The sequence below is a fragment of the Pseudoalteromonas luteoviolacea NCIMB 1942 genome (genome assembly GCF_001625595.1).
Classification (GTDB): Bacteria; Pseudomonadota; Gammaproteobacteria; order Enterobacterales; family Alteromonadaceae; genus Pseudoalteromonas; species Pseudoalteromonas luteoviolacea_A.
Genome location: NZ_AUXT01000145.1, coordinates 1 through 57671, shown reverse-complemented (window position 1 = coordinate 57671; position 57671 = coordinate 1). Strand labels below are relative to the sequence as shown.

The window sequence follows — 57671 nt, the reverse complement described above, 5'->3', positions numbered from 1 at the left end:
TGGGTGTACATCCACAGGCATACCACGGCCATCATCAATGACTTGCAGCGAGTTATCTTCATGCAAAATTACATCGATTTTACTCGCATGACCTGCCAATGCTTCATCAACACTGTTGTCGATAACTTCCTGACCCAAGTGATTTGGTCGAGTGGTGTCCGTATACATACCCGGACGGCGTTTAACTGGCTCTAAGCCATTTAACACCTCAATGGCTTCTGCGTTATAATTTTGCTGACTCATAAATGCTACTGACTAAGTTATTTCTTTATGTTTTAGTTAATTTTAAGAAAATTGGCGAGGCGATTAAAGTGCCTTTCAAAATTCATGAAACTGTGATCTCCACCAAACTCTATTTTCGATGGGCAGTCACGATAATACTCCACAGCCTCTTGATAGGGTAACACCTCGTCACCAGTTTGCTGTAACAGCAAAATATTGCTTGGAGTAGTTAATTGCTTTACATACATTCTCTTGAGCGCGAATACATGTTCTTTGGTAAGCTCATATTCTATATCCTGATAGGGATTATACTGAGTTCCGAGGTAATCCCATAACAATTTATCCGGCCTGATTGCTGGGTTTACAACAACCGCTTTAATTGCAAAGCGTTCAGATAAATACGTTGCGTAAAACCCTCCTAACGAACTGCCAACAAGTACACAATCTTTATCAATTAACTGCTCAAGTTGAATAATAGCAATACGCGGATCATAGTGTAAACGTGGTACAACATATTCGCATTGGGCTTGGCAAAACTCACCAAATTGTTTTGCTTTAAATGACTTCTCTGAACTATTGAAGCCGTGGATATAAATTATTTTTCGAGCCATTTAACCTCTGTTTGTATGCCATCCTTTGTCCAACTAATCAACCTGTAAGCTGCACCTAAATTTTCTTGTTGCCACTGCTCTGTATTCTTGGTGAACTGGATTGAAGTCGCAGGGGTTGCATAGAGACTCAGGCCTCGAAACATAAACTGGTACTCGTGATGTACATGGCCATGAAATAAACCCAGAATTTGCCCGGTATCCACTAGCCGATTAAGTAACTGAGGACCGTTTTCTAACATATGTTTATCGAGGTAGCCCGCAATAGACAAAGGGTTATGATGACAAAAAACAACACTAGGCAACTCAGAATGTTTTTCTATTTCGTGTAAATGTGAAGTTTCTACCCAGCCAGCGGGCGTCGGCCCTTTACTATTAACAAGCAGTATTTGACCCAATTCAAAAACGATACGTTTAGCATGCTGAATTTGTCCTTGGCTGATTTTTAATAAATAGTCGATTTCATCATGGTTGCCTGGTAACCAAAATAGCGGGCACTCCAACTTAGAGTCGGCTATCAGCCTTGCAAATAGCTGATATGACCCATAAGTATGATCTTGGGTGAGATCGCCACCAAAGATAACTGCATCTAAATTCAATTGTGCAAGCGTGTCTAAAACGGCACCCAAGTGCTGCGCTGTGTTCACGCCAAAATATTCCCCACCGTCATTGGCAAATAAGTGTGTGTCTGTAATATGGGCAATGCGCAATTGCGCTTGATTGAACTCGTACTTCTCTTTAAACCAGCCCATTATTAACATCCCAATTCAATGGCACTCGACCGTTTTCAATACAAGCTATAAGCCAATCAGCTAAAAATGCATTTAACTGATATTTTTCATCTTTGTGATGCATGTTCGGGTTGGGATATCGATATGATGGTTTCACTTTTTGGTGATAATTGTGCTGCACAACTTCGGCGACGCTTGCATCATGATAAAGTCTCACAGCCAATTCAAACTCGCCTATATGGCTGCTTAAGCCATGCTTTTGGCGAATAGAAATATCAGTTGTATATTTTGCAACGTCATCTACAACAATGTAGAAATCCATAGAGCCCATTTTAATTTGACGCTGTTTGCCCACTTGTTCTTCAGGCATTACTTTAATTGCACGCAAATAATTGCGCTCACACAAAGTAATAAATTGCGGTAAAGACTGCACATAACTTCGCTCAGAAGCCTTACCCTTTAACCCATACTCACGCATCAAACCAGACAAAATGACTCCCATTTCACAACATTGTTGCAAGTTTCGATTTATTTAGCGCTAACCATTGTAGACTAATCACGGTGGCAGCGTTATCAATTTCCTCACTTTCAAGCCTCGTTATGGCTTCGTCAAATGATAGTACATGTGTTTTTATGTCTTCACCTTCTTCTTCCAAGCCAAAAACGCCTACCTCATGCTTGCTTAAATCAACTTCAGCTAAATACAAATATAAACGCTCTGTAGACCCACCTGGGCTGGATAAATACGAGCGCATATAGTGCAATTTGTTGAGCTTCAACCCAGCCTCTTCTTGCGCTTCTTTCCTGGCAACCCCCTCGAGATCGGTACTTCCTTCAGCCATTCCCGCGATACACTCCAATAACCAAGGGGAGCCTTTCGTTGCCAGAGCACCAATGCGGATTTGTTCAATTAATAGTACTTCATCTCTAACAGAGTCATAAGGCAAAACTGCTACAGCATGGCCACGGTCAATAATTTCTCTACGGATAGTCTCTGATACGCCACCATCAAACAGCGCGTGTTCGAAGACATATTCTTTGATTTTTAGAAACCCATCGTACAAAACACCACCCGAAGACGGCTTCAATACAACATCATTGCTATTGTATTGGCTAATTTCTTTCATTTTTAATCCTAGATTCATAAAGTAGGGTTTAATATCGGCTATTTTATCCCCATACTGCAATAAGCAACGCAACTGGCCCGAAAAGCCAGAACTGATAATGTATTATATTCTGTTACACTTGTTTTGTTTTTATCCCTGAATAGCACTTGGGAATTTGCATAAAAACAAGGTAACATGCTGACAATAAAATTGTCTAAGGACTGCACAAATAATGAAAAAAACCATTTTATCTATGTTGGTTGGCTTGACCTGTGCGCTGTCAAGTAACAACTCATACGCAGAAGACTTGCTTCAAGTTTACGACATTGCAACAGCAAACGATCCTACTGTGTTACGTGCAAAAGCCAATGCTGATGCACAAAAGTACGCACAAGACAGCGCACTTGGTGCTTTATTGCCTACATTGGGACTGAGAGTAAGCTATTCTGATACCGATTCTACAGGTGCGCTACCTACACAAAATGATGAGTCTGGGTATACATTAAACGACAGTTACAGAGATTCATTCTCTCGCACACTGACGCTAAACCAAACTATTTTCGACCTCAGTATTTGGGAAGATTTGTCAATTGCTGAAAAGCGTGCAATGCAATCATTGACTCAGTACGAGCAAGAGAAACAAAACCTAATCGTACGCATCGCACAGGGCTATTTTAATGTGCTTGGAGCACTAGACGGCTTAGAATTCGTGCAAGCAGAGAAACGCGCAATCGAGCGACAACTTGAGCAGACCAAACAACGTTATGAAGTGGGTTTAACGGCTATTACTGATGTTCATGAAGCACAAGCTCAATTTGACCAATCAGTTGCAAATGAGATTGTTGCGCAAAACGAAGTTGAAACGGCACGTGAAACACTGCGCACTATCACAGGTAAATACCACGCAAAACTTGATAAGTTAAATACAGATAAGTTTTCAACTGTAAAACCAAACAAAAAAGCAGATGATTTCATCAATATTGCGAAAGAGAAAAACCTTTCGTTACAGGTAGCAAAATCATCTCTCGAAATTGCTCAAGATCAAATCGATCAAGCGCAAGCAGGACATTACCCTACTTTGTCTTTCCAAGCATCACACGGGGATTCATTGACCAATACGCCAGGCAGTGAACTTGCACCTCGCAGCGACGAAACCACAATTGGGCTACAACTTGACGTTCCAATATACTCTGGTGGTAGAACGGTTGCAGCAACAGATCAGGCTAGAGCACTGTATGTTGCAGCAAGTGAAGACCTTGAAGCGTCAATGCGTAATATTACACGTTCAGTAATAACTTCCTACAACCAAGTAATGTCTGATGTGGCGACTTATCGTGCATTAGAACAAGCCGTGGTATCAGCTGAAAGTGCGCTACAAGCGACTGAAGCTGGCTTTGAAGTGGGCACTCGTACTATCGTTGATGTATTAGTGAGCACGCGTAACCTGTATAGCGCGAAACGAAATTTAGCGAATTTACGTTATCAATATATCTTGTCGACGCTACAGTTGAAGCAAGCTTCTGGTGACTTAACTCGTGACGATCTAGAAGCAATCAACAGAGGCTTAGTTACAAACAACTAACTCTGATTTAAAGGGGCCAGTCAAAACTGGTCCTAAACCCTTCCACTACTAATTCAACAACGCTTGAGCAAATTGCAAGTTATAGATAAACTACTCTCTTTTATGCTTGTACGAGAACGCCACCTTGGTTCACAACCCCACCTTTAAATTACAGTTTTTAGCACCTAAATTTTGGCTCACTTGGCTTGGTGTCATTGTCCTTTATAGTTTTTCTTGGCTGCCTCAAAGCGTGCAGTTTTCACTCGGAAGATTGCTGGGTAGATTGGTCCATAGTTTTGTCAAAAAGCGCCGAAGAATTGCCGAAGTAAACTTAAAACTTTGCTTTCCTGATATGGATGAACAAACACGCAGTGCCATGGTCTTAAAAAATATGGAAAATACAGGTATTGCCACATTTGAAACGGGCATGGCTTGGTGGTGGCCTGAGTGGCGAGTAAAACGTGCCGTTGGCTCTATCACCGGATTAGAACATTTTAAAAGTGCACAAGAAAATGGCAAAGGCGTACTGCTCTTAGTACCTCATATGCTACATTTAGAAATGCTCGGCAGAATTTTAGGCACAGACACGCAAGGCATTGGCTTTTACCGTCCTCACAATAACCCCTTAATGGAATACTTTATGACCAAAGGTAGGTTGCGCTCTAATGAGTTTCTAATCGGTAAGCGTGATGTAAAAGGGCTATTGAAGGCACTACACGATAAAAAAGTCTGTTACTACTTGCCAGACCAAGATTATGGCAGAAAACGTTGTGAGTTTGCCCCTTTTTTCGCCGTTCCTGATGCAGCAACAACTACTGGTACTTTATTATTTTCATCCAGTAAAAAGTGTGAGACATTAAGCTTAACAGGTACTCGTGATAAACACGGTAAATACCATATCACGATACACCCTGCGATGGCTGACTTTCCAAGTGAAGACGAAAATCATGATGTCACACGCGTTAATAAAAGAATGGAGCAATCAATCATGCAAGCTCCGGAACAATACATGTGGTTGCACAGGCGGTTCAAAACTAGACCTGATGAGAGTGATCCATCGTATTACTCTTAAACTACGAATAACTGGCGTCGCGTAACATGGCTAAAAAAAATAAAAAACGTTTATCCGCAATGTGGTTTTGGACTAAGCACCTTTCTTTGGGTGCCATCTTAGTTTGGGCAGCGTATTATTTCTTGTATGGTAATATTCCTAAAATGGAATTTAAAGAAACAACCAACGCAGCCGCACAAGGCTTATCTCAGTTTTATGCAAATTTTCGCAACCGTATGAATGAAAGAGACACAGAGCGAGAAAAGTTCGTTATGGATATAGGAAAGCCAACTTTTCCGCTTGATGACGCGCTTGCCCAAAGGGAACTCGTCGTAAAGCCAACTAACCAAAGATGGACAGGGGAGTCACAGCCTCGCCGTTTCGAAATGGGAAATACCCTTAAAAGCGTATTAACTAACTACGCAAAAAAAGAAGACATTGAGCTTTTTTGGTACCTCAGTAAAGACTACGTCGTGAAACAAAACTTTCGAGTTGATTCTGATTTTGTCAGTGCCTTATATCAGGTAGGTAGAGCCATCAACGACGATTTTGAGTATGAGGTTTACACCTTCTTTTGTCATCGCCAAAGGGCGGCTGTAATCACAGAAAACCCATCTATGTTTGTGAGAGAAAATTGCCGACGACTCACAAATTAATTCTTGGGCCTACACAAGGTAGGCCTGCCAAATACATTTCACCATCGAACTTTGTTCTACCAACTTTTGAGCATCGATAGTTTTTCCCTTACCATTTAAGCTGTTCAAGTGATAGCACTCTCTTACTTGACAATATGCTTGCGTCAAAGTTGATTGCTCGTGCTCACTAATGACCGACTCAGCACTGGCTTGCTCTAAAATTCGAATATTATCCGAATAACGCGTTAGAGCCGGGTAATCATGGGAAAAGGCAAGTACTAAATATTGGGTTAAAAACTCAATATCTGTCATACCACCACCGCCCTGCTTGAGATCAAATTCTTGTTCGCTGTCTTTAGACAAGTGGGCGCGCATTTTCGCACGCATTTTTACGATATCTTCTTGAAGTTCTTCATTATCACGTTGCTGGCACAAAATATCATGGCGTATAACGTGAAACCTTTCTACCAGTTCCGGTTCGCCAACAATCATCCTCGCCCTCACCAAAGCTTGGTGCTCCCAAGTCCAAGCTTGCTCCCGTTGATATTGATAGTAACTTTCGATATTAATCGCCAATAGGCCTGAGTTTCCTTCTGGTCGTAATCGTGTATCTAATTCATACAATATCCCCGATGAGGTCCTAGTATTGAACAGATGCATTAACCGCTGTGCGAGTTTCAAATAAAATTGCCTTGAAGAAATAGTCTTATCCCCCATGGTCTTACTGCTACCGTCACAATTGTGCACAAACACTAAATCTAGATCTGAGTCATACCCCAGCTCAAAGCCGCCTCCTTTGCCATAGGCTATCACTGCAAACCCTTTAGCACTTGCAGAGGTCCCTTCTGGATACCCATAGCGACCCACCATTTGTGCCCATGCAATATCAACTGCTTTGGCAACGATTGATTCGGCAAGCGCCGTTAGGTGATCACTGACCTTCATAATATCCAATACGCCCGTTGCATCAGCGGCGGCGATCCGCAGTTGTTGAGTTTGTTTAAATTGCCTCAAGGCCTCCATTTGCAGCTCTAGATCGTCTTCATCTATTCGTAAAAAATACTGCTGGATTTCGCTGTAATAGGCGTTCACAGGCAGAGGACGGTATAACACAGCAGGATCTATGAGTTCGTCCAACAAGATTGGATAGCGTGCTATTTGCAGAGCTATCCATGAACTGTGTGCGCACAGCTTAATTAACTGTTGTAAAGCACCAATGTTTTCGTACAGGAGCTCTAAATAGGCTGTTCTTGATGCAACTTTGGCAATGATATCAAGCACACTTTGCAATGTTTCTGCTGACTTGAGGGCGCTCATTTCTCGTAAAACTAAAGGCATTAATCGGTCTAGGACATCCCGACCACGCACCCCTATTTGTTTTTTATTGATACCCGTATAAAACGTATCCAAAACACCCTGCCACTGAGTACACTCTGACGCCGACAATCCAATCTCTAGATAGCTAATATCTAGTTGCTCCCATGCTGAGGTATAGCTCGGGTCTAGTTCTTCACAATCTTGGGGCTCTTCCCCAATGACCTGAGCGAATTCATGTCGAATACCTGATTGTACCGTGTCAAACAAAGCAAATAGCGCATGCATGTCACTGACACCAAGTAGCCGACACAATCTTAGCTGGTTTAAATCGTCGTCGGGCAGCGATTGTGTTTGCTCATCATTGAATGCTTGTAAATACTGCTCAGCACGACGTAAAAACAAGTATTGCGCTTGAAGCTCTGTGGCAACTTTTTTCGGGATAATACCTAGTTTTGCCAGTGTATTTAAAGCATTTAGCAACGAGGGGACTTGTAATTCGGGTTCTCGGCCACCTCTGATCATCTGCAAGGCTTGTACTATGAATTCTACTTCGCGAATACCACCAGCGCCTAATTTAATGTTGTTTTTGAGCCCTTTGCGCCGAACTTCTTGAGCAATCATATATTTCATTTTTCTCAGCGATTCAATCACTGAAAAGTCGATATAACGACGAAATACAAATGGTCGAATTAACACTTTAAATTCATCCCAATAGACATTTCTTTCCCCTAATAAGCGTGCTTTGAGCATGGCGTAACGTTCCCACTCACGCCCTTGATCTTGATAATAGTCCTCCATTGCGGAAAAGCTCATTACTAAGGGGCCGCTGTCACCAAAAGGCCTCAACCGCATATCAACACGAAAAACCTGACCATCCATGGTACGTTGATCCAAAGCCGCGATCAGTTTTTGCGCGACTTTGGTATAAAAGACTTGTGCCTCAACACTGCGCCGCCCCCCTTGAGTGTTAACAGACTTGGGGTAAGTAAAAATAAGGTCGATATCGGAAGAAAAGTTGAGTTCTTGCCCTCCTAATTTACCCATGCCAAGTACCTGCATTGGAATAGGCTGCCCCCTCTCGTCTAGAGGCATCCCGTTGCTCGCGGCGACTTGTAAGAACGCCCACTCGTTAGCGCTCGCAATAAGGTGCTCACTTAATTGTGATTGATATAAAATGCTTTTCGCAATGTCGTTGCCAAGTACAAAATCGAGCCACATTAATTTCAACCAATAGCGTTTACGGTATACACGTAATAGCCTAAAAGCATCTTGCTCGTTGAGATCAGCCACCACAGAAGTAAAGATTGCTTCGCAGCTGCGACTTTGCATAGCCTCCTCATCTAATAACCAGTCTACCCATTGGGGATGCTGAGCCAATATGCGATACGCAAAGTCACTGAGGGCTAATAGTTGAACGACCTGCTCGTGTACGTCACGTTCAGGAAATAACTCACGAAACCGCTGCTGTCCTAAATGGGTTAATTCACATGTCTTGTGGTTTTGTTCCATACAAAAATCTCCAGTGCCCTGTGGCTCATTTGTTGGGCAGTGTTATAGTAACGCTAAATAACACAAACCTTACACTGAGCATGAGTTACTTGTCTTTAGAAAACAGCAATTTTTTCATCATTGGAAGCAGTCTGGTGCTCATCTGCATAGCACTTACCAGTCTGCGTTTAATTGTGCAAATGCATGCTAAAAAGCTACTGCAAAAAGAACTAGCACAACGTGACAACTTTGCACTTGGGATCAACTATGCTGCCAAAGTAGCCGTTTTGTGCGGCAGTATCAGTTATTTTTTTGGTAATCTTACTGCGTTTGATATCTCTGTCATACACACTCAGGTATTGCTGCCTATGGGGTTAATTTGGTCCTATATTTATCTAGGACAGTATATACATCGAAAATGGATCCTATATAGGTTCAACGAAGCACAAGCTATCTTAAACCAAAATGTTTGTGCGGCTTTGGTGGACTCGGGCATGTTGATAGGTAATTGCATCCTCGTCTTTGGGCTGTATCAATGGTTTGCCCCAACTGACTTCAAATCCTTATTTATCGCCAGTATCTGCTTCGTAGTTTTGCAACTGCTGTTTGCATTAGACAGTAAGTTTAGAGAATCTCGTTTTGCAAAATCCAATCAAGGAGCCTCTTTACAAGATAACTTCAACCTAGCTAATACTTCCATTGGAATTCGTTATGCGGGTAAAACCATTGGCTTAGCTTTGGCGATTTATGCAGGCTTGCACAGTGCGCCTAACTATGAAGGAAAAATCGTAGATAGTTTACTGACTGTACTTATTCACTCCATATTTATGTGGATACTTCTATACCTATTTAGCAGGTTACTTATACAGATAGTGTTACCAAAAGTGAACATTGGACTAGAAGTTGACCATCAAGATAATATCGGGATTGCCTGCTTAGAATTTGCTGTTTTTTGTACCATGGGCTATTTACTTATAAACATGTTTTCAATTTAGCTGCGTAAATAGATATTGGAGAACTTGCTTCTGGAGAGTTATGTCATTGAACTTAGATAACTTCTTACTCGTTGATAGCAACTGGGAGTTTAGCCAAGAGTTTGTTGAATTTGTGAAGACACTGGCGCCTGAAACCCCCAGTAAGATTATTATTGCTGGCGATAATACAAAGCAGATGCTTAAAATGATGTTTAAGGACCAAATCAAAGACTATAGCTACTGTGATTTCGACAACGAAATCAGCGTCTCTGAGCTTGCTACCTACCTTCACGAACATCACCAAATAAAAGGGGTCCTTATAAACTCTTTGGATTATCACCTAGCAGATGAGAAGCAAAGATTTATTTTTAACTCCTTACATGCAGAGCGATACACCATTGAACAATTGCCAAATGGTTACGACTATCATCGAATTTCAGACCCGTTTAATAATAATCACCTAACTTGTAATTCGAGCCTTGCCGCAACTAAAGAAGACACATTTAGTGAGTTCATAGTGCTGAAAACAGATACCACTGATTAATACGCTTTCACCGGCATTGTACTGTTTTTTATACAGTGTGATAGGGAACCCAGATCTAGACTCACTGCCATGAAAGCCTTACCATGGACGCATTGAAAATCTAGAACGTGTACACGATGCGAATTCCACACATTTACCAACCATCTGATTTAATAATCAATCAACCTACCGAATTAAGTGAAGACGCAGTAGGCCATATTGCTCGCGTACTACGTATGGGAGAAGGCGATCAGGTGAGCCTTTTTAATGGCCAAGGTGGCGAGTACTTGGCAACCATTGAATCCGTATCAAAAAAGTCAGTAACGGTTGTACCCACCGACTTCATCGACAAGTGTACAGAGTCTCCATTAAAGGTTCATTTAGGTCAGGGGATCTCACGAGGCGAAAAAATGGATTTTACCATTCAAAAGTCGGTGGAGCTTGGAGTGAGCGAAATTACGCCGCTATTCACAACACGTTGTGGCGTCAAACTAAGTGGTGATAGGTTAGCTAAAAAACACCAGCAATGGCAAAAAATTGCAATATCAGCAGCAGAGCAATCCGGCCGTAATTACATTACGAAAATCCATACACCTATGACACTTGAGCAGTGGCTAGTCCAACAAAGTGAAGAATTAAAACTGACATTACATCCGCGTGCAACGCATTCAATCAAGACCTTACCAGAGCCAAACCATGGGGTTAGATTTTTAGTAGGCCCTGAAGGCGGATTTACCGATGAAGAAATGCACAGTACCAGTGAGCACGGCTTTGTTGATATCAAAATCGGCCCTCGCGTACTACGCACAGAGACCGCAGCGCTAACAGTTTTAAGCGCTCTTCAACTGCAGTTTGGCGATTTGGCTCTTTAAATTACCAAATACGACCACATATAAACGTTACACGGCGGCAGAACACTTGCCGTACCAAACGCTACTCTAAAAGTAACTCATAAGGTAAATGCAATGGCAGTCAAACTCGGGATAATTTCAGATCCAATCAGTGGTTTTAACATCAAAAAAGATACTGGTTTTGCCATGATGATGGCAGCACAACAAAGAGGTTATGAGCTGTATTACATGGAAATGAATGACTTGTATCTGTATCAAGGTGCAGGTAGAGCCACCGCTGCAAAAGCCAAGGTGTTTAATGATGAACAACACTGGTATGAGTTGGCTGATAAAGAAGACATTGCTCTAAGTGATTTAGACGTCATTTTAATGCGTAAAGATCCACCTTTTGACACTGAGTACATCTACGCAACTTATATCCTTGAGCGCGCTGAACTTGCTGGGACACTGGTAGTCAATAAACCTCAAAGCCTACGTGACGCCAATGAAAAGTTATTTACAGCTTGGTTTAGCGAACATACACCGGATACATTAGTAACACGTAATGTGCAGCAAATTAGAGAATTCTTAGCAAAGCACCAAGATATTATTCTGAAGCCACTCGACGGTATGGGCGGCGCATCGATTTTCAGAGTACAAAAAAACGACCCTAATATTGGCGTTATTTGTGAAACTTTGACAGAGCACGGACAACGTTTTGCCATGGCGCAAAACTACATTCCGGAGATCAAAGACGGTGATAAACGCGTATTAGTAGTAGATGGTGAGGTGATCCCTTACTGCCTGGCTCGTATCCCTCAGGACGGCGAAACTCGGGGTAACCTAGCTGCTGGCGGTCGTGGCGAAGCTAGACCTATTAGTGACAGCGACAGAAAAATCGCAGAGGCCGTAGCACCAACTCTAAAAGAGAAGGGTCTAATCTTTGTAGGCTTAGACATAATCGGAGATAAGTTGACAGAAATTAACGTCACAGCGCCAACATGTGTTAAGGAAATTGAAGCTGTATACGATATATCTATTATGGGCAAGTTTTTTGATGCGATTGAAACAAAACTCAACCATACTGAAAGTTAAATCATAGAAGGCGTCACGCATGCAATCATTAGCAAATCACTTTCTTATCGCTATGCCAAATTTGCAAGACCCGCTATTTAAACGTTCGGTCACATACATCTGCGAACACAACGACGAAGGGGCGATGGGATTAATAGTCAATCACCCTATTGACGTCACCGTTGGCGAATTGCTTGATCAAATCGAAATAGATAACGACAAATCAAGCAACGCCGCAGAGCAGACGGTATTTGCAGGTGGTCCTGTACATACTGATCGAGGTTTTGTATTGCATACGCCTAAGATAGGGTATGCATCGAGCAAAGAACTTAGCTCTGACATTATGATCACTACCTCTAAAGATGTGCTCGCATCCCTCACCTACCATGATAGCCCTGAAGCGTTTATTATCACGCTGGGCTATTCAGGGTGGGAAAAAGGCCAGCTAGAGAAAGAAATCCTCGAAAACTCTTGGTTAATCATTCAAGCTGACCCAGAAGTCATTTTTAATACACCACCAGAAAAACGCTGGGAAAAAGCAGTCAGTATGCTCGGTATTGATATTGCACAGCTCAGTAACCAAGCAGGACATGCATAGATAGAATGAGTAGTAAAAAAGAAAAGACCCCCGTAGGTCAGCGAACTGTAATGGGGTTCGATTTTGGTACTAAAAGTATTGGTATAGCGGTTGGACAAGAAGTGACTGGTACCGCAACGAGTTTAGGCGCCGTAAAAGCTCGCGACGGTATTCCAAATTGGTCAGATATCGAAGCACACGTGAAAGAATGGCAACCTGACCTCCTTGTTGTTGGTCTGCCACTTAATATGGACGGTACCAATCAACAGGTGACGTTTGCAGCAAAAAAATTTGCCAATCGTTTGCACAACAACTATCGTCTTCCTGTTGAGACTCAGGATGAAAGGTTAACCACAACTGATGCTAAAGCTAGGCTATTCGATCAAGGGGGTTATCGCTCCCTAGCCAAAGACAATGTAGACGCAATGTCTGCGGTGATTATTTTAGAGAGTTTTTTTGAACAGCTTTGGGATGAGTAAAGGGTTTTTCATCTAACGAGGCTTTACATTTAATTGCCTATACTGATTTAAATCAGGGATTAATCCAGCTTGCCGATAAGCATCAACGATTTTTCCCTGCAACCTGAGCGTTTTCAGACCTCTTTGTATTGCCAAAAATGCTCGTTCGCCATCCGGGTGTAGCTTAGACACCACAAAATGGCGACTGCTATCTAACAAGACAACCCAGTGTGGATGTGACACGAGGCTTATCCCCGCTAGTTCAAAATCATTCCCCGTATGCGGCATCAAAGGGATCAACATAAAATCAACCCATTGTTTATTTACCATCTGCGCTTGAGCTGCCCATGCTGTTTCGTTTAGTAACCTTTTCAACGGCATGTTGCTCAGCGTTTGCCAATCTACCACCCAGCGGTTTGAAGATACTGCGGTTAATTCCTGTAGATCATTAATTGATGAGAGCTTTTCCATCCTAGTGTTTGTTTTTGCATAATAAAGACCCGCATAAAACTCACCTTTCCTAACAACCGGATCACTGATAAATAGTTTATCTTTTTTATCGAGTGCTTCTTCGTACCAATAAGTATCAAAGCTCAATAACTGTTTCCCTTGTTCTAATAAATTGGTATCTCTGAAGTTAATGTTTCCTGGATGGTACTTAAAAGGCTTATCAAAGCCACCGAGCAATAGCGCTTTGTGTAGTAACACCATGTCTATCACATCACGGCGTATAAACTGAGAGCGAAAATCATCCACAGCCAATGGAGAACTCTCTGCAATAAGGGTTGTGTAGTTAACATACACATCATCACGAATATAAATGTCAACATACTCATTTTTAGCCCAGCTAAAATCTGCTAGGCCCAGAAAAGAGAAAGCAATAATGTTAAAAAACTTAGTTTTTCTTGCCTTCCAACCCATCAATGGTGACCCCTTGTAAAAAGCCAGCTCCTTTTTGCTCATTATTTTGCAGTTTGATCATCAAACGCAGATCATTAGGCGAGTCAGCATGATGAAGCGCATCGGCGTAATTAATTCGCTGATTTTTATATAACTCAAATAGCGCTTGATCAAATGTCTGCATGCCCATCTCTTTAGATTTAGACATTGTTTCTTTAATAGAACCAATGTCACCTTTTTTAATCAATTCGGCTACCATCGGTGAGTTTAGTAGCACCTCTATCGCAGCGACTCGACCCTCCCCTTTCGAATTCGGGACTAGTTGCTGAGCAACAATCGCGCGCAAGTTGAGTGCCAAATCATACTTAAGCTTGTCATGCTTTTCTTTTGGAACTAAGTGCATAATACGATCAATCGCTTGGTTAGCATTATTAGCATGCAACGTCGCCACACAAAGATGTCCCGTTTCAGCGAAACTTAAAGCATACTCCATGGTTTCTTGTGATCGTATTTCGCCAATTAAAATAACGTCTGGCGCTTGCCTCAATGAGCTTTTCAACGCGGCCTCGAAGTTTTCTGTATCTAGCCCAACTTCTCTTTGAGTGATGATACTTTTGCGATGCTCGTGAACAAATTCAATCGGATCTTCAATCGTTAAAATATGGCCACGCTGATTGCGATTACGGTAACCAAGCAATGCTGCAAGCGATGTTGATTTACCAGTACCTGTGCCACCAACAAACAATACCAGACCACGCTTTGACATAATTACATCAGTCAACACGGAAGGGAGTCCCAATTGCGTCACATCGGGGATCTCGGTCACAATGCGCCTGATAACCATGCCAGCACAATCACGTTGCCAAAATGCAGACACACGGAAACGCCCTACGTCATTAGCAACGGCAAAGTTGCATTCTTTCTCCTGATGAAACTGCTGCTTTTGCACCTCTGTCATCGCCGATTCAACCATCGCAAGAGAACCTTGATTGTCCAGAACTTCATCGTCAAGCGCGCGAAGTTCCCCGTCAATTTTGGCACTTACGGCAAGCCCTGACGAAACAAACAAGTCAGAAGCTTCTTTGTCTACCATCAGTTGTAAATAGTCTTTCAATGCCATTATTAATACCCACTACCAAACTGGTTCTTATCGTGCGCTTTAGTGTATGCATCTTGTGTTGTAATAAGCCCGTGGTTGACCAAGTTCATTAAGCACTGATCCATGGTTTGCATGCCATGCAATGCCCCAGTTTGAATCGCGGAGTACATTTGTGCAATCTTGTCTTCACGAATTAAGTTTCGAATTGCAGGGACACCAAGCATAATTTCATGGGCTGCAACCCGTCCGCCGCCTACTTTCTTCACCAAGGTCTGAGAAATAACAGCCTGAAGAGACTCTGAGAGCATAGAGCGCACCATATCTTTTTCCTCTCCAGGAAATACGTCAATGATACGGTCTATCGTTTTAGGGGCCGAAGTGGTATGCAAAGTCCCAAATACTAAGTGACCTGTTTCAGCGGCAGTCATTGCAAGTCGAATGGTTTCTAAATCACGCAACTCACCGACTAAGATGACATCAGGGTCTTCACGCAACGCGCTACGCAGCGCCGCATTAAAGCTATGCGTGTCCCGATGGACTTCACGTTGGTTTACTAAACTGAGTTGGTTCTGATGCACAAATTCAATTGGATCTTCAATGGTGAGAATATGGTGATGTTTATTGCTATTAATGTAATCAACCATTGCAGCCAACGTCGTTGACTTACCAGAACCAGTAGGGCCTGTAACTAATACTAAACCACGAGGGTTTTCGGCAATTTGTTTAAAAATATCTGGTGCACCGAGCTCTTCTAATGTCAGCACTTGGTTTGGGATAGTACGAAAAACCGCAGCGGGTCCCCTGCTTGAATTAAAAGCATTGACACGAAATCTTGCCAAATTTGGCACTTCGAACGAAAAATCCACCTCAAGATTTTGCTCATAGTCCTTACGCTGGTTATCATTCATAATATCGTATATTAAGCTATTGACATCCTTTGCTTCTAAAGCAGGAATGTTTATGCGACGAACGTCCCCGTCTACTCGGATCATCGGTGAAACCTCCGAAGACAGGTGTAGATCCGACGCTTTATGTTGCACACTAAAGGCTAATAATTCAGTAATATCCATCTATGACTCCACAACGAGCAAATAATAATATGGTTACAATAGCAGAACGGCTAAATAACGCCTACGATCGCATCGCAAAAGCTGAACAAAATGGTCAAATTTCTGATCCCGTTCAACTTCTTGCCGTATCAAAAACCAAACCGATAGAGTTAATCCAACAAGCTTATGATGCTGGGCAGCGCTTATTTGGTGAATCTTATGTTCAAGAAGCTGTTGATAAAGTCTCACATTTTAAACCACTTCGAGATATCGAATGGCACTTTATTGGCCCGATTCAGTCGAACAAATCACGTCACATTGCAGAGCATTTTAGCTGGGTACAAAGTGTCGATCGTTTAAAAATCGCTAGACGGCTCAATGAACAAAGGCCAACAAACTTAAAGCCTCTTAATATTTTAATCCAAGTCAATATCAGCGAAGATGTGAATAAATCTGGCTGTGTGCCTTCAGAACTTGAATCGCTTGCACAGTTTATTAGCGAGTCAAAGCAGCTTACTTTGCGCGGACTAATGACCATCACCGCAAAAACTGACGATTCTGAGTTACAACAGCAATATTTTCAGCAAATGAAAGATTGCTTTGATAAACTAAAGGCCCAATATCCCCAAATAGATACACTTTCCATGGGAATGAGTAGTGATCTAGAGCCGGCAGTTGCCGCAGGAGCCACGATGGTTCGCATTGGCACGGATATTTTTGGTAAAAGACAATAAAGGGTGCACATAACACATGTCTAAAAAAACAATTGCATTTATCGGTACCGGTAATATGAGCTATGCCATTATCGGTGGCATGTTAAAAAGCGGATTTGCGGCACAAGACATCATCGCAACTAACCGCAACCCAGATAAACTGGCGAAAGTAAGTGCTGACTACGGGGTAAACACCACCAGCGATAATATCAGTGCGATTAATGCCGCTGATGTCGTTGTATTATCTGTCAAACCACAAATGATGGCCGAGCTATGTGCTACTTTTGAGCAGCACAACCTAGACCTCAAAGACAAAGTAATTGTATCTGTGGCGGCAGGTATCACCATAGACCGCCTAAAGGAAATGCTAAACAGCGATACTAAAGTAGTGAGATGTATGCCTAACACACCTTCACTGGTCGGGTTAGGCGTCTCAGGTCTATATAGCCAAGATATCGATTCGGGCGAGCAAGCGTTCATTGACAAAATATTTAGCGCAACGGGTATTACGACCTGGTTGAGTAAAGAAGAACAGATAAATGATATTATTGCAGTAACAGGTTCCTCCCCTGCCTACTTCTTTCTTTTCATGCAATCTATCGAAGAGAAAGCTAAGCAGCTTGGGTTTGACGAGAAAACAGCAAGACTGTTAGTTCAGCAAACCGCGCTGGGTGCGGCACAGATGGCTATATCTCAAGAGCAAATTAGCCTTGAACAGTTACGTGCTAACGTCACTTCAAAAGGTGGTACCACACATGCTGCTATCGAGTTTATGAAAGACAGTCATTTGCCACAAACAGTTGCCGAAGCGATGGACGCTTGTATCGCTCGCGCACAGGAAATGGAAAAACAAATCTAAGGAATTACCATGAGTGCTATGCATTTTTTAATTGAAACTTTGTTCAATTTATTTTTAATGGTTGTATTGTTGCGCTTTTGGATGCAATGGGCACGTGTAGACTTTTACAACCCACTGAGCCAAGCAATTGTTAAGGCAACCTCTTTTGCTGTGAATCCACTGCGAAAGATTGTACCTGGACTCGGAGGTTTTGATATTGCCTCTTTGATTCTCGCTTTTATCGTCGCCTGTGCCAAAGTGTCTGTACTAATGATGATGTTTGGTGGCTACTGGGATGCTGCGGGGGTCGCTTTAGGCGGCTTACTAACCACGCTAAAAGAAGCGTTCAGTTTGGTATTTTGGATTTTAGTTATCCGTGCATTACTAAGTTGGGTCGTACAAGGCTATAACCCTGTTGCAGCCGTTTTTGAGCAACTAACAGAACCACTTCTGAGACCAATCCGTAAAGTGATTCCACCACTTGGCGGACTAGACTTGTCTATAATGGTGGTACTGATTGGTATGATGTTCTTACAACGACTTGTTATGGACTTCCTACACTGATCTAACATGAGGTATAAGTCATGAGAATCTTTTTCGTTATGTTACTTTCTTTAGTGACCAGTATGGCAGCGAACGCTGCTAATACTGAGTCTGGCGGTCAATTTAAAGTACTCGGCAATTGGGAAGTGCATTACATTGCGTTTCCTTCTACATTTATCCAACCTAATGTTGCCAAAGCTTACGGGGTTGTCCGAGGAGATAACAAAGCGTTGATCAACATATCCGTTTTGGCTAAAGACGGGGTTAAAACGGCACAGCAAGTACAAATATCTGGTGTTGCAAAAAACTTATTGGGCAACGGACAAAATTTAGAATTTAAGCAAGTAGTTGAAGGTGATGCGATTTACTACCTCGCTCAACTCAATTATTACAATGAAGACGTTTACCGCTTTGAGGTGAAAATTCAACAAGGCACCCAACAACACGTTTTACAGTTTCAACAAAAGTTTTATGTAGATTAAGTAATATGACAAACAAAATCGTGCTTGCCACAAGTAACCAAGGCAAAGTCAAAGAGCTAGGCGCAATGCTAGAATCGCTCAATATCGAAGTTTTACCACAGAGCCAATTCAGTGTGTCTGACGTATCTGAAACTGGAACAACCTTCGTCGAAAATGCCATCATTAAAGCGCGCCATGCGGCTAAAGAAACTGGGTTACCCGCTATAGCTGATGATTCGGGGTTAGAAGTGGATGCGCTTCAAGGGGCCCCAGGAGTGTATTCGGCTCGGTACGCGGGCTCAGGAGCAAGTGATCAGGATAACATCAATAAACTGCTTATGGATTTGGGCTCTACTCCAAACCGTAGCGCGCGATTCTGGTGTGTCTTGGTTTATATGCAACATGAAAACGACCCAACACCGATTATTTGCCAGGCGAGTTGGGAAGGTGAAATAGCGACTGAACAACATGGTGACCAAGGCTTTGGTTATGATCCAGTTTTTTGGGTCAAGTCTCTAAATCGTATGGCCGCAGAGCTCACTAAACAGGAAAAAAATGCAATAAGCCACAGAGGGCAAGCTTTGCAACAATTATTGACCCACTTTAAGAGCAAACTGTGAACCTCCCTCCATTAAGTTTATATGTGCACGTGCCATGGTGCGTGCAAAAATGCCCATATTGCGACTTCAATAGTCATAGCCAAAAAGGCACTATCCCTGAGCAAGAATATATTCAGCACCTACTAGATGACCTCAAAACTGACTTGCATTTGGTTCAGGGACGAAAGTTGCACAGCATATTTGTAGGCGGCGGCACGCCAAGTTTGTTGTCAGGAGACGCATATGTTTATCTTCTTCAACAGATTGAAGCGCTCATTGGCTTCGAAGATGACATTGAGATCACGCTAGAGGCAAACCCCGGTACAGTTGAAAGTGATCGCTTCAAGCACTACGTTGAAGCGGGAATTAACCGAATATCTATTGGTGTGCAAAGCTTACAAAGTGACAAATTGAAAGCCTTGGGTCGTATTCATGGTGAGAAAGAGGCGATCAATGCAGCTTCTGAAGCGCATGATGCAGGCCTCAATAGCTTCAATATGGACCTAATGCATGGTTTGCCAAATCAATCGTTAGAAGACGCTATGAGCGACTTGACACGCGTTATTGAGTTAGCCCCCCCTCATATATCTTGGTACCAATTAACCATAGAGCCAAATACACAGTTTGCCTCAAAGCCCCCCAAGCTTCCTGAAGATGAAACACTTTGGGCTATTCAAGAAGCTGGACAAGCGCTCTTAAGGCAACACGGGTACATCCAATACGAAATATCTGGCTATGCCAAAGCAGGCTTACAGTGCAAACATAACCTCAATTACTGGCGCTTTGGTGATTACCTCGGCATAGGGTGTGGCGCACATGGAAAAATCACCTTACCAGAGCAGAATCAAATACTTCGTACTGTTAAAGTAAAACACCCTAGGGGGTATATGGATTTAACCAAACCCTACCTTTACGATAGCTGGCACGTTGAAGCCGCAGACAGGCCTTTCGAATTTTTTATGAATACTTTTCGATTGGTAGAAGCAACCTCTAAACAAGGTTTTATAGATTATACGGGCCTTGCTTTGAGCGAAATAGAAAACCAGCTTAAACAGGCTATCAACTCTGGTTTGTTAGAAGAGCGAGGTGATTCATGGTGTGTAACAAATAAAGGCCATAGGTATTTAAATGACCTGCTAGAATTGTTTGTCTAATTTAAGGTACATTAGAACGATTTTTACAATAATCTAAATTTGTAATTGGTCTCACAATCCAATTGAAATTCGTCGCAACTCATGTATTGACCTACAATGAGCTGATGGGTCTCAATGTAAATAATAAGATAACCTCTTAATACAGAAAATAAAAAGGGTAAAAAATGCGTAAACTTACCATTGTCGCTGCAGCAATTTCAACGGTATTGCTTGTGGGCTGTCAACAAACGGCAGAGCAACCAAAACCTGTAACTGCGGCCCAACAAGTTGTTCAGAGTGAAGTCGAAAAAGCCAATACACTGTTTGATGAGTCTTTCAACAGAAGCGTAATGCGCAGTCCAATCTACCAAACTTACCTCGGTATTAAGACTGATTATGATAAGTGGGATGACGAATCTGAAGAGAGAGAGTTAGAAGACCTAGCACTAACTAAAAAAGATTTGATGGAGATTAACGCTATCGATCGCAGTAAGTTAGATGCGAATACTCAAGTAAGCTACGACTTATTCAAGCAAAGTTTAGAAAATGAGATCGCTGACTTTAAATGGCGTCACTACTCATACCCGGTAAATCAAATGTATGGTACTCACTCTATGGTGCCAGCATTCTTAATCAACCAACACCAAATTAGCGATGTAAAAGACGCCAAAGCATATATCTCACGTTTAAATGGTGTACCTAAGGTATTTGATCAGCTAATCGAAGGGTTAAAAACGCGTGCTGATATGGGAATTATTGCCCCGAAATTCGTTTTCCCTCACGTAATCGATTCAAGTAAAAACATCATCAAAGGTGCGCCTTTCAGTGATGGTGACGATTCTGCCATCCTAGCGGACTTCAAACGCAAAGTAACTAAACTCGAAATTGCTGAAAATGAAAAAGACGCACTTATTTCAGAAGCAACCGAAGCGTTAACTAGTGCCGTAAAACCATCTTACAGCAAATTAATCAGCTACTTGCATAAGCTAGAGAAGCGTGCTGATACTCGCGATGGTGTTTGGAAGTTTAAAGATGGTGATAAATTCTTTAACAACGCTCTTAAACGCACGACAACAACGGATTTAACAGCCGAGCAAATTCATAAAATTGGCTTAAAAGAAGTTGCGAGAATCCATGATGAAATGCGCGAAATCAAAGAGAAAGTCGGCTTCAAAGGTGATTTAAAAGCCTTCATGCAGTTTATGCGTGATGACAAGCAATTCTATTTGCCAAACACTGAAGAAGGCAAAGCCAAGTACTTGGCGGACGCAACGGCAATGATCGATAACATGAAACCTCGTTTAGACGAGTTGTTCATTGTTAAACCAAAAGCAGACATGATAGTTAAACGTGTTGAAGCATTCCGTGAAAAAGCGGCTGGTAAAGCGTTTTATCAACAGCCTTCTCCTGATGGCTCACGTCCAGGTATTTACTACGCCAACTTATACGATATGGAAGCAATGCCAACATACCAAATGGAAGCGCTTGCTTATCACGAGGGTATCCCTGGCCACCACATGCAAATTGCCATTGCGCAAGAGTTAGAAAACATGCCTAAATTCCGTAAGTTTGGTCGTTACACAGCCTACGTTGAAGGTTGGGGTTTATACTCAGAGCTTGTGCCAAAAGAAATGGGCTTATATGAAGACCCATACTCAGACTTTGGTCGTTTGGCCATGGAATTGTGGCGCGCTTGTCGCCTAGTTGTTGATACTGGTATCCACGCTATGAAGTGGACCCGTCAAGAAGGGATTGATTACTACGTCAATAACACGCCGAACGCGAAATCTGACGCAGTTAAAATGGTTGAACGCCATATCGTTATGCCTAGCCAAGCAACCGCATATAAGATTGGTATGAACAAGATCATCGAACTACGTGAAGATGCGAAAAAAGAACTTGGTGACAAGTTCGATATTCGCCAATTCCACGATGTTGTGCTTAAAAATGGCCCAGTACCGCTGAATGTACTCAAGCAATTCGTTGATGAATGGGTAGCAAGTAAAAAGAGTTAATTCTCTTTTAGCTCAAATGGCGTATTAGCTAAAATAATATGTAAACAAGCCCCGCCATGTGCGGGGCTTTGTATTTTAACTTCCCCTTTTAGCTTTTGCGTTACTAGGTTATAAATAATGCTTAAGCCCAACCCTATCCCACCTTGATTCCTTTGTGTGGTAATAAATGGCTCGAATATGACAGGTAATAATTCCTTATCAATACCATTACCATCATCTTTGATGTATACATGGATATATTCATTTACTACCAGTGCTGAAACAACAATATTAAGTGCTCTGTCCTTGCTTTTACCATGCTGAATACTGTTATTAAGACTATAAGTAAGTATTTGTACAAACACATTGGGGTAACTATTAAGAGTCAAATTTTCAGGAATTTCCAAATCTACGTGGTAGTCAGGGGCCTGCAATTCATGTTGAAAACAGTCAAATACTCCCTCCACTAATGCTTTTAAATTAAATTCTCGTACATCGTCATACTCTTGCTGAACAGACACTTTCTTAAAGTCATTTATTAAAGAAGCCGTCCTATGCAAGTTATTTTCTAGTAAATAAAGTGCGGTTTCAGCTTCGTTGATAAGATGAGTTAAGGTGTGTTTTTGTAATTGACCAGACTCAAGGTCCTTTTTTAAAGTCTCCACTTGCTCTTTTAGAAGCGACTGGCTGGTAATAGCAACACCTAAAGGAGTATTAAGCTCATGTGCGAAACCACTTACCATATTCCCTAAGCTAGCCATTTTAGCTTCTTCTATTAGGCGCTGTTGCGCGGCCGTTAATCGGTCTAATAATGTTTCAATAAATGCCAATAAATCATCTAAATAATGCGCAATTTGCGCAATTTCGTCCTCACCTTGTATATCGACCCTAAGCGAAAAATCTTCATGCTTAGCCACTTTTTTTAGCACGCGGCTAATCGCAATTATATGCTCGGAGATTCGACTATTAAGCATATACAAAAGAAAAAGGCTGCAGCAACTAATAAACACAATTACTGACAGGCAAGCTAAAATAAGTTGCTGTTTTTTATCCAGAGATTGATTAATTAGCTGCTTGGACACCACTTCAAAATGACCTCGAATAGACAGCTTTAAATCGTGTAATTCAGCTCGAACACCTTGACTGTGGTCCAAGCCTTGGCGCTTTAGTACGTTAATATAAGTATTAAAGCCTTGGTCGTATTGATTTAGCGTAGAAAGCAACTGAGTGGACTTATCAGGGAATTGCTCGCTAATAAGCGCTTTGGTGTTAACCAGCAACTCTTGATGCATCAACAAGTAGCTGGGGTCCAGTCTAAGTAAAAAGTCTTTTTCTCTGCGCCTAAGCTCCAGTATTAATATTTCCAACTGTGGGTGATTCGTTGACTTAGCTATATCTTGCAACGCATGTGCCTGACGACGAAAATTGCCGTATACCCCTTCACTCTTGTCGTAGCCTAAAAGAGCTTGCATAGATGCTAATTGCTCATACTTTAAAGTAAAACGCTTCACCTCTTCATCTAATTTAAATAACAGATCAAGGTCACGATCGTGAGAAACCAACATGTTTAATAATTGACTGTAACTGTCCTTGTAAGCGAACCTCAGATCTTCAATAGATTTTAAGCTCTCTCTTTGCCGCTCGATAAGAAAGCGCTCCTCCTGATCAAGTAAACGTTGTATTTGCGTTTGCAGCATGAACAACCGATCATTAAGCTCTCTTGTTTGTTGCAGTTGCACATACAATACCCAACTGACAATCATAATAACTAAAGCAGAGCCAACCGCGGCTGTTTTAAAAAATAAAAGTGATTGTTTTAATTGCACAAAAATAGTCCAGCTTGTCTTTTGCCCCAAAATAAGTCTAGTCGAGAATTAGCAATCTGGCCTGAACAATTGGCGGAACGAACACGAGATTAGTGCTTACAAACTCAAACCGGGCGATATACCGAGTGAAAGTTATGCACCATGCCTTTTTTATGAACAATTTTATAGTCACACTTGCCATCATCATATAGTGAAATTTAAATGGGGAAAGCGATGGAAATTTTAGTAACTATAATTGTGTTATTACTATTGATAGTACTCTCAGTAATTTATACAACATTTATATTTATCTCCACACGCCACAAAGTGAGATTGGCTGATTCCATTATTTATATGATGAAACATAACGAACCTGTAAAAATAGATATTGAAACATTAGAAGGCTTAAACCTTTCTCTCAAAGAGAAAGACTATTTGATTAGCATCCAAAAACAAGAAGTAAAACTACAACCATGAACCATATGCCTTGCTATAAATAGGCTTTATCGAGTTGTTTAATATGCTTTTTGAGGTGATAACATAAGCGTTAAGAACGGCTTAAAGACTAATCTTATGATTAATCGAAGTCTGAAGAAATAAAAAAGCCCCAGAAATAGTTTCTGGGGCTATAAAAAGTGGTACCAGTGGGCGGACTTGAACCGCCACGCCCGAAGGCAACGGATTTTGAATCCGTCATGTCTACCAATTCCATCACACTGGCATCGTTTTTCTTTAATCTTCTAGCTTTGAGAAGATAAAGAAAAACCACTTTGAGCTTAGGCTTTTTTTATTTGCCCTCGTCTCTATGCCCTGCATTATACAAATATGTGGCAGCCTAGCAAGCAGTTTTTTTGATAAAAGTGTTTAAGTGTTGGGTATTTGACCAAAATCATAAAACATATATGCTTTAATAAAGAAACCCGATGATTTTGTGTAAAATATTCGCCATCTAGTTTTTATTGAGTTCTGACATGACACCGTTTCCTCGAGCAGGATTTATACGTAGGCTGGCATCACTAATATATGATGCGCTCGTAGTTATCGCTTTTGCAATGCTTACCACCATCGTTTATTTAGCCCTAGTACAGGGTATGATCTCTATCGGTTGGTTTACCCTTGAAGGGCATGAAGATGTCACTGCGCTTATTCAGGCCACACCTACTCTTTACTATTTGCGTTCTGTGCTACTTATTGCAGTCTCTGTAACTTTCTTTGTTTATTTTTGGACTAAAAGCGGCCAAACAATTGGTATGAGAGCCTGGCGTCTAAAAGTACAACGCAATGATGGACAATTGCTCACTTGGCCGCAGGCCATTGCCAGAAGCTTAGCCGCAATATTAGGACTTGGAAACCTGACGGTTATTGTGGACAGGAAACAAAAGCGCGCCCTACAAGATTTGATATGCAAGACTGAAGTAGTCTTACTCAGCAAAGAAGAAAACAAAAAAGTCTACGACAGCCTAGACGACTAAATAGACTCACACATAAAAAAGGCGCCATATGCGCCTTTTTTATATCTACTGTCTTCGCTGTAAAAAATACATTGCCAACAGTGTAAATATGATGCTCGGCATCATAGCCCCTACAAATGGCGGGATCTGATAAACCATCACAATGGGCCCAAACACTTCGTTACTCAAGTGGAATATCAAACCAGTTACCACACCCATGATGATCCGAGCGCCCATACTCACAGAGCGCAAGGGCCCAAATATAAATGATAAAGCGACTAGTAACATGACTGCAACCGTCACTGGTTGCATAACTTTTCGCCACAGTGCTAACTCATAATTACTGGTGTCTTGCTCATTCTGCTCAAGATACTTTAGGTAAGACATTAGTCCACTAAAAGACAGTGACTCTGGCTCATAAGAAGCAACACCTAATCTGTCAATCGTCAACTGTGATTCATACAAGCGAGATTGAGTATAAAGCGTTCTCACTTGTTGCTCTGTGATCTGAACCTCTTCAACTGCTCTTAATTGCCACCCTCGCTCTGAAGGTGTCGCTGATTGAGCTCGGGTAATATGTTGCAAATTCAGTTCGTCATCAAATTGATAAATATTAACATCCGCCAATTCGCCTGATTTTTCGACGTTGGCTATATTGATGAAGTTATTGCCATCTTTGGCCCAAACGCCTTTTTGGGCGTCGTAAACATCACCGCCGTATATAGCTTGGTTACGCAACTGCTTAGCAGTTCTTTCTGCTTCAGGAGCGCCCCACTCGCCGAGCGCCATCATACAAATAGCCAATACGATGGCTGTTTTCATGACCGAACCTATGATTTGTAACCGAGACATACCCGCTGCCTGCATTACCACCAACTCACTGCTGGATGCTAACGCACCTAACCCAGTTAAACCGCCTATTAAAGCCGCCATCGGAAAAAACACCACGATATCACTTGGCACACTGTATAGCGTAAACAAGAGTGCGTCTGTTACTTCATAGGTACCGCGACCAACAGAGCGCAGCTGTTCGATAAATTTAATCAGCGTGTTAATACCAACAAATACCAAAAGCGCAAAGCTAGTTGTCTGTAAAATGCTGCGACCTAAATACCAATCAAGTGTCTTCATCATGCCATGGCCTCCCTTCTTTTCAGAATCGATCTAACCCACACACCAAATGGGCGGCCTTTAACTATCAAGTAGGTGCCAATAAAGAGCACACTTAAGTGGATCCACCAAAGACCGAGCGAAGGTGGAATTTTACTTTCAGCAACAAGATACTTACCAGCATTTAAAAGAATAAAGTACCCTAGATAAATGCCTATTGCAGGCACTAGTTTCGCAAATTTTCCCTGCCGAGGATTAACAACACTAAGCGGCACAGCCAACAGCGTTAATAGAATTATTGAAATTGGGGTCGCTATTCGCAATTGTAGCTGTGCGGCAGCCTCTGGCGTATTTAGCTCGAGTAAACGTCTAGAAGGTAAATCTTCCAGCTCTCGACGCCTACGTTCTATTTCTTGTTCTTGGATTTGAACTTGATAGCTGCCAAACTCTGTCTTGTTTAGCGCCTGACTAAACCCATCTGTTTCATACCGCTTGCCATCTTTCAGGATAAGTTGTTGCTCTCCTGAATCACCATCTACCACCTCACCCTGTTGTGCGTAAACAATACGTGCAGCATGATTTGATTCTTTTTCAGGTAACTGCGCGACAAATACTTTATTGAGCACCGTCCCTTGGTCACTCGTATTGTGAATAAACACAACCGCTTTTTCGTTACCTGTTTGTTGAAAGCGACCCGCACGCAACTGGGTTAGACCAGACTCCGCGTTCGCTTGCTCTCGTAATTGATTTTGCTTTTCACCGGCCCAAGGCGCTGCATACAAGCTAATAAAAGCCGCAAACAGTGCAACTCCCAAACTGGATACGAGCGTCACCCTGACTACATACCATTCACTGACACCGCATGCTTTTAAAACAGTCATTTCACTATCAGCATAAATACGGCTGTAAGCCAAAATAATGCCGAGAAAAACACTCAAAGGCAGGATGTATACTGCAAGTTTTGGCAAGTTAAGCGCCAAAAAGGACAACACAAGTTTTCCCGGAATTCCACCGCCAGAAGCTTCAGCTAGGATTTTGACAAACTTTTGCGAAAGAAAAATAGTCATCAAAGTAAGGAAAACGGCGACCTGCGATTTTAAAACTTCAGCAGTTAAATATCGAAAAATTAACAATGTTCGCCCCTATAAAACGTCTCATTTCACTGGAATAGTAGGAAATTTTGAGTAAACTGGTTATTTTAGTCACTTTATTATATGCCATCAAAATCAAATATCCTACTAGTGCGAGTGCACTAAAGTAACTTAGTTAACTTGATGTAATTTGGCATTTAAAGTTGAAAATGGCATAACTTAGACTCAGGAGTCGCAATGGAATTCAGCGTTAAAAGTGGTAGTCCAGAAAAGCAACGCAGTGCGTGTATTGTTGTTGGGGTGTATGAACCACGTCGTTTATCGCCGGTTGGTGAGCAGCTGGATAAAATCAGCGAAGGCTATATCTCCAATTTATTACGCCGTGGTGATCTAGAAGGCAAACCGGGGCAAGTTTTATTACTTCACCACGTTCCCAACGTACTTAGTGAACGCGTTCTGCTCGTCGGATGCGGTAAAGAGCGTGAGCTTGATGACAAGCAGTACAAACAAATCATTTCAAAGACTATTAATACGCTCAACGAGACAGGCTCAATGGAAGCTGTTTGCTTTCTAACTGAGCAACATGTAAAAGGTCGAGATACTTACTGGAAAGTACGTCAAGCCGTTGAAACAACACAAGACTGCTTATACACATTCAACCAGCTAAAGAGCAAGAAAAGTGAAGCGAGACGTCCACTGCGTAAAATCGTCTTCAATGTCCCTACTCGTAGAGAGTTAACCATTGGCGAAAGTGCCATTGAGCATGGTTTAGCTATCGCTGCAGGCGCAAAACTGTGTAAAGACGTCGCGAATATGCCGCCTAATATTTGCAACCCTCGTTACTTAGGTGACCAAGCCGACGCACTCACTAAGGAGTTTGACAATGTCACCGTCAACTTAGTTGGTGAGAAGGAAATGGAAGAGCTAGGCATGCACTCATATTTGGCGGTTGGCCGAGGCAGTGAAAACGAGTCAGTGATGTCGGTTATCCACTACAATGGCGCTTCTGATAAGCAAGCGCCTATTGTGTTCGTCGGTAAAGGCCTCACCTTTGACTCCGGTGGTATTTCATTAAAGCCAGGTGAAGGCATGGATGAAATGAAATACGATATGGGCGGAGCAGCAGGTGTTCTTGGATTAATGCGTGCTGTTGTGCAAATGCAGCTACCGCTTAATGTGATAGGCGTACTTGCAGGCTGTGAAAATATGCCAAGTAGCCGCGCATACCGTCCTGGTGATATTTTAACCACCATGTCGGGCCAAACAGTCGAAGTGTTAAATACAGATGCTGAAGGCCGATTAGTACTGTGTGACGCCTTAACCTATGTAGAAGCTTTTGAGCCAGACACCGTTGTAGACGTTGCAACACTTACCGGAGCATGTATTGTTGCACTTGGCCATCACGCCTCAGGGTTATTATCTAATCACAACCCGCTCGCCCATGACTTGTTAAAAGCTTCTGAGCAAAGCGGTGACAGAGCATGGCAATTGCCTTTATGGGATGACTATCAGGAACAATTGAAGAGCCCATTTGCTGATTTTACCAACTTGGGCGGTAAAGCCGCAGGTACCATTACAGCAGCATGTTTCTTATCTAAGTTTACTAAAAAGTACAACTGGGCACATATTGATGTGGCAGGAACAGCATGGCGCAGTGGTGCCAATAAAGGCGCTACCGGCAGACCTGTACCAATGTTGATGCAATATTTGCTTAATCGCGCAAATATTACCGAAGGCATGCAAGATTAACAAAAGAGCGTATTATTGAGCTTAAGTACTAATTAACTTAACTCAAGCACGACTCTGGATTGATGATAGCCGTATTCTGTGTCAGAATGCGGCTTTATTTTGAACGCTGAATTCAAGCGAAGCAAATCGTGCAAAGCTGGTAATTCAGGACTGAATATAAGTCACATGCCATGTCAATCAATGCACGCTTTTTTGTGTTAAAGCATGACCATGAGCCCAATCAACAAGTCCCGGCTCATTTTGATCTAGCAGCACGCAGTGCTGCTAAACTTTACCGTGCAGGGCAACGCGTGTTTATTTATGTAAACAGCGTTGAAGATGCCCATGCCGTTGACGAATATTTGTGGCAGTTCGATGCTGAAAGTTTCGTACCGCATAATTTGCAAGGTGAAGGCCCAAAAGGTGGCGCACCCGTAGAAATTGGGCAAATGCCACCGGTTGGAAGGCGCACGACGCTAATCAACCTCGCCACACATATCCCGGATTTTGTCCGACGATTTGAGCAGGTTTACGACTTTGTTCCTGTGGAGTCGCATGCCAAGCAGGCTGCACGAGAAAGGTTCAAACAACTTCGCGCTATAGGCGCTAATATTTCAACAAAAGAAATTGATAATTAAAGTATTTTTAAAGGTTCTGTGTAATGGATAAAACCTATAATCCACAAGATATTGAACAGTCACTATACCAAGACTGGGAAGAGAATGGCTATTTTAAGCCTTCTGGACAAGGCGATGCATACTCAATCATGATCCCGCCACCAAACGTCACAGGTAGCCTGCACATGGGCCACGCGTTCCAAGATACCATCATGGATACGCTAACACGCTACCAGCGTATGAAAGGTAAAAATACTTTATGGCAGGTCGGTACTGACCACGCAGGTATTGCAACGCAGATGGTTGTAGAGCGCAAACTTGCTGCTGAGGAAGGTAAAACAAGACACGACTTGGGCCGTGATGAATTCATCGACCGAATTTGGCAGTGGAAAAACGAGTCTGGCGGCACCATCACGAAGCAACTACGTCGCTTAGGTGCATCTGTAGATTGGGATCGTGAACGCTTCACGATGGACGAAGGCTTGTCTGAAGCGGTTAAAGAAGTCTTTGTTCGCCTATATAAAGAAGATTTAATTTATCGTGGTAAGCGCTTAGTAAACTGGGATCCTAAGCTTCATACAGCAATCTCTGACCTAGAAGTAGAAAACAAAGACAAGCAAGGCCACATGTGGAACTTGCGCTACCCACTTGCCGATGGCGTAAAAACCAAAGATGGTAAAGACTACATCATTGTTGCGACAACGCGTCCAGAGACTATGCTCGGTGATACAGGTGTTGCAGTTAATCCAGATGACGAACGCTATCAAGACCTGATTGGCAAAGAAATTTTACTGCCTATCGTTAACCGTCGTATTCCAATCGTTGCTGATGAACATGCAGACATGGAAAAAGGCACTGGCTGTGTAAAAATCACACCAGCTCATGACTTTAACGATAACGAAGTAGGTAAGCGCCACCAGCTACCTATGATCAATGTATTTAACAAAGACGCTGCTGTACTGGCGCAAGGTGAAAGCTATACTTTTGACGGTAAAGAGCTGTCTCTTGATGCACCAATTCCAGAGCGCTTCCACGGATTAGATCGCTTTGATGCACGTAAACTAATCATTGAAGAATTTGAACAAGCAGGCCTTTTAGAGAAAATTGATGATCACAGCCTAACAGTTCCTTATGGTGACCGTTCAGGTGTTGTCATCGAGCCACTGTTAACAGACCAATGGTATGTGCGAGTAGCACCTCTTGCAGAGCCTGCTATCAAGGCTGTTGAAGACGGCGATATTCAATTTGTACCTAAGCAGTACGAAAACATGTACTTCTCTTGGATGCGTGATATTCAAGATTGGTGTATCTCTCGTCAGCTATGGTGGGGACACCGTATTCCAGCTTGGTATGATGCCGAGGGCAATGTGTATGTCGGTCGCGACGAAGCTGAAGTCCGCAAAGACAATAACCTAAGTGACGACGTTGTGCTAACACAAGACGATGACGTATTGGATACTTGGTTCTCATCAGCTCTGTGGACCTTTTCAACACAAGGTTGGCCAGAAAACACTGAAGACTTAAAAGTATTCCACCCGTCTGATGTACTAGTTACTGGCTTTGACATTATCTTCTTCTGGGTTGCCCGCATGATCATGATGACCATGCACTTCGTTAAAAACGACGATGGCACACCACAAGTACCATTTAAAACAGTCTATGTGACTGGTCTTATCCGTGATGAAAACGGTGATAAGATGTCTAAGTCAAAAGGTAATGTGCTAGATCCGCTTGATATGATCGACGGTATTGAATTAGAAAGCCTTGTGACTAAGCGCACCGGTAACATGATGCAACCTCAATTAGCGCAGAAGATTGAGAAAAACACCCGTAAGACATTTGCTGATGGTATCGAAGCCCACGGTACGGATGCATTGCGATTTACACTCGCAGCAATGGCATCTACAGGTCGTGATATCAATTGGGATATGAACAGGCTTGAAGGCTACCGTAACTTCTGTAACAAACTTTGGAACGCTAGCCGCTACGTGCTGATGAATACAGAAGAGCAAGATTGTGGCTTCAATGATGCTCCAAAACAGTATTCACTAGCAGACCGCTGGATCTTGGGCCAGTTCCAAAACACTGTGAATACCTTTACTGAGCATTTGGACAACTACCGCTTTGACCTTGCGGCAAATACAATTTACGAATTCACTTGGAATCAGTTCTGTGACTGGTATTTAGAGTTAACAAAGCCGGTTTTATTTAAAGGTGACGAAGTACAGCAACGTGGCACACGTCATACGCTAATTACAGTGTTGGAAGGCCTGCTACGCCTGATGCACCCATTAATGCCATATATCACAGAAACCATCTGGAAGCGTGTAGCACCGCTTGCAGGCATTGAAGCAAATACAATTATGTTGCAGGCATTCCCTCAGTTCAATGCTTCGATTGTTGATGAACAAGCGATGGCTGATCTTGAGTGGGTTAAGCAGTTCATTTTGGCTATTCGTAACATTCGTGGTGAAATGGACATCAGTCCAAACAAACCTCTGAGCGTATTGTTAGCTAACGTAAATGAACAAGATCAACGCCGATTAAATGACAACAAGGCCTTCTTAAGCTCGTTGGCTAAATTAGAAGAGTTTACTGTTTTGGCAAACAAAGAAGATGCCCCTGCGTCGGCGACCGCGTTTATTGGTGATTTAGAAATTATGATCCCAATGGCTGGCTTAATTGATGTAGATGCAGAGCTTGCACGTATTGCCAAACAACTAGAAAAAGCTGAAAAGGGCCTTTCACAGGTGGAGAAGAAGTTGGCAAACGAAAAGTTTGTTAATAATGCACCAGCTGCAGTATTAGAAAAAGAGAAAGATAAACTCGCTGAATTTAGCGACGCTAAAGCCAAGCTACTTGAGCAAAAAGCTAAAATCGAATCTCTTTAATCTGATTTGGAATAAGAAAAAAGCCACTGTTTAATACAGTGGCTTTTTTATGCCTACAACAACCTGACAAGACACGCTCAACCTAAAAAGCGCAGTAATCAGCTAAGACAAGCTTATTATTCTCGCAACAAAGCTCGAAGCGATACAATACTCAGTTCAATTTGTTATCAATGTAGGATTGCAATAATGAGGTTCAAGACCAACTTTTCCCCTAGATAAATCTAATATTGCATCTAGGGGAAAAGTGCGACCAATGCTCAAGAGCATGGATTTGAAGTTTGAGAGTTACAACTGCTCAAATAAGCTGTCAGTGCTTAGGCCTTCATGCTGTAAAATATCTTTGAGACGACGCAGCGCTTCAACTTGAATTTGTCGCACCCGTTCACGAGTTAAGCCTATTTCTCGACCTACATCCTCCAATGTTGAAGGCTCGTAACCAAGTAATCCAAATCTGCGTGCTAGTACTTCTCGTTGCTTAGGGTTAAGCTCTCCTAACCAATCTACTATGTGGCGATTAATATCTTTATTTTGTACTTCACTCTCAGGTTCATATCCTCGTTCATCAGCGATGATATCAAGAAGGGCTTTATCATTGTCACCACCAATGGGGGTATCCACTGAAGTGATTTTTTCGTTTAGGCGAAGCATTTTACTTACGTCTTCGACTGGCTTGTCTAGACATTCAGCAATTTCTTCAGCTGTGGGTTCGTGATCCAGCTTTTGCGTAAGTTCTCTCGCTGTTCTGAGATATACGTTTAGCTCTTTCACGACATGGATAGGCAGACGTATGGTTCTAGTCTGGTTCATTATCGCCCGCTCGATGGTTTGTCGTATCCACCAAGTGGCATAAGTCGAGAATCTAAAACCACGTTCAGGGTCAAATTTTTCAACTGCTCTGATTAACCCTAAGTTACCTTCTTCAATAAGGTCGAGCAGTGCAAGTCCTCGATTATTGTAACGTCGTGCAATTTTAACAACCAAACGCAAGTTACTTTCAATCATCCTCTTGCGAGACGCTTCACACCCTTGCAAGGCTTTACGCGCAAAATAAACTTCTTCTTCAGCACTAAGTAACGGAGAGAAGCCAATCTCACCAAGATACAATTGGGTTGCGTCTAAATTTTTAACTGAATCGTCTTTCGCAAAAAGCTCTTCCTCATTGTCGATATTTTCAAGAAGCTCTTCACTAGGACTGTCTTCAGAGTCAACCCTGTTAAATTTGTCGTCTAATTCCGGGTTCACTTTACTTTTCTGTTTTGATGTTTGAGCCATAAGCATCCTCCCAAGCGAATAAGTGATAGTGTTCCATCAATACGTCGATACGCTATTTTCTGGGCAGATACCTCATAGGGTCTACAGACTTACCTCGATATCTTACTTCAAAACGCAAAGCAACCGAGCTTGAATCCGAATTCCCCATTTCGGCAATCTTCTGCCCCACCTTAACCTGCTGCTGCTCTCTTACTAGCAATTTGGAATTGTGGGCATATGCGCTAAGATAATCATCGGTATGCTTCAAAATGATTAAATTGCCATAACCTCTTAATGCACTCCCTGCATAAACAACAATGCCGTTTGCCGCAGCCTTTATCGATGTCCCTGTTTTGTTAGTAATCTGTATTCCCTTGTAGCCATTTTCTTTTATAGAAAAGCGTCTTGTAACTTTACCTACTGCGGGCCAATTCCAACGTACCTTTTTATTCAACAAAGTACTGGTGTCATTGGTTTTTTTACTGGCTTGTTTTTGAACATACTCTCGTTGCGGGGGGGGATCAAGCTCTTTTTTCGACACCTTGTTATTTAAAGGTTTATTATTTGTGTTATTTTTGATTTTCAACGGCGAAACTTTAACCGTTTTATTGGCTTTTTTAGAATAGGTTAATAATATAGTCTGACCCGGATAAATCGTATAGGGAGGCTTAATATTATTGATTTTAGCTACCGTGCGTACATCCTTATTTGCACTGAATGCAATGGCAAATAAAGTGTCACCTTTTCTTACCTTATAACGATTATTTTTAATGTGAATTTTTTTTGACGAAGTTATCTTACCTTTACTCAGGTTGACAACTGGGGCAGGAGTATGAACAGAGGTACAAGCACTCAAAAATAGACAACAAAAGCCAGTTATAATTAAGTTTTTTTGTCTCACCCTTACACCACCAAAATCCATAGTCGAGTTTTCAACCAGCTTTACAATAAACTAAGAAATGCAAAATTTATCAGTCTTACAAATATTTTTCTTCATTTATTTTAGGATATCGGGCCAGCTACCAAAGGTACAAACCGGACCGGGGCAAGCGCTTGCTGAGTGATTTTACCCTCGCTCTTAGTAAAAAGTGTCAAAATTTGTTCATCAACACCTAAAGGGACCACCATTGCTCCGCCATCAGCTAACTGAGTCAATAGCTGCTCAGGAACAACTGATGCCGCTGCCGTGACAATTATGCCGTCAAAGGGGGCTTTAGATTGCCAACCCAACCAGCCATCACCATGTTTCATAGAAACATTGTATAAATCCAACTGATGCAAACGTCGCTTAGCTTGCCACTGTAATGTTTTTATTCGCTCAATACTAAAGACATTTTCAAACAGTTTCGCTAACACAGCCGTTTGGTAACCAGAACCCGTACCTACTTCAAGAACGTTTCGTGAAATGCCAAATTGATGCAGCACTTCGGTCATTCTGGCAACAATGTATGGCTGTGATATTGTCTGCCCCTGACCAATGGGCAGCGCCGTGTTCTCATAAGATTTATGCTGCAAAATATCATCTACAAACAAATGCCTAGGTACTTCAGATATACTTTGCAACACAGCCGAATCTTGTATCCCAGCAGCTTTTAAATTTGCTGCGAGTTTGTCAGCACTGCGTTGATAATTACTGAGCAATTGAGCTACTCCTGAGCAGAAAGCCAAGTGGCTAGGCTATCAATGCTATCGTGTGCTGTCATATCAACTGTAAGCGGCGTTATCGACGCGTATCCTTGGTTAACAGCGTAAAAGTCGGTACCTTCCCCAGCATCACTCTCAGAGCCCAATGAGCCATACCAGTATATCTCTCGATTCCAAGGGTCACATTGCTTTGTCATAGTATCTGCTTTATGACGCGCACCTAGCCTTGTTACCTTGACCCCTTTGAGTTCACTTAACGGTATGTCAGGCACGTTAATATTGATTATTTGATCTTTGGGTAAAGGGTGACTGCCTAGTGCTTTGATAATTTTAACGGTGACGGCTGCCGCAGTCTCATAATGAGCTTCCTGTTTGGAACACAATGACACCGCAATGGCTGGCAAGCCTAAATGACGGCCCTCGGCGGCCGCTGCAACTGTGCCTGAATATAATGTATCGTCTCCAAGATTTGCCCCATTATTTATACCAGCTACGACTAAATCCGGCGTACTGTCAACGAGCTGGTTCACTCCTAAATGCACACAATCAGTGGGCGTTCCATTGACTGAAATAAAGCCATTATCTAATTTAGCCGTACGCAGTGGGTTTAATAACGTCAAAGAGTTACTTGCACCGCTACAATTTCTGTCTGGTGCAACGACAGTCACGTTGGCAAGCTCATTTAAAGCTTTATACAAAACGTCAATACCTTTGGCATTTACACCATCATCATTGCTCAATAAGATTTTCACTCTTCCAAGTCTCCTGGTGGTTGTTTTTCTTTTAAACTTACGTCTTTATGCATGATGAGCTCTCTGAGGACCGAAGTAGCGTAACAACCCTTAGGTAATTCAAAAGTAAGCTTGATAGTCCGTTCCGGCATAGACTCTAGTTTTAACTCTTTCGGAATAACTCTTAAGCTACGACGCTCATTTTTCAACCCTAAATCAGCCAAGCCCTGATGCCACGTGCTATATGCAAGAACCCACTCACGTTCAATCGAAGTGAGCCCCTTTTCACCTTTGCCAACAAGTGGGGCCGACAATAGAATGTCTTCTCTGTTCAAACGCTCTACAATATCGTCATTTAAATCGTCTTCAAAGAACGCATTGCTTCCAGCGAGCATAAAGACTTCCCGGTGCCATGTTTTAGCTAAGCCATGTTCTTTTACGCGCCGAGAGACTATTTGGTTAAATATGTGCGAACGTGCAGCTGAAATCACGATGCCGCGTAGCTTTTTATCTCGGATGTATTCACCACCGAATAACCTTTCTGCCATCTCTAAATTATGACCATCGTGTCCAAATCGTTGTTCAGCAAAGTAATTTGGTACGCCTTGCCTTACTGCGTTGATGCGAGACAAAACATCTAGCGGCTCAGTTACATTACGCAATGTAATGATAAATCGATTGCCTCGATGGCACCCAATTCTTAACTTTCTATTGTGTCTAACTTGTTTAAGTACGACAATCGAGTCGGAGTTTAGTTTAGAAAAATCCAGCTCAGTTTTGATAGGAACCGGTACACTAAACCATTGAGTACAAACTCCGTGACGATCTTTCAGGCCTGCATAGCTTACATCACGAGGGGCCACACCAGCCAATTGAGCAATTTTCTTTGCAACATACGCGGTATTTTCACCGCGTTTAATCACCTGCAAACAAACATGTTCACCCTCGCCAGTAAATTCAATATCTAACACTTCTTCAACCACAAAATCTTCAGGAGCGCGTTTGAACTCGCCTTCTGATAGCGGCTTTCCATACAAATAATTTAACGAAGAGATAGCATCAATCACGATTTTATACCTTAAAGAGTAATACAACAGCGTGACTAGAGATCCCCTCTTTACGCCCTTCAAACCCTAACTTTTCTGTCGTAGTCGCTTTGACATTAACTTGATCCATTGCAATATCGCAATCTTCAGCTAAATTTGCACGCATAGCATCTATGTGAGGCCTCATTTTTGGAGCTTGCGCTACTATCGTAACGTCCAAATTGCCAACGCGATAGCCCATATTTTTGACTTGTCTCATGACTCTGCGCAGTAAAATTCGACTGTCAATATCCTCAAATTCATTGTCGGTATCAGGGAAGTGTTTGCCGATATCACCAAGCGCTAACGCACCTAATAAGGCATCACATAATGCATGTACAGCAACATCACCATCAGAGTGAGCAATGAACCCCTGGTGGTAGCCTATCTTCTCTCCACAAATTACCAATGGCCCTTGACCACCAAATTTATGCACATCAAACCCATGACCAATTCTAAACATATTAACTACTCTTTTTTTGCTGGCTCATTAAAAAACATGCTAAAGCATGATCTTCTGGCGTGGTAATTTTTATATTGTCCGAGCGCCCTTCAACCAATCTAACAGGTTTACCGAGAAGCTCCATTGCCGAAGCCTCGTCTGTAATGGTTGCCCCAGTACTTAATCCAATATCTAAAGCACTTAAAAGCTCTTCATAAATAAACATTTGCGGTGTTAACGCTTGCCATAACATGTCTCGAGGAACGGTTTCATCACTATACAGAGAACCTCTTTTAATCGTGTCTTTCACTTTGCTCGCGAGTATACCTCCTTCATTTGAAGTGAGGCATTGAGCGATGAGCTTTTCTATATCTTTTACGTCAACCAAAGGTCTCGCCGCATCATGCACTAATACCCATTTAGGTGGGTTATCAGACATTGCTTTCAATGCATTTAAGACTGAATCAGCCCGCTCTTTCCCTCCATTAACGCGAGACAATGCGAGGTGCTCTAACTCAAGCCCGGAGAAGTATTCGTCTGATTCGCTAACCGCAACATAAATGTGCTCAATCAGGCTTACGCTAGCCAGCTTATTTAGCGTGTGCTCTAATACTGTTTTACCGTTAATATTTATATATTGCTTAGGGTGGTTTAACCCCATTCTTGCACCTACTCCAGCCGCTGGAACGACGGAGGCAATAGAGATTGATTTATTCATGTTGTTTCTTTGGTAATACTCGAATGAAGGTTTCATTAGGCTTTATCATACCGAGTTCATGCCGAGCTCTTTCTTCGACACCTTCTAAACCTAATTTTAGATCTTCAATATCTGCTTTTAATAGTTTGTTTCTTTTTAGCAACTCTGCATTCATTTCTTGGTGAGAATTGACGGTTTCAGTTATGCGCCGATAATCTTGCAAACCATTGTGACCAAACCAAAGCTTGTATTGGATGTAGACACACAGACAAAACAGCGCAAGTTGGAATAAACGCATAATTCGATATCCTAGTATATGAACTGTGTAGTCATGTCGCCAAAGTGCGAATATTAACCTGACACTATTTTCTTTTTCGTTACATTAGGCCAATTGATACTGCTTGCAAGCAACATCTCTCTGAGCCCAAGTAGTCTTGGTGTTGCTATTTTATGATAATGCCATCGATGACCACAACAGGCTGCGGTCATTAAAGCTTTACTAGGTTTTAATAACCTAGCTTTTTCAGATTCTTGAGGCAAACCAGACAAGTTAAACCAGCCAAACTCATTGCAATGTACCTTGTTTAGAGCCACTTGATCGATCATATCAATGTAGATACCCGTTTCATGTTGGAATTCAAGCATAATAGGCACCACAAGGCCAACCATTGCACTTTTTTGATAGTACTTGTTTATCGCCGCAAGATCTTGCGAAGGCTTTTTTCTTTGTGGTGCGACCCAGCATCCGTTATGGCTGTCTAGTTCAAGTGGTACAGCACCTAATACAATATGTGTCGCTGCGCGTTCAACATAGTAGGGTAAACTCTTTAAAAAGCGCTTTAGCCGAGTTGGATCAGGTTCATTCACCAAGTTGGTAATTTCTCTGGTGTAAAATACATTAACAAGCTCGGCAAAAATAAGTCTGGAGACTTCATCTTGCCAGATCGTTGTTTGCTGCCTGCTAGAATGGTATTTTTCCAAAGCTCCTCCTTTGTGAGGTTCTTATAACACGCCATCGTAACTAAATACAGCCAATCTGACAAAATTACAACGCTTAAAAGTACTAGTTTTCTTTTGGTCTTAGACCTAGTTTAGCCTCACCCGACTCTAAAAATTGTACTGCTGCATCGCGCTTTTTGCCTAATAACAAACTACCATCGACTAGAAACATAAAGTTTTGCCAGCAACGTTTAAAAACGCCAAATTGCGTTTCAATAACATGCTCGCGCGAAAGACAAAAGTACACAGTGGTATTGTCTTCCCATTTGAGATAATCACATATCTCTTCTGGCAAAGTTCCTACACCTTGCTCCCAAGCCTGCTCCCAATCGACCACTTCCTCCCAATTATCTTCTTTGCCAACCCAATCATTAGGCGTAAAAAAGTCAGGATGATCTTGTTCTCTGCAGACCATAGTACTCCAAAGTACCGCTGCGCGCTGAGCCGTCATTGGCTTTATTTGGTCCAAGTCAGACTCTGCAATAGGTAAATCTTTATGACGAAAAACCCATGCTTTCTTGAAATCGCTAAGCGCAATATAATTCATGTATTGAAACCTTATCTCACAGATAAACGAGTTTACGGACTCGTTTTAAATTATTGCAATTATAACCAGTCACACGAGGACTCAACAATGCCTAGCGAACTTAAAAAAGGGATATACCGTCATTACAAAGGAAAAGAATATAAAGTAATGTTTGTAGCGACTCACAGTGAAAGTGAAGAGCCACTTGTTATTTACCAGACTTTATATGGTAAATACGACCATTGGGCAAGGCCACTGAGCATGTTTATCGAAGAAGTAATTGTTGATGGCAAAGCTCAACCTAGATTTCAGTATTTACGAGACGAATGATATTTGATAGTAAAATTAAAAATGTGGCAAAATGATACCATCATCTCATCAGGCCACAATAAAAATATTCAAAGGCACCGATAAATATATTGTGTTCTGCGCAACTAAACCAATAGAGCAAATTGATAGGCTGATGAATGGAAGGATGTACCCACTCACATTGGAAGGCATAGTCCAAGCAGCTAAAGCCCTGACATAGTGACTAATCAACAGCTTTTAAAGTAATAAATAGCCCATGTACACATACAATTTCACGGGCTATTACTGAGACACTTCGCGTATTTAAACGCTGTACTTTTTGAAAATCAAAGAAGTATTAATACCACCAAATGCGAAGTTATTCGACATAACGTAATCCATACTTATTTCTTCACCTTGCCCTGTAATATAGCGCAGTGGTGCACATTCGGGGTCTACTTCTGTTAGATTAAGAGTTGGTGCGCACCAGCTGGAATTAAGCATGTTGATACACGCCCATGCTTCTATAGCACCACACGCTCCTAAGGTATGCCCAAGGTAACTTTTTAAGGAGCTAATAGGCTTTTCACCAAACACTGAAAATGTAGCATGCGATTCAGCGATATCACCACGATCAGTTGCCGTTCCATGAGCATTCACATAACTAATTTGCTCAGGTTGTAATTGCGCATCACGCAAAGCCAAACGCATCGCTTCTTCCATAGTTACCGAAGTCGGTTGAGTAATATGTTGTCCATCTGAATTGGTGCCAAAACCAACTACTTCAGCCAAAATGGTCGCGCCTCTCGCTTTGGCAAACTCCAACTCTTCGAGAATTAGCGTACCAGCTCCTTCACCAACCACTAAGCCATCTCGAGCTTTGTCAAATGGCCTTGGAGTATCTTCAGGATCAAGTTTTGTCGAAGTCGCATACAATGTATCAAAAACTGCAGCTCCAGAAACACAAAGCTCTTCAGCTCCACCAGCAATCATCACTTTTTGGCGTCCTGACTGTATCGCTTCATAAGCATAGCCAATCCCCTGAGAGCCTGATGTACATGCAGAGCTTGTAGTTACTACTCGGCCCTTAGCGCCGAAGAATACACCGATATTCACCGCAGTTGTATGTGCCATCATTTGAATATAACTTGTCGCAGTAATACCCGACATGTCTTTATCACTCAATAATTTTCCAAACTCTACAGTAGGAGCAGTCGAACCAGAAGATGAGCCATAGGAAATACCAGTATCACCATTGGTCAAGCTCTCATGCTCTAACAAGCCCGCTTGCGCCAACGCTTGTTCTGTTGCAACAGTTGACATCAATGCAACGCGACCCATAGAACGGATCATCTTACGCTTATAGTGCTTTGGCTTTTCGAAATTCTCTACAGGGGCTGCGACTTGCGTGTTTAATTCAACAACATCGGCCCACTCAGACATGTGCTTAATGGCACTTTGGCCATTTTGCAGATTGGCTTTAAAACTATCCCAGTCTTGACCAAGCGCAGTGATCGCAGACATACCTGTAACAACTACACGCTTCATTAAACCAATCCACCATTAACAGAAATAACTTGGCGAGTGATATAACCTGCACCCTCTGACATCAAAAATGCCACTGTTGCAGCGACCTCTTTTGGCTGCCCAGCTCTGCGCATAGGGATCAACTTTTTAATTTCATCGATTTCTGCGCCTTCTGTCATATCGGTTTCAATCAACCCAGGAGCAACGCTATTTACCGTAATTTTTCTTTTAGCCAGCTCTAAAGAAAGGGCTTTTGTAGCACTGATTACACCGCCTTTTGCAGCACTGTAGTTAACTTGTCCTCGATTGCCAGCAATACCCGAAACAGATGTGACAGTGATTATTCGGCCACCTTTACGCATCTGTATCATTGGCATCAATATTGGGTGAACAACATTATAGAAGCCATCTAGCCCAGTACGGATCACACTATCCCAATCATCGTCGGTCAATGCAGGGAAAGCACCGTCACGTGTAATGCCAGCATTGCAAACGACACCATAGTAAGCACCAAACTCTTCAATATCGTTGAAAAGCGCTTCTTTGGCTGCTTGGCGATCGCACACATCAAATTGCAATACAGTTACATGACGCCCTAATGCTTCCAACTCACTTTTAAATTCCTCAGCCATACCCAGATTGCTGCGGCAATGTAGAGTAATATCAAACCCTTGCTGTGCTAATTCAAATGCGATAGCTTTGCCAATACCTCGGCTAGAGCCCGTAACTAAAATTCTTTTTTGCATTATTGCCCCTTGATAAAACCCTGTGGATCGTCTGGCTGGAAGACATTTACTTTTGCTTCCGCTAACAATTCATCATTGTACTTAATTTTACAATCAAATACACCAAGACCACTTTCTTCTTTGTGCAGCTCCTCAACGCTTACGACAAGGTTTTGAGCAGGTTTGAAGTAAGGTATGTGAGTCTTGTATTTTCTAGAGCCCAGTAAAAAACCAATATCAATGGTACCGCCATTATCTAAAGCCTTTGCACCTGCATATGCTGCAACCATCTGTGCCATGTATTCGATACCGACGTAACTCGGTACGCCTTTTTCGGATATAAACGGAGAGTCAGCTGTAATTCGCACCACCCCCGTCGCTTGGCTAGTATCGTATTCGGTTAATTCAGAGATTAATATCATTGGGTCACGATGTGCGATTAGCTGTTCAATGCCATAGCTATTCTTTTTCATTGTAAGTTCCTAGAATAAGGCTGATATTGTTTCCACCAAATGCAAACGAATTACTTAAACATAGCTTAGGCTGTATATAATGCGCTGCTTCTACAAGCGAGATTTGAGGTAAACTCATGTCTCTTGGTTTTGTCATTTTATGTATTGGCAAAGGTGTTTGAGGATCGTCAAGTAGTAACCAACACAACCCAGCTTCTAATGCACCTGCGGCACCGAGAGTATGACCGGTGAAGCGCTTAGTTGAACTCGTATTCACCTTGTCAGCAAATACATCAAATACCGCTTTTGATTCCATGTCGTCATTTTTCACGGTGCCCGTACCATGCAAATTAACATAGTCTATGTCAGACGCTTGGCAACCTGCCATTACTAAGGCTTGCTGCATCGCAGATATCGCGCCACTCCCTCTGGGATCAGGTGCTGAGATATGATACGCATCGGAGCTTTCCCCAGCACCAAGTAATGCAACTTTGCTAGTCTTCTTAGACATGATAAACAAAGCGGCTGCTTCTCCAATATTGATTCCATCGCGATCTTCTGCAAATGGCTCACATAAAGACGCTGATACAGACTCTAGGGCATCAAAGCCATTAACCGTTAACCTGCATAAAGAATCTACGCCACCACATATGATAATATCGACCAAATCACTATCTAGTAGCATGTGAGCGGTCATCATTGCTTTCGCACTCGAACTACAAGCTGTTGAAATCGCATATACTGGGCCTAATGCACCAGCTAAGTCTGCAATGAAATGCGCCGGCGCTACCAATTCTTGGCATTGGTAATCATAATGCTCAGGAAATTCGCCATGCTCTTTGAAATACGAGGCGGCCTCTTCTCCTGTCGCAACACCCGATGTGCTAGTACCTATTACAACTCCAATTCGCTTTTTCTCGACGCCTTGACTTAGCGTTACCAGCGCCTTTTCAATTTGTGTATAGGCTAATTTAGCTAAAGCGTTGTTTCTAGTCTGATAGTGACTTGGAAAAGACGCTAACGAAGGTAGTGCTTCATGCACCTTGCCAACGTATACCGTCTTCCCTGAAGTATGAAGCTCTGAGTCCACACTTAAATATTCTTGTTCTGGGTTTTTCAGCGCTCGTTTGAGTTCACTCTGGCCACAGCCCAATGAGCAAACAATTCCTAAATCATTTATAAATGAAGTCATAACCTTAACTCAGTAATCTAAGCTGCTAATCTCAATTTTGTAATTGCGCTCAAAATTGATAAATGTGGTCTTCTCTAAAGACTTGTTGATTTCAATAATAGGTTGCCCATCAACAATCACAGCTCGTTTTAGTTTGTTACCCTCGCGCGCTTCTGTAATGTATGCACCACGAATATTCTGTTGAAGTAACCTAATTGGCCAGTGTACCAATTGAATGTCTGCGATTACATACTCAGGCTTCACTTTAGGAAGCTCAATATAGCTATGTAATTCATGGTGACCGTCATCGCGAAAAGTTTGCTCAAAAACGGGTAACCCAGTTGCTGTCATTGCAACCATGGACATCTCACGCTGTTTAAATTCTAATTGTACAATTAGCTCATTGACCTGACCGTCAACTTCAAACTGCAGTAACTGGACAAGGTGTTTACCTTGCAGTGTCTCAGCCACGGAGCTCAGAGACATGGCCACACCTTTAGAGAGGTAAACGGTCCCTTGTTCATGCACCTTTACTAAGGTACATGCGCTCATAACAATCATCATGAACACAACACAGAGCTTCATTGCCAATGACTTTACATGCTGCATAAGTCTACCAGCACTTTCAAACGTCGCTCACTTTGTGCCACATAGGGGTTTTTCTCATCCCAAGCGTATCCAGCCAAAATTGAACAAATCATGCTTTTAACATTAGTATCTTGTTCATCGTAGAAGATAATATCTTGAAATTCAGCAGTGTACCAAGCAGTCACAAACGTCTTAAAGCAATCTACTCCTTTGCGCAATGGCACTTCAAACTGTTCAGTGAAGTCCACTTGCTCCCCCTCTAAATACTTGGATACAAGTGGCGAAACAAGACTTGCGGACTTAAGTGCAATCGTAACACCCGAAGAAAAAACTGGGTCTAAAAACTCTCCAGCATTGCCGAGCAACGCATAGTTTTTACCTGACAAGTTTGTCACATCTGCGCTGTAACCTTTAATGCTATTAACATCATTTGGCCATTCAGCCTGTTGTAACAAATGCGCAAGGTTAGAGGCTGAATATACGAACTTCTTCAGCGTCTCCTGCTCAGATAAGCCGTCACAAAACTGCGCATCTTTACCAACAACACCGATACTTGAAGTTCCATCTGAAAATGGAATTAACCACAGCCAAATATCTGGCGATTCAGGATGAACAGTGATTAATATTTTATTGCGATCAAATTGCTCACATTGAATTTTATCTGTGATATGTGTAAAAAACGACTTTCTTGAAGGGAAGCAAGATGGCCTTTCTAAGTCGAGTAAACGTGGTAAGACCCTAGCGAAACCACTCGCATCCAATAGGAATCGGCCTTGCAATTGGTAAGACTCACCCTCTTCGTTGACAACATCTAATACTGGCATGTCAGACTCAACGTCCACTTTTTCGACGGAGTGTCCAAAACGAATATCCGCACCAAACTGCGCAGCACCTTTTGCCAATAAATGATCAAAGTCAGCACGTTTTACTTGGTAGGTTGCAAATGGCCCTTCGCTGAACTTCTTTTCGAAGTCAAAGCTTGTATAACTTTCAGATTTTTGGAACGTAGCTCCATCTTTATACTGAAAACCTAATTGCTCTGCTGCTTCATGTATCAAAGGCTCAAGACCTGCTTCTTTGAGGAACGACATGCACTGTGGCAGTAAACTCTCGCCAATTGAAAATCGCGGGAAATGTTGCTTTTCAATAATTATGACTTTATAGCCTTGGCGCGCTAGCATTGCGCCAGTGGCAGCGCCCGCAGGCCCTGCGCCAATAATTATTACATCTGATACTTCTCGGTTCATGCTTTCCTCTTTACAACTAAAGGCGCTACAAAATATATACTTACAATGCCTATCATGATGGTATAGCCAAAACTGTATATGGCTGGTGTTTGACTAAATGACAGCATTCCAAATACGAACACTGATGAAAGGGCTGACAATGAAATTGCTAGCGCTGTGCTACTCTCCTGACCACATTTCAGGTAAAAAATAAAATAATCTATGGCTAATGCCACCAATAAGACCAGTGCTAACAAATTAAATAGATTCAAACTTCCCTGCAGCAATAACGAGCCAGATAACCCAATCAAACAAGATAATAGTAACCAAAAGCCACTCTTAACTGCTGATATGAGATCAAAACGCATGCACAAAACTAATAAAAACACACTTAATGCGATAGCAAACCAAATCAATAAACTCTGCCGCATTTCCACTAATACAAGAGAAAGTTGCTCTGCTTTATCCACACGAGTTATCTGCACAAAATTATCTAGCACCGTATCGATGTCGTGTTTTGCAGCATGATTAACGTACACCAAGCTAACATGATAACCATGTAGCTTGAGATATTGGCTAGACAATAATTCCCCCAACTCAGACTCTAACAAAGCATCCAGCGTCAAATGGGGTGCAGCTCCCACCTCAATTGGCTGGCCCACTAGTTCTGCTAGGGTCGCAAAATCACCTCGGTTTTGAGCATCAACTAGAAGAGTAAGATTCTCTTGTTGCCGAGATTTAGAGGGTAACCAATTACTTATTGCTTGAACTTTAATAGACGATGATTGTGACTTAAGGGCAGCCACGAGTGCTTCTTCTTTTTCTAGCAGTGCCTCTAAATTGCTCTCCCACAAAATTAATCGCTGGCTTTGGGTACCAAAATACCACTGTTGATGCTTGAGCTCGTTTTTTCTTAACGTTTCACTACTTGCATTCAGAAGTGCTATATCGTCATTAAATATTTGCTCATTCGTTACTACGAATACGACAGACAGCAAACCAAACAGGGAGAGCACAACTTTCGTTGCACCTCTAGAATCATTTAAAACAGAAACAACAGCGTCACCTAGCTGATTCAAGCGAGATTGGCCTGTATAACTGTGAAGTATGCTGGGGATGATAAAAAGCGCACTGCATAGTGCTCCAACTAGTCCGAATGCGATAAAGATACCAACTTGCTCGAGCGCCTCCATAGGCAACAACATAAATGCACAATAGCCTGTCGCCGTTGACACACACCCAAGTTTAACCGCGCTACGCACATTACTATAAGCGATTGAATCATCTTTTTTCGTCGTCATCACGTGAAAACTGTAATCTATTGCAATCCCTATTAAGGTGATAGAAAACACGAGAGTGATAACATGCACAGAGTCATACAATAATGTCAGGGCTAATAAGCCAAAACACACTGCGTTTAATTGTGTGATGAGTACGGCAAATAAAGCGTTAATGCTTCTAAAAGACCACAATACGATTAAAACAATAAAAAATGCACTTACCCCACCCAACCAACGCATCTCTTTATTCGCTTGGCGCATATTCTCAGCTGTGTGAAATGGAATACCTGAATAACTGGTGATCACATTTGGATATTCAGCTTCTACGTGAGCAAGTGACTCGCTGACTGCATATACTAGGTCAGTGGCCTTTTCCATACTTTCCAACTCTGATAATGGCAGCGTCAGCATCAAAACATAATACTTGGTGTCATCATTAACGACCATACGACCATCTTCAACGGTTAAGTTGCTGGCCTGCTGCACTAAAGCTGTTTGTACGAATGACGCGGTTGTGAGTGTCGGGTCAAAAGGAAAGAATAGTGGGGTAAAAGGGTCAAACGCGTTGTTCAATTTAGCCAGTGCAGCTTCTCCTAGAGAATCACCTTCCGTCAAAGCCTGACGAGATTCACCATCTAATAAGTAGCCCTGGTAAGCACCAAATAACTTCGCGACTGCTTCAAGCTCAGGAAAACTGAAGTCTCCATACAACCACCCTTTTTCGTCATAGCCAGTACGTACGTCATCATGAGCAGACTTCGCATCTTGCCCACTAAAAGCAATCATCACATTATTTTTATAACGCTGAAAGAAGGCGCCTTCCGCTTTATTTACAAATTCAATATCTTCACTGGGTAATAATGAGAGAATATCAGCTTCAAGGTTTACTTTTCCTTGAACCAACAAATATACGAGTAATGATACGGCAATGATTAACTGCGCTAGACCTAACGGCAAATGCTGTTTCTTTGACAGATATGGCATAAAATATTACAAACCCTTTTTGTCATTGTGGTGATGCAAACTGCAGGCTAATAATTGTCTTGTTATTCTTACTATCAAAAAGCTCAATCTTCTTAATAGTACCTTGACCACATAAAACAACATTATTCAATGCCAAGTTCAAAGGTTCGCTGATTGGCGTCATTGAAATACAATTGAGACGCTTGTCTGTCGATAAAACAAAGGTTTTTTCAAGTTCTTTGAACTTCCCTTGTAACAGAGAAAAAATCAAAGTAGGCATATCACTCCCTTGTGGCATGGGCGTTTTCCCCCCTCGGCTATTTACCGTATAAAGCGTCTCATTTTCATACAGCACAGCACTCATTACCGGTTTGAATGTCTGCCAAAGCAAGCGTTGAGTTTTGACCTCAAACTCGCCATGAGACTTGAGGGGGTGCTTCAACACCTTAAAGTATTTAAACTGCTCAAAACTACCCGATAAAGGTAATTTGGGAACGACTAAGTTTAACCTATCTGTGGCCTGTTGTGCAGTCAAAGCCTGACCAAAAGCGCTCAGGCTACAAAGCATCAACAGTATTGTGCATACTGCTTTCATCACTGTTCTATCGCTGCCTTTAATTTATCGACTAGCCTCTGTGGCGTACCAAATTGCATTTCTTTTGTAACCTTATCCACAGCTACTTGTGTTGTAGTGCCTTTGGTTAATTTGCGACCTGTTTCTTTATCTGTTATTAAATAGTTGATTTTCAAACGTGTTTCATACTCAACCAATTGAGCCACAATATTGATCTTTTGGCCAAACACGCAAGCCCCAACAAACTTGGTTTGCATATCAATTATTGGCCATACATAACCTAATTTTTCCATGTTGTTATATCCAAAATTGAATTTGTCTAGTAGCTTACAGCGCGCCACTTCAAAGTAGCGCGCGTAGTTACCATGCCAGACCACATTCATTGGGTCACAATCGTGAAACGGGATTTCAATTTCGACATGTGCCTCAAGCAATACCTTTTTATTTCTCATAGAGTTTCCATTTTTGTCCTTGAATCGATGCTATCGTTTCTCTAAGTGTTTGCTCTAATGGTCTATCCTCAACCAGTAGCGGAAATGATGCATCAATATCATCGAACATCTTACCAACACTTTCTTCCAGGTCGTCACGTGTTAATTGCCCTTGTGCAATTCTCAACCTCACTCCCTGCACAGCTGCAAGCAACGTGCTTGCTACAACTTGTTCTGTTAGCTGTAATACTCTCAGAGCGTCTCTTGCAGATATAGTTCCCATACTTACTTTATCTTGGTTGTGACATTCGGTTGAGCGAGAAAAAACACTTGCTGGCATGGTAAGTTTTAATGCCTCAGCTGTATATGCTGACGCACCGATTTGCACAGCCTTAAACCCATGGTTGATATACTTTCGCTCTTCACAACTACCAGATAGATTTGAAGGTAAACCATTGTTGTAGCGGGTATCCACTAAAGAAGCCAACTGTCTATCTGCGAGATCCGCCAAGTTAGCAACTGCCGTTTTTAACGAGTCCATCACCATCGCAATGTGGCCACCGTAAAAATGACCGCCATGTAAAACATGTTGACCCACACCATCAATAATTGGATTGTCATTTGCCGAGTTAAGTTCATTTTCAATGGTAGTTTCAAAAAATGGTAGACTATCTTCCAGTACACCAATGACGTGAGGTGCACACCGAATTGAATATCTATCTTGCAAACGCGGTGAGTTCCTTGGATGCTCAACATGACGTAAGTCGGAGCGGATCCGTGCAGCAACTTTTTGTTGTCCTTGATGAGGTTTAACGCTAAACAAAATTTCGTCGAAATGGTGCGTATTGCCTTGCAAAGCAATACTTGCCAATGAAGTCACTCTGGTCGCAAGCCCGCTTAGATACGCTGCGCGATCATGTGCGAGACAAGCAAGTGCAGTCATCACCGCTGTGCCATTCATTATTGCTAAACCTTCTTTAGGCCTGAGCGAAATAGGCTTCAAGCCAAGCTCTTGCATCACTGCCTTACTATTTTTGACCTCACCTTTATAATACACATCACGCTCTCCAACTAAGGCTCCAGCAATGTATGAAAGCGGTGTTAAATCACCACTGGCACCAACTGATCCCTCCTGAGGAATACGAGGAATGATATCTTGGTTAATGAACTCACGAAGCAATTTCAACATTGGCCAATCAACCCCTGAAAAGCCTTGCGATAGAGAGGCCAAACGGGCCGCTAAAATCGCTTTACCTTGTTGCTCATCGAAATACTCTCCCAAACCACAACCGTGAAAGCGGGTTAAATGCAAAGGTAGCTCGTTCACTAAATTCAATGGAATATCAACTGTAACCGAGTCTCCATAGCCAGTTGTCACGCCATAAATAACCCCCTCTTCATCAAGCAAACTTTCAAGAAAGGCTACTGCAGAATCAATCTTTTCTGCGAAGTGCTCATCGCCACTCAATGCAACTGTCGTTTTGTCTTGCGCAATATCAACGATGTTTTTTATGGTAAGCTTGTTGTTACCAAAAGTAATGGTACTTTTACTCACTTATTTATCCTCTTTTGAGCTGACGCGTTGAGCACTGTTGTCCCGCTGCCAGAAATCGTAAAAATTAAACCACTGAAATGGATACTTCATAGCGTAATACTCCAGCCTGCCTGCATAACTGGCAATTAGGTCTGACAGTACTTCTTGGCGCTGCTTACGAGGTAGCTTCAATTTGTCTGTCACATGCTCGATACATACTTTGAAATTACGCCCCTCTTTGAAACAAAACAGCCAATAGATAGGACATTCTAGTAGTGCAGCCAAAATAAATGGGCCTTGAGAAAATGGAGCTTCTAGCCCTAAAAAAGGCGAGTAAATTACCCTTCCTGCTACGGATTGACTAGTTCTATCACCAACAATGACAACAATTTCTCCTTGCTCAACCTTTTCTTTTAATAGCATTGCTGTATCAGGGCCAACACTAGATACTTGAATCATATTGAGGTCCACATCATCAGCAACGTCCTTAAGCAACTGATTGAATTTGATTGCATGCTGGGTGAATACAAGTACATTGATTTTGGTTCCATAGCGATCTTGGTTCATCGCTCTGCATACTTCTAAGTTTCCCAAATGAGAGCCGATAAAAATGGCTCCTTTTCCTTGCTGTGCAATATTCTCCATCGTATCTGGGCAGCTATAAACAATCTGATTATTGCCAATATTACCCAACCAAGCATCAAGCTTATCAAAGGCTGCATCAGCAAAAGTACAATAATGCTTCAGGACCGACACTTGGTTATGAGTCACTTTATTATTCTTTTGATATTCAGAGACTCTCTTCAAAAATTGTTTAGAAGCACTTCTGCCATTTTTATCTGTTAGATAAAAATAGAAAACCACCGGGAACAAGCATACCCAAAGGGGGTATTTGCCTAAAACTTTATAAACACCTAACAAGAAGCGTAATCCTATAAGGGAACCTCGCTCACCAATTTGAGACCAATGTTTCTGACTCATACCTTGCTAAAACTTCTTTTCATTAAACAGGTTAATAAATCGGGACTCCTCCAAAACATCCCAAAGCACAAACGCGTGTGCATCCAAGATATTCTGATATTGTCGTCCAATGCATTAAAATGAGAGATACCATTTTCTGGATAGTGTACTTTTGTTGGTACGAATCTGAATGGTGTTTTTTGCCAGTAGAGTTTAACCATGACCTCAATATCAAAATCCATCCTTTTCCCAAGTGAGGTGCGACTCGCTAGCCGATCATATGCTTCCAGAGGATATACTCTGAATCCACACATCGTATCTTTTAATTCTCTAGATAGGGTTTCTACACACACCCAAAAGTGGGTTATGTAACGCGCATAATAGCGATGCTTTGGTACAGATTCATCATAGACAGGACTCCCTGAAATCAGTGCGTCAGGATTAGTCTTTGATAAAGATAAAAACGTATCAATGTCTTGTAAATTGTGCTGACCGTCAGCATCTACTTGCAGTGCATGGGAAAACCCAAGTTCAATTGCTTTATTTAACCCTGTTTGTACTGCACCTCCTTTACCTTGATTAAAGCGATGATGACACAAAACAACATTTGGATTTTGCTGTGCAATTTCAAGCAACTGAAACTGAATAGAATCTGTGCTTGCATCATTGATCACAATAATTTGAAGCGAGTACTCACTTAGCTTACCAATTAGATCCGCAAAGCCATCAATATGATTGTAATTTGGGATAATAAAGCAATATTTCACTTAAGCCCCCTCAAAAACAATGCGTCCAGAAGCATGGTTACCTTTGTCAGATTCATACTCGAAGACTATTTTTGATGGTGATTTTTTTACCAACCGCAAAGTAATAAGACTGTTGGGTACAATGACGTTTTGAAACTTTAATACCTGTACTTCTTCAACTTCTCTTTCTGTGAGGTCAAACATCTCCCGAGCATAACTTATCGCCCAATCAAGTTGCACTACTCCAGCTAAAATAGGTGCATCTGGAAAGTGTCCTTGAAAATAGGTGATGTGCTCAGTGATCTGGAGTGAAAGTGTCACAGTGCTCGCCTCTTTAATCACATTAATCACTTCGGGGTTAGTAATTAGATTATTCAAAAAGTTTCTCCAATGCTGCTGCTGTGGTTTTCCCTTGGTTGTTTATAGGAAGCTCTTCTACATACCGCCATTTTTTGGGTATACATATCAATTCAAATTTACTTGCTAGATGCTGTCTTAAAGACTGGTTGAAATGAAGCTTTGATGAATGTGCTCTTTTATCTTCATGTAAAATGACAATTGCAGCCAACGCTGTTCGCTTTCCCTCAAGTAGGATCACTTTGCAAGACTGCACCCATGTATGCTCCTCAAGGGTACGCTCTAAATCACTCAAATTAACCCGCTTTTCTTCGATTTTGACAGTCCGGTCGATACGCCCTAATAATTTAAATTGCCCATTCGAACATATTTCCACCTGGTCATCCATTGTGAATGGTTGTAAGTCCAAATAGGGCGAACACAATACTAACTGCTGAGTTTCAGCTGTGGCTGAAACTGATATCCCCTTAAATAGAGTCCAGAGCGAGTCCAACTCATCAGTTTGCTTTCTATATGCGATACCGCCAGATTCAGTACTCCCATAAATCTCACAGATGGAAAAGTGCATCTGCTGATATAACTGCTTGGCGGTTTCCCGCTCAAGTTTCCCACCTGAAGAAAAAATATGGCAAAACGTATCAGCGCTTGTGCTAAGTACATTATCGCTGCACAAACGCTTCAAAAATGCTGGACTTGAAATCAATATACAGCGATTTTTTTTATTTGAATTTATAATGGGTACAATGTGTTCCGGATATTCTTTAGTGGAATGAATCTTCGCACCTAGTTTCATCGGTAGTAGTAACCTGAACAACAAACCGTATATATGATAATGAGGAACGGTAGAGATAAACTCCCTTGCAGATGACATATTGAAGGTCGACAAGAGCGTTTCTAATTCCAGATGCAATGACTGCCAAGACTTTCTGATCTGTTTACTTTTACCTGTAGAGCCCGAAGTTGAAAAAACCATCGAACCACCTTGTGGCCAATTGACGATACTTTGCTCGTGATAAAGATCAGAATCAGGCAAACCATCAATCCAAACCCCACTTCCTTCCACTTCACTAAGCTCGTTACCACACACAATATCTGAATGGGAAACAGCATCCTGTAATGTGCATGGCTGCGAATTGTTAGGTAGTACGATTTCAAAGCCTTTCGTAAGTAGCGCAAATAACTTGTAGCCAAAAGCATAGGGCTCGCTGTCAAACAAAACTGCTGTAAGAGTTGGCTTGCTGCCTAATTGAACCTTTGTAGCGCTCAGCTTTTGACCATATAGACAGGCATCTCGCCAGAATGATTCAGCAGTATTAACTTCTCCAGTCTCCGATACAAAGGAAAAGTTAGCTAGTTTACAACTGGAGGGTTTAATCATGACGTTTTCTGACTTTAATTCTAACCAACCATTCACCTAAGAACAGTAGTCCCATTGCGATGTATGCTACAAGGCCATTGTATAAGGTCCAAACTTCTATAGGCGTCATTAACGCGGTGTACAGGGAAATTAGCATGTTAACGACAAAAAAAGCACACCACACCTTGGTCACCTTTTCAGTGTACAAGACCCCCTTAGGCGGTAAGTCTGGCTCTCGAAGTCTCGCTAAACGCTCTATAATACATGGTTTCCACTTTAAAGACGCACCAAATACAATCAACATACAAGCATTCATTACAACAGGATACAATAACATCCCGATCTGTAAATTCAGCGCGGCAGATAGAGCTAATAAGCCAATCCCACCTCCTAAAATACAATTAAATACTTTAGAAGTCGTTTTGCGCTGTATCACTAATTTAACCGCGAGCACACTTGCCAAAACCACCGCCAGTAACTGAAAATCAAAGTACTTCAATCCAAAAAATACCAATATTGGATAGGTGATGGTCATGAACGCAAGAATAGTCCCTATTAAAAATTTCAAGTGCCTTACTTACTTAGTAGCTTTTCCATTTCATCAATGACATCATTCACTGTTCTAACTTGCTTGAATGCTTCGGGGTCAATTTTCTTGCCTGTCATTTCACGTAATTTCACGACTAAGTCGACAGCATCGATGCTGTCTAAATCCAATTCATCGTAAAGATTAGCATCAGACTTGATCGAGTCCTCTTCAATTTCAAACTCTTCAACCAAAATTTCGCTTAGCTTTTTAAATAAATTTTCTCTAGAACTCATTGTTAACCTTCGGTATTACTCGAAATAAAATCACATAAACTATTTACTGATGCAAAGTGCTGTTTTGTATCTTCACTATTTGCATCTATTTTCACGCCAAACTGCTTTTTAACGGCTAGTCCAAGTTCAAGCGCATCAATACTATCTAGCCCTAAACCATCAATAAAAAGAGGTTCATCATCTACAATTTCTTCAGGTGTGATATCTTCCAAATCGAGACTCTCGATTATTAGCTTCTTTACCACAGCTTTTAAAATTTCATCAGCCATTTACATTTAACTCCTGCTCATACATATTCCACAAATCTTTAGTCAGCGCTCTAGAAGCTACACTTAGTGAAGTATGATTGTACTTTTTAATACACAACTCTCTATTTAACTCCGTTAGAGAGAACTTAATTTTTTGCTCCGGAATGTGGTACCACTTTTCTTTTTTAGTTAAGGTGCTTGGTGTTACCCTAATTTTTAACAACGTAAGAGAAGCATTACAGCGCAAAGCAATATTTGCCGCACCACGCTGGAAATTATCCAATATGCTGTCTTTATTAGTTCTCGTTCCCTCAGGGAAAATAATTAAGTTATTACCTTGTTTGAGAGAATGCTGGCAATCGGAGATCAACAGCTCTGGATCTCTATTACTGATATAGCCAGTACCCAAGATAACCCGTCGCATAAACGGGTTTTTTAATAAATGCGCTTTTACAACACAATCAGCATTTGGAACCATTGAAATAAGTACAACTACATCAATTAATGAGGGGTGGTTAGCTAATATGAGGCTGCCTTTAAGGTTTTGTAGTTTCTTTTCGATATCAGCTTCGACTTTACATAAGCCAAATGCCATCATTACTTTTAGGAAAAACTTAAAACCAAGATGGACACTGTACCTTGCAACTTGCTTGCGTCTTTCTATATTACGAAAAATTAAAGCCTGAACCGGAAAAACTATAAAAGACAGAAAAACCCCGCCAATTCCAAAAAGGGTAAACGATGCGCCCGTCAAAACTAACCGACGTAAGTAATTCATACGCTTAATCATAACTTTTTAACTACCCAACTCATTCGTTCACTTGATAACGTTAATTGCGATTCTGTAGAAGTAATCCATTCAGAAAAACGTAGGCTATGACAAGCGTTGCTTTCCACATTCGTTGCGACGTCTAATACATTCTCAAATTCCAAGTTTAGCGGTCCTTTACTGCTTTCATTGCAAGCAGATAATACTAGGGCCACAGTATGCGCCTGAAGGTCTTCATCAGAAAATCTCTGATAGTGATCCGGAAGTGCTTGGTCTACGTATATCAAGATAATCTTATCTATCCGTTTACTATGAATCCGTATATAAGATTCTGTCAGCGCTGATAAAAAAGTGTCTTTTCCGGCAGAAATAGCCGTTATTGGTATTTTTTTATTTTTGAAAATTGAGTAAAGGCCAGATACAGCATTGTGGACGGAAAGGCTAAAAGCAGTCGGAGACAGCTCCTCCTTACCAGCTAAAGAGCCAAGTAGTTCACTCGTTTTATGAAAGTCGCCGTGCCTACTCGCAAAAACCAGTTCACAATTTGAACCATATTGGGATGAGAGGCTTTTAGAAGCATCATCTTCTAACTGTAGTAAACTCCCCATAGCGAGTTTGGCAAAGTAGCTCAAGCGCCTTTTCTGCATTGGCTTAAGATTACCAAGCAACTGCTTGAGATCGATATTCCCTATCTGTGTGGGAGTAAGAAAAAAACAATCGTCGACTGCTAACTTAAATTGCATCTGACGCTCCACTTTTGAATACTTCAATTCTGAACAGTATCTTCCATCAACCGTTCACAAGGCGGGATAATACATCAAAATAAATCAACTTTCTATCAAAAAAACACCAATCCACTGAATGCTGTTACATTCATTTACAAAGCAATATACAACGCCTTAGAGATGAAGAGCTAATATTATGATTTTATTCATATACCTCTCGTATTCTAGCGAGTGCAGCTAGACCAAAAAAACTATTGACAGCTTTTAAATTCCACTTACAAACCCTTTCGACTCCAAAATATCTCGAAATAAACTGAAATAAAAGATGCATAAAAAACAACAATTTTCACTTGCAGTTATACCAATTTCATTAAAT

General features: G+C 41.8%; 63 protein-coding genes and 1 tRNA gene (1 of these 64 running past the window's edge). 22 read left to right on the top strand and 42 right to left on the bottom strand.

Translation table 11 applies throughout. The features are described from left to right. The 5 genes in view from parE to N482_RS07970 are tightly spaced (at most 32 nt apart) and all read right to left on the bottom strand, a layout consistent with a single transcriptional unit that may run on beyond the window. On the bottom strand, nt 1–243 hold the beginning of the coding sequence (gene parE, locus N482_RS07990) for a DNA topoisomerase IV subunit B (protein WP_063376536.1). Its footprint begins 1647 nt before the window's first position; only the first 243 of its 1890 coding nucleotides appear in the window; it begins with the start codon at nt 241–243; its stop codon lies off the left edge, out of view. Nucleotides 244–275: 32 nt separating this feature from the next. Beyond that, nucleotides 276–833: a YqiA/YcfP family alpha/beta fold hydrolase gene (locus tag N482_RS07985; protein WP_063376535.1), complete on the bottom strand. Its 558-nt coding sequence runs from the start codon at nt 831–833 to the stop codon at nt 276–278. Continuing rightward, on the bottom strand, nt 818–1582 hold the full coding sequence (locus tag N482_RS07980) for a metallophosphoesterase (protein ID WP_063376534.1): 765 nt from the start codon (nt 1580–1582) through the stop codon (nt 818–820). The genes N482_RS07985 and N482_RS07980 overlap by 16 nt, the downstream gene beginning before the upstream one ends. Further along, entirely contained in the window at nt 1569–2039 is a 471-nt protein-coding gene (locus tag N482_RS07975; protein ID WP_063376547.1) for a DUF1249 domain-containing protein, read from the bottom strand. The genes N482_RS07980 and N482_RS07975 overlap by 14 nt, the downstream gene beginning before the upstream one ends. A gap of 25 nt (nt 2040–2064) precedes the next feature. Then, complete coding sequence (locus N482_RS07970) at nt 2065–2688, bottom strand: NUDIX domain-containing protein (protein WP_063376533.1); 624 nt, start codon at nt 2686–2688, stop codon at nt 2065–2067. A gap of 211 nt (nt 2689–2899) precedes the next feature. Between N482_RS07970 and tolC the strand changes: the two genes are divergently transcribed. The 3 genes from tolC (at nt 2900) to N482_RS07955 (ending at nt 5935) form a co-directional block, all read left to right on the top strand. Further along, on the top strand, nt 2900–4249 hold the full coding sequence (tolC, locus tag N482_RS07965; protein ID WP_063376532.1) for an outer membrane channel protein TolC: 1350 nt from the start codon (nt 2900–2902) through the stop codon (nt 4247–4249). 124 nt (nt 4250–4373) lie between these two features. Then, nucleotides 4374–5300: an LpxL/LpxP family Kdo(2)-lipid IV(A) lauroyl/palmitoleoyl acyltransferase gene (gene lpxL, locus N482_RS07960; RefSeq protein ID WP_063376531.1), complete on the top strand. Its 927-nt coding sequence runs from the start codon at nt 4374–4376 to the stop codon at nt 5298–5300. A gap of 26 nt (nt 5301–5326) precedes the next feature. After that, complete coding sequence (locus N482_RS07955) at nt 5327–5935, top strand: TcpQ domain-containing protein (protein ID WP_063376530.1); 609 nt, start codon at nt 5327–5329, stop codon at nt 5933–5935. Between the two features lie 9 nt (nt 5936–5944). Here N482_RS07955 and glnE read toward each other — a convergent pair whose 3' ends face one another. Further along, the gene (glnE, locus tag N482_RS07950) at nt 5945–8740 is read right to left on the bottom strand and encodes a bifunctional [glutamate--ammonia ligase]-adenylyl-L-tyrosine phosphorylase/[glutamate--ammonia-ligase] adenylyltransferase (RefSeq protein ID WP_063376529.1); all 2796 of its coding nucleotides are present in this window, start codon (nt 8738–8740) and stop codon (nt 5945–5947) included. 80 nt (nt 8741–8820) lie between these two features. Between glnE and N482_RS07945 the strand changes: the two genes are divergently transcribed. The 6 genes from N482_RS07945 (at nt 8821) to ruvX (ending at nt 13176) form a co-directional block, all read left to right on the top strand. Then, nucleotides 8821–9714, top strand: a complete 894-nt coding sequence (locus N482_RS07945) for a hypothetical protein (protein ID WP_063376546.1) — start codon at nt 8821–8823, stop codon at nt 9712–9714. Between the two features lie 40 nt (nt 9715–9754). Beyond that, a complete protein-coding gene (locus N482_RS07940) occupies nt 9755–10237 on the top strand; it encodes a hypothetical protein (RefSeq protein WP_063376528.1) in 483 nt (160 codons plus the stop codon). A gap of 116 nt (nt 10238–10353) precedes the next feature. After that, nucleotides 10354–11088: a 16S rRNA (uracil(1498)-N(3))-methyltransferase gene (gene rsmE, locus N482_RS07935; RefSeq protein ID WP_063376527.1), complete on the top strand. Its 735-nt coding sequence runs from the start codon at nt 10354–10356 to the stop codon at nt 11086–11088. Nucleotides 11089–11181: 93 nt separating this feature from the next. Further along, nucleotides 11182–12141, top strand: a complete 960-nt coding sequence (gene gshB, locus N482_RS07930) for a glutathione synthase (RefSeq protein WP_063376526.1) — start codon at nt 11182–11184, stop codon at nt 12139–12141. A 19-nt stretch (nt 12142–12160) separates the two neighbouring features. Continuing rightward, the gene (locus N482_RS07925; RefSeq protein WP_063376525.1) at nt 12161–12718 is read left to right on the top strand and encodes a YqgE/AlgH family protein; all 558 of its coding nucleotides are present in this window, start codon (nt 12161–12163) and stop codon (nt 12716–12718) included. Between the two features lie 5 nt (nt 12719–12723). Next, nucleotides 12724–13176 (top strand): Holliday junction resolvase RuvX, encoded by a 453-nt coding sequence (gene ruvX, locus N482_RS07920; RefSeq protein ID WP_063376524.1) that lies wholly within the window; start codon nt 12724–12726, stop codon nt 13174–13176. Nucleotides 13177–13188: 12 nt separating this feature from the next. Here the strand turns inward: ruvX and N482_RS07915 are convergent, their stop codons facing one another. From N482_RS07915 to N482_RS07905, 3 genes are read right to left on the bottom strand one after another with little or no spacing between them, the layout of a single operon-like run. After that, nucleotides 13189–14076, bottom strand: coding sequence for a hypothetical protein (locus N482_RS07915; RefSeq protein WP_063376523.1), 888 nt, complete (start codon nt 14074–14076; stop codon nt 13189–13191). Next, entirely contained in the window at nt 14051–15175 is a 1125-nt protein-coding gene (locus N482_RS07910) for a PilT/PilU family type 4a pilus ATPase (RefSeq protein WP_063376522.1), read from the bottom strand. The genes N482_RS07915 and N482_RS07910 overlap by 26 nt, the downstream gene beginning before the upstream one ends. A gap of 2 nt (nt 15176–15177) precedes the next feature. Then, complete coding sequence (locus N482_RS07905; RefSeq protein WP_063376521.1) at nt 15178–16224, bottom strand: type IV pilus twitching motility protein PilT; 1047 nt, start codon at nt 16222–16224, stop codon at nt 15178–15180. Nucleotides 16225–16226: 2 nt separating this feature from the next. Here N482_RS07905 and N482_RS07900 point away from each other — a divergent pair, with 2 nt between their 5' ends. The 7 genes from N482_RS07900 to N482_RS07870 all read left to right on the top strand — a co-directional run bounded on the left by N482_RS07900 (nt 16227) and on the right by N482_RS07870 (nt 22505). After that, on the top strand, nt 16227–16937 hold the full coding sequence (locus N482_RS07900; protein WP_063376520.1) for a YggS family pyridoxal phosphate-dependent enzyme: 711 nt from the start codon (nt 16227–16229) through the stop codon (nt 16935–16937). Nucleotides 16938–16953: 16 nt separating this feature from the next. Then, nucleotides 16954–17775 (top strand): pyrroline-5-carboxylate reductase, encoded by an 822-nt coding sequence (proC, locus tag N482_RS07895; protein ID WP_063376519.1) that lies wholly within the window; start codon nt 16954–16956, stop codon nt 17773–17775. Nucleotides 17776–17784: 9 nt separating this feature from the next. Beyond that, nucleotides 17785–18318: a YggT family protein gene (locus N482_RS07890; protein WP_063376518.1), complete on the top strand. Its 534-nt coding sequence runs from the start codon at nt 17785–17787 to the stop codon at nt 18316–18318. Between the two features lie 20 nt (nt 18319–18338). Continuing rightward, nucleotides 18339–18779, top strand: a complete 441-nt coding sequence (locus tag N482_RS07885) for a DUF4426 domain-containing protein (protein WP_063376517.1) — start codon at nt 18339–18341, stop codon at nt 18777–18779. A gap of 5 nt (nt 18780–18784) precedes the next feature. After that, the gene (locus N482_RS07880) at nt 18785–19378 is read left to right on the top strand and encodes an XTP/dITP diphosphatase (protein ID WP_063376516.1); all 594 of its coding nucleotides are present in this window, start codon (nt 18785–18787) and stop codon (nt 19376–19378) included. After that, nucleotides 19375–20511, top strand: a complete 1137-nt coding sequence (gene hemW / locus N482_RS07875; RefSeq protein WP_063376515.1) for a radical SAM family heme chaperone HemW — start codon at nt 19375–19377, stop codon at nt 20509–20511. The genes N482_RS07880 and hemW overlap by 4 nt, the downstream gene beginning before the upstream one ends. A 164-nt stretch (nt 20512–20675) precedes the next feature. Further along, nucleotides 20676–22505, top strand: a complete 1830-nt coding sequence (locus N482_RS07870; protein ID WP_063376514.1) for a DUF885 domain-containing protein — start codon at nt 20676–20678, stop codon at nt 22503–22505. Here the strand turns inward: N482_RS07870 and N482_RS07865 are convergent. Continuing rightward, complete coding sequence (locus tag N482_RS07865; protein ID WP_063376513.1) at nt 22502–24310, bottom strand: sensor histidine kinase; 1809 nt, start codon at nt 24308–24310, stop codon at nt 22502–22504. The genes N482_RS07870 and N482_RS07865 overlap by 4 nt on opposite strands. A gap of 213 nt (nt 24311–24523) precedes the next feature. Here N482_RS07865 and N482_RS07860 point away from each other — a divergent pair, with 213 nt between their 5' ends. After that, nucleotides 24524–24766 carry a hypothetical protein gene (locus tag N482_RS07860; protein WP_063376512.1) on the top strand — a complete coding sequence of 81 codons (243 nt, stop codon included), beginning with the start codon at nt 24524–24526 and terminating at the stop codon, nt 24764–24766. Between the two features lie 159 nt (nt 24767–24925). On the opposite strand, the gene N482_RS07855 is transcribed toward N482_RS07860, so the two are convergent. Continuing rightward, nucleotides 24926–25010: transfer RNA gene (locus N482_RS07855), tRNA-Leu, on the bottom strand. Between the two features lie 250 nt (nt 25011–25260). Between N482_RS07855 and N482_RS07850 the strand changes: the two genes are divergently transcribed. Beyond that, nucleotides 25261–25761 carry an RDD family protein gene (locus N482_RS07850; RefSeq protein WP_063376511.1) on the top strand — a complete coding sequence of 167 codons (501 nt, stop codon included), beginning with the start codon at nt 25261–25263 and terminating at the stop codon, nt 25759–25761. A 45-nt stretch (nt 25762–25806) separates the two neighbouring features. Here the strand turns inward: N482_RS07850 and lptG are convergent, their stop codons facing one another. Both lptG and lptF read right to left on the bottom strand, forming a co-directional pair. Further along, complete coding sequence (gene lptG, locus N482_RS07845) at nt 25807–26874, bottom strand: LPS export ABC transporter permease LptG (RefSeq protein WP_063376510.1); 1068 nt, start codon at nt 26872–26874, stop codon at nt 25807–25809. Beyond that, complete coding sequence (gene lptF / locus N482_RS07840) at nt 26871–27983, bottom strand: LPS export ABC transporter permease LptF (RefSeq protein ID WP_063376509.1); 1113 nt, start codon at nt 27981–27983, stop codon at nt 26871–26873. Before lptF ends, lptG begins: the two co-directional genes overlap by 4 nt. 195 nt (nt 27984–28178) lie before the next feature. Between lptF and pepA the strand changes: the two genes are divergently transcribed. The 3 genes from pepA (at nt 28179) to N482_RS07825 (ending at nt 33177) form a co-directional block, all read left to right on the top strand. Continuing rightward, nucleotides 28179–29690 carry a leucyl aminopeptidase gene (gene pepA, locus N482_RS07835; RefSeq protein ID WP_063376508.1) on the top strand — a complete coding sequence of 504 codons (1512 nt, stop codon included), beginning with the start codon at nt 28179–28181 and terminating at the stop codon, nt 29688–29690. A 170-nt stretch (nt 29691–29860) separates the two neighbouring features. Further along, nucleotides 29861–30307, top strand: coding sequence for a DNA polymerase III subunit chi (locus tag N482_RS07830; protein ID WP_063376507.1), 447 nt, complete (start codon nt 29861–29863; stop codon nt 30305–30307). Between the two features lie 23 nt (nt 30308–30330). Further along, nucleotides 30331–33177 (top strand): valine--tRNA ligase, encoded by a 2847-nt coding sequence (locus N482_RS07825; protein ID WP_063376506.1) that lies wholly within the window; start codon nt 30331–30333, stop codon nt 33175–33177. A 285-nt stretch (nt 33178–33462) separates the two neighbouring features. Here N482_RS07825 and rpoS read toward each other — a convergent pair whose 3' ends face one another. The 10 genes from rpoS to N482_RS07775 form a co-directional block, all read right to left on the bottom strand. After that, nucleotides 33463–34449, bottom strand: a complete 987-nt coding sequence (gene rpoS / locus N482_RS07820) for an RNA polymerase sigma factor RpoS (protein ID WP_063376505.1) — start codon at nt 34447–34449, stop codon at nt 33463–33465. A 52-nt stretch (nt 34450–34501) separates the two neighbouring features. Then, complete coding sequence (locus tag N482_RS07815; RefSeq protein ID WP_196763560.1) at nt 34502–35350, bottom strand: peptidoglycan DD-metalloendopeptidase family protein; 849 nt, start codon at nt 35348–35350, stop codon at nt 34502–34504. 80 nt (nt 35351–35430) lie between these two features. After that, nucleotides 35431–36069 (bottom strand): protein-L-isoaspartate(D-aspartate) O-methyltransferase, encoded by a 639-nt coding sequence (locus N482_RS07810; RefSeq protein ID WP_063376504.1) that lies wholly within the window; start codon nt 36067–36069, stop codon nt 35431–35433. A 5-nt stretch (nt 36070–36074) separates the two neighbouring features. After that, nucleotides 36075–36824, bottom strand: coding sequence for a 5'/3'-nucleotidase SurE (gene surE, locus N482_RS07805; RefSeq protein WP_063376503.1), 750 nt, complete (start codon nt 36822–36824; stop codon nt 36075–36077). After that, nucleotides 36821–37858 (bottom strand): tRNA pseudouridine(13) synthase TruD, encoded by a 1038-nt coding sequence (gene truD, locus N482_RS07800; protein ID WP_063376544.1) that lies wholly within the window; start codon nt 37856–37858, stop codon nt 36821–36823. Before truD ends, surE begins: the two co-directional genes overlap by 4 nt. 16 nt (nt 37859–37874) lie before the next feature. Then, nucleotides 37875–38351 carry a 2-C-methyl-D-erythritol 2,4-cyclodiphosphate synthase gene (gene ispF / locus N482_RS07795; RefSeq protein WP_063376502.1) on the bottom strand — a complete coding sequence of 159 codons (477 nt, stop codon included), beginning with the start codon at nt 38349–38351 and terminating at the stop codon, nt 37875–37877. A gap of 1 nt (nt 38352) precedes the next feature. Then, nucleotides 38353–39048, bottom strand: coding sequence for a 2-C-methyl-D-erythritol 4-phosphate cytidylyltransferase (gene ispD, locus N482_RS07790; protein ID WP_063376501.1), 696 nt, complete (start codon nt 39046–39048; stop codon nt 38353–38355). Beyond that, a complete protein-coding gene (ftsB, locus tag N482_RS07785; RefSeq protein ID WP_063373066.1) occupies nt 39041–39325 on the bottom strand; it encodes a cell division protein FtsB in 285 nt (94 codons plus the stop codon). Before ftsB ends, ispD begins: the two co-directional genes overlap by 8 nt. 53 nt (nt 39326–39378) lie before the next feature. Further along, complete coding sequence (locus N482_RS07780) at nt 39379–40008, bottom strand: hypothetical protein (protein WP_063376500.1); 630 nt, start codon at nt 40006–40008, stop codon at nt 39379–39381. 82 nt (nt 40009–40090) lie between these two features. Continuing rightward, nucleotides 40091–40573: a DUF2947 family protein gene (locus N482_RS07775; protein ID WP_063376499.1), complete on the bottom strand. Its 483-nt coding sequence runs from the start codon at nt 40571–40573 to the stop codon at nt 40091–40093. A gap of 87 nt (nt 40574–40660) precedes the next feature. Between N482_RS07775 and N482_RS07770 the strand changes: the two genes are divergently transcribed. Beyond that, the gene (locus N482_RS07770; protein WP_063376498.1) at nt 40661–40882 is read left to right on the top strand and encodes a DUF1653 domain-containing protein; all 222 of its coding nucleotides are present in this window, start codon (nt 40661–40663) and stop codon (nt 40880–40882) included. Between the two features lie 282 nt (nt 40883–41164). Here N482_RS07770 and N482_RS07765 read toward each other — a convergent pair whose 3' ends face one another. The 19 genes from N482_RS07765 to N482_RS07675 are packed head-to-tail and all read right to left on the bottom strand — an operon-like array spanning nt 41165 to nt 57313. Next, nucleotides 41165–42388: a beta-ketoacyl-ACP synthase gene (locus N482_RS07765; protein ID WP_063376497.1), complete on the bottom strand. Its 1224-nt coding sequence runs from the start codon at nt 42386–42388 to the stop codon at nt 41165–41167. Beyond that, nucleotides 42388–43113 carry a 3-oxoacyl-ACP reductase FabG gene (gene fabG / locus N482_RS07760; protein WP_063376496.1) on the bottom strand — a complete coding sequence of 242 codons (726 nt, stop codon included), beginning with the start codon at nt 43111–43113 and terminating at the stop codon, nt 42388–42390. Before fabG ends, N482_RS07765 begins: the two co-directional genes overlap by 1 nt. Further along, nucleotides 43113–43565: a 3-hydroxylacyl-ACP dehydratase gene (locus tag N482_RS07755; protein ID WP_063376495.1), complete on the bottom strand. Its 453-nt coding sequence runs from the start codon at nt 43563–43565 to the stop codon at nt 43113–43115. The genes fabG and N482_RS07755 overlap by 1 nt, the downstream gene beginning before the upstream one ends. Beyond that, nucleotides 43552–44736: a beta-ketoacyl-ACP synthase gene (locus N482_RS07750; RefSeq protein WP_063376494.1), complete on the bottom strand. Its 1185-nt coding sequence runs from the start codon at nt 44734–44736 to the stop codon at nt 43552–43554. The genes N482_RS07755 and N482_RS07750 overlap by 14 nt, the downstream gene beginning before the upstream one ends. A gap of 9 nt (nt 44737–44745) precedes the next feature. Next, the gene (locus N482_RS07745) at nt 44746–45324 is read right to left on the bottom strand and encodes a DUF3261 domain-containing protein (protein ID WP_063376493.1); all 579 of its coding nucleotides are present in this window, start codon (nt 45322–45324) and stop codon (nt 44746–44748) included. Further along, entirely contained in the window at nt 45312–46550 is a 1239-nt protein-coding gene (locus tag N482_RS07740) for an NAD(P)/FAD-dependent oxidoreductase (protein WP_063376492.1), read from the bottom strand. Before N482_RS07740 ends, N482_RS07745 begins: the two co-directional genes overlap by 13 nt. Then, nucleotides 46547–48793 (bottom strand): hypothetical protein, encoded by a 2247-nt coding sequence (locus N482_RS07735; protein ID WP_063376491.1) that lies wholly within the window; start codon nt 48791–48793, stop codon nt 46547–46549. Before N482_RS07735 ends, N482_RS07740 begins: the two co-directional genes overlap by 4 nt. Before the next feature lie 22 nt (nt 48794–48815). Next, the gene (locus N482_RS07730) at nt 48816–49367 is read right to left on the bottom strand and encodes a LolA family protein (protein WP_063376490.1); all 552 of its coding nucleotides are present in this window, start codon (nt 49365–49367) and stop codon (nt 48816–48818) included. Then, on the bottom strand, nt 49367–49798 hold the full coding sequence (locus tag N482_RS07725; protein ID WP_063376489.1) for an acyl-CoA thioesterase: 432 nt from the start codon (nt 49796–49798) through the stop codon (nt 49367–49369). The genes N482_RS07730 and N482_RS07725 overlap by 1 nt, the downstream gene beginning before the upstream one ends. Next, nucleotides 49788–51332 carry an HAL/PAL/TAL family ammonia-lyase gene (locus tag N482_RS07720; protein ID WP_063376488.1) on the bottom strand — a complete coding sequence of 515 codons (1545 nt, stop codon included), beginning with the start codon at nt 51330–51332 and terminating at the stop codon, nt 49788–49790. The genes N482_RS07725 and N482_RS07720 overlap by 11 nt, the downstream gene beginning before the upstream one ends. Next, complete coding sequence (locus tag N482_RS07715) at nt 51333–52292, bottom strand: acyltransferase (protein ID WP_063376487.1); 960 nt, start codon at nt 52290–52292, stop codon at nt 51333–51335. It lies immediately after the preceding gene. Next, nucleotides 52289–53038 carry a glycosyltransferase family 2 protein gene (locus N482_RS07710; RefSeq protein ID WP_063376486.1) on the bottom strand — a complete coding sequence of 250 codons (750 nt, stop codon included), beginning with the start codon at nt 53036–53038 and terminating at the stop codon, nt 52289–52291. The genes N482_RS07715 and N482_RS07710 overlap by 4 nt, the downstream gene beginning before the upstream one ends. Then, on the bottom strand, nt 53039–53395 hold the full coding sequence (locus N482_RS07705) for a hypothetical protein (protein ID WP_063376485.1): 357 nt from the start codon (nt 53393–53395) through the stop codon (nt 53039–53041). Beyond that, nucleotides 53388–54752 (bottom strand): AMP-binding protein, encoded by a 1365-nt coding sequence (locus tag N482_RS07700; RefSeq protein WP_063376484.1) that lies wholly within the window; start codon nt 54750–54752, stop codon nt 53388–53390. Before N482_RS07700 ends, N482_RS07705 begins: the two co-directional genes overlap by 8 nt. Continuing rightward, the gene (locus tag N482_RS07695) at nt 54745–55299 is read right to left on the bottom strand and encodes a hypothetical protein (protein WP_063376483.1); all 555 of its coding nucleotides are present in this window, start codon (nt 55297–55299) and stop codon (nt 54745–54747) included. The genes N482_RS07700 and N482_RS07695 overlap by 8 nt, the downstream gene beginning before the upstream one ends. Nucleotides 55300–55304: 5 nt before the next feature. Next, nucleotides 55305–55553 carry an acyl carrier protein gene (locus tag N482_RS07690; protein WP_063376482.1) on the bottom strand — a complete coding sequence of 83 codons (249 nt, stop codon included), beginning with the start codon at nt 55551–55553 and terminating at the stop codon, nt 55305–55307. Between the two features lie 2 nt (nt 55554–55555). Further along, a complete protein-coding gene (locus tag N482_RS07685) occupies nt 55556–55822 on the bottom strand; it encodes a phosphopantetheine-binding protein (protein ID WP_063376481.1) in 267 nt (88 codons plus the stop codon). Beyond that, nucleotides 55815–56579: a lysophospholipid acyltransferase family protein gene (locus N482_RS07680; protein WP_231100811.1), complete on the bottom strand. Its 765-nt coding sequence runs from the start codon at nt 56577–56579 to the stop codon at nt 55815–55817. The genes N482_RS07685 and N482_RS07680 overlap by 8 nt, the downstream gene beginning before the upstream one ends. Nucleotides 56580–56587: 8 nt before the next feature. Further along, nucleotides 56588–57313: a beta-ketoacyl synthase chain length factor gene (locus N482_RS07675; protein ID WP_063376479.1), complete on the bottom strand. Its 726-nt coding sequence runs from the start codon at nt 57311–57313 to the stop codon at nt 56588–56590. Between the last annotated feature and the right edge of the window lie 358 nt (nt 57314–57671).

Coding starts and splice junctions, on each gene's coding strand:
- N482_RS07890 (WP_063376518.1), top strand. CDS start 17,785: ATGAGTGCTATGCATTTTTTAATTGAAACTTTGTTCAATTTATTTTTA.
- glnE (WP_063376529.1), bottom strand. CDS start 8,740: ATGGAACAAAACCACAAGACATGTGAATTAACCCATTTAGGACAGCAG.
- N482_RS07870 (WP_063376514.1), top strand. CDS start 20,676: ATGCGTAAACTTACCATTGTCGCTGCAGCAATTTCAACGGTATTGCTT.
- pepA (WP_063376508.1), top strand. CDS start 28,179: ATGGAATTCAGCGTTAAAAGTGGTAGTCCAGAAAAGCAACGCAGTGCG.
- N482_RS07690 (WP_063376482.1), bottom strand. CDS start 55,553: ATGAGTTCTAGAGAAAATTTATTTAAAAAGCTAAGCGAAATTTTGGTT.
- N482_RS07770 (WP_063376498.1), top strand. CDS start 40,661: ATGCCTAGCGAACTTAAAAAAGGGATATACCGTCATTACAAAGGAAAA.
- N482_RS07980 (WP_063376534.1), bottom strand. CDS start 1,582: ATGGGCTGGTTTAAAGAGAAGTACGAGTTCAATCAAGCGCAATTGCGC.
- ftsB (WP_063373066.1), bottom strand. CDS start 39,325: ATGCGTTTATTCCAACTTGCGCTGTTTTGTCTGTGTGTCTACATCCAA.
- N482_RS07985 (WP_063376535.1), bottom strand. CDS start 833: ATGGCTCGAAAAATAATTTATATCCACGGCTTCAATAGTTCAGAGAAG.
- proC (WP_063376519.1), top strand. CDS start 16,954: ATGTCTAAAAAAACAATTGCATTTATCGGTACCGGTAATATGAGCTAT.
- N482_RS07975 (WP_063376547.1), bottom strand. CDS start 2,039: ATGCGTGAGTATGGGTTAAAGGGTAAGGCTTCTGAGCGAAGTTATGTG.
- N482_RS07815 (WP_196763560.1), bottom strand. CDS start 35,350: ATGGATTTTGGTGGTGTAAGGGTGAGACAAAAAAACTTAATTATAACT.
- fabG (WP_063376496.1), bottom strand. CDS start 43,113: ATGCAAAAAAGAATTTTAGTTACGGGCTCTAGCCGAGGTATTGGCAAA.
- N482_RS07750 (WP_063376494.1), bottom strand. CDS start 44,736: ATGACTTCATTTATAAATGATTTAGGAATTGTTTGCTCATTGGGCTGT.
- N482_RS07725 (WP_063376489.1), bottom strand. CDS start 49,798: ATGAGAAATAAAAAGGTATTGCTTGAGGCACATGTCGAAATTGAAATC.
- N482_RS07830 (WP_063376507.1), top strand. CDS start 29,861: ATGTCAATCAATGCACGCTTTTTTGTGTTAAAGCATGACCATGAGCCC.
- N482_RS07860 (WP_063376512.1), top strand. CDS start 24,524: ATGGAAATTTTAGTAACTATAATTGTGTTATTACTATTGATAGTACTC.
- N482_RS07675 (WP_063376479.1), bottom strand. CDS start 57,313: ATGCAATTTAAGTTAGCAGTCGACGATTGTTTTTTTCTTACTCCCACA.
- N482_RS07910 (WP_063376522.1), bottom strand. CDS start 15,175: ATGGCATTGAAAGACTATTTACAACTGATGGTAGACAAAGAAGCTTCT.
- N482_RS07970 (WP_063376533.1), bottom strand. CDS start 2,688: ATGAAAGAAATTAGCCAATACAATAGCAATGATGTTGTATTGAAGCCG.
- N482_RS07685 (WP_063376481.1), bottom strand. CDS start 55,822: ATGGCTGATGAAATTTTAAAAGCTGTGGTAAAGAAGCTAATAATCGAG.
- N482_RS07700 (WP_063376484.1), bottom strand. CDS start 54,752: ATGATTAAACCCTCCAGTTGTAAACTAGCTAACTTTTCCTTTGTATCG.
- N482_RS07740 (WP_063376492.1), bottom strand. CDS start 46,550: ATGAACCGAGAAGTATCAGATGTAATAATTATTGGCGCAGGGCCTGCG.
- N482_RS07735 (WP_063376491.1), bottom strand. CDS start 48,793: ATGCCATATCTGTCAAAGAAACAGCATTTGCCGTTAGGTCTAGCGCAG.
- N482_RS07825 (WP_063376506.1), top strand. CDS start 30,331: ATGGATAAAACCTATAATCCACAAGATATTGAACAGTCACTATACCAA.
- N482_RS07775 (WP_063376499.1), bottom strand. CDS start 40,573: ATGAATTATATTGCGCTTAGCGATTTCAAGAAAGCATGGGTTTTTCGT.
- rpoS (WP_063376505.1), bottom strand. CDS start 34,449: ATGGCTCAAACATCAAAACAGAAAAGTAAAGTGAACCCGGAATTAGAC.
- N482_RS07765 (WP_063376497.1), bottom strand. CDS start 42,388: ATGAAGCGTGTAGTTGTTACAGGTATGTCTGCGATCACTGCGCTTGGT.
- N482_RS07885 (WP_063376517.1), top strand. CDS start 18,339: ATGAGAATCTTTTTCGTTATGTTACTTTCTTTAGTGACCAGTATGGCA.
- N482_RS07900 (WP_063376520.1), top strand. CDS start 16,227: ATGACTCCACAACGAGCAAATAATAATATGGTTACAATAGCAGAACGG.
- N482_RS07680 (WP_231100811.1), bottom strand. CDS start 56,579: ATGAATTACTTACGTCGGTTAGTTTTGACGGGCGCATCGTTTACCCTT.
- N482_RS07940 (WP_063376528.1), top strand. CDS start 9,755: ATGTCATTGAACTTAGATAACTTCTTACTCGTTGATAGCAACTGGGAG.
- N482_RS07925 (WP_063376525.1), top strand. CDS start 12,161: ATGCAATCATTAGCAAATCACTTTCTTATCGCTATGCCAAATTTGCAA.
- lptG (WP_063376510.1), bottom strand. CDS start 26,874: ATGATGAAGACACTTGATTGGTATTTAGGTCGCAGCATTTTACAGACA.
- N482_RS07745 (WP_063376493.1), bottom strand. CDS start 45,324: ATGCAGCATGTAAAGTCATTGGCAATGAAGCTCTGTGTTGTGTTCATG.
- tolC (WP_063376532.1), top strand. CDS start 2,900: ATGAAAAAAACCATTTTATCTATGTTGGTTGGCTTGACCTGTGCGCTG.
- N482_RS07915 (WP_063376523.1), bottom strand. CDS start 14,076: ATGGGTTGGAAGGCAAGAAAAACTAAGTTTTTTAACATTATTGCTTTC.
- N482_RS07955 (WP_063376530.1), top strand. CDS start 5,327: ATGGCTAAAAAAAATAAAAAACGTTTATCCGCAATGTGGTTTTGGACT.
- N482_RS07730 (WP_063376490.1), bottom strand. CDS start 49,367: ATGAAAGCAGTATGCACAATACTGTTGATGCTTTGTAGCCTGAGCGCT.
- N482_RS07945 (WP_063376546.1), top strand. CDS start 8,821: ATGAGTTACTTGTCTTTAGAAAACAGCAATTTTTTCATCATTGGAAGC.
- N482_RS07715 (WP_063376487.1), bottom strand. CDS start 52,292: ATGAGTCAGAAACATTGGTCTCAAATTGGTGAGCGAGGTTCCCTTATA.
- N482_RS07905 (WP_063376521.1), bottom strand. CDS start 16,224: ATGGATATTACTGAATTATTAGCCTTTAGTGTGCAACATAAAGCGTCG.
- ispF (WP_063376502.1), bottom strand. CDS start 38,351: ATGTTTAGAATTGGTCATGGGTTTGATGTGCATAAATTTGGTGGTCAA.
- N482_RS07850 (WP_063376511.1), top strand. CDS start 25,261: ATGACACCGTTTCCTCGAGCAGGATTTATACGTAGGCTGGCATCACTA.
- N482_RS07755 (WP_063376495.1), bottom strand. CDS start 43,565: ATGAAAAAGAATAGCTATGGCATTGAACAGCTAATCGCACATCGTGAC.
- ruvX (WP_063376524.1), top strand. CDS start 12,724: ATGAGTAGTAAAAAAGAAAAGACCCCCGTAGGTCAGCGAACTGTAATG.
- ispD (WP_063376501.1), bottom strand. CDS start 39,048: ATGAATAAATCAATCTCTATTGCCTCCGTCGTTCCAGCGGCTGGAGTA.
- N482_RS07880 (WP_063376516.1), top strand. CDS start 18,785: ATGACAAACAAAATCGTGCTTGCCACAAGTAACCAAGGCAAAGTCAAA.
- rsmE (WP_063376527.1), top strand. CDS start 10,354: ATGCGAATTCCACACATTTACCAACCATCTGATTTAATAATCAATCAA.
- gshB (WP_063376526.1), top strand. CDS start 11,182: ATGGCAGTCAAACTCGGGATAATTTCAGATCCAATCAGTGGTTTTAAC.